56 protein-coding genes and 1 tRNA gene (1 of these 57 running past the window's edge) are annotated in these 55,790 nt (G+C 68.1%); 26 read left to right on the top strand and 31 right to left on the bottom strand.

The genetic code is table 11. From position 1 onward, the window contains the following. Positions 1–82, top strand: partial view of an MFS transporter gene (locus PQI66_RS14510; protein WP_339999241.1) — the 3' portion only. 1,250 nt of this gene lie to the left of the window's left edge; 82 of the gene's 1,332 nt are visible here — the last part of the coding sequence; its start codon lies off the left edge, out of view; its stop codon occupies positions 80–82. 132 nt (positions 83–214) lie between these two features. After that, the gene (locus PQI66_RS14505; protein WP_339999240.1) at positions 215–1,129 is read left to right on the top strand and encodes a hypothetical protein; all 915 of its coding nucleotides are present in this window, start codon (positions 215–217) and stop codon (positions 1,127–1,129) included. A 93-nt stretch (positions 1,130–1,222) separates the two neighbouring features. Here the strand turns inward: PQI66_RS14505 and PQI66_RS14500 are convergent, their stop codons facing one another. Both PQI66_RS14500 and PQI66_RS14495 read right to left on the bottom strand, forming a co-directional pair. Continuing rightward, a complete protein-coding gene (locus PQI66_RS14500; protein WP_339999239.1) occupies positions 1,223–1,723 on the bottom strand; it encodes a GNAT family N-acetyltransferase in 501 nt (166 codons plus the stop codon). Between the two features lie 10 nt (positions 1,724–1,733). After that, complete coding sequence (locus PQI66_RS14495; RefSeq protein WP_339999238.1) at positions 1,734–2,144, bottom strand: DoxX family protein; 411 nt, start codon at positions 2,142–2,144, stop codon at positions 1,734–1,736. Positions 2,145–2,343: 199 nt separating this feature from the next. On the opposite strand from PQI66_RS14495, the gene PQI66_RS14490 reads away from it, so the two are divergent. Next, on the top strand, positions 2,344–2,643 hold the full coding sequence (locus PQI66_RS14490) for a hypothetical protein (RefSeq protein ID WP_339999237.1): 300 nt from the start codon (positions 2,344–2,346) through the stop codon (positions 2,641–2,643). Between the two features lie 65 nt (positions 2,644–2,708). Here PQI66_RS14490 and PQI66_RS14485 read toward each other — a convergent pair whose 3' ends face one another. Further along, positions 2,709–4,436 (bottom strand): dihydroxyacetone kinase family protein, encoded by a 1,728-nt coding sequence (locus PQI66_RS14485; protein WP_339999236.1) that lies wholly within the window; start codon positions 4,434–4,436, stop codon positions 2,709–2,711. Positions 4,437–4,599: 163 nt separating this feature from the next. Between PQI66_RS14485 and PQI66_RS14480 the strand changes: the two genes are divergently transcribed. Beyond that, positions 4,600–5,718, top strand: a complete 1,119-nt coding sequence (locus PQI66_RS14480) for a glycerol dehydrogenase (protein WP_339999235.1) — start codon at positions 4,600–4,602, stop codon at positions 5,716–5,718. Here PQI66_RS14480 and PQI66_RS14475 read toward each other — a convergent pair. Continuing rightward, positions 5,679–6,785, bottom strand: a complete 1,107-nt coding sequence (locus PQI66_RS14475; protein ID WP_339999234.1) for a DUF418 domain-containing protein — start codon at positions 6,783–6,785, stop codon at positions 5,679–5,681. The genes PQI66_RS14480 and PQI66_RS14475 overlap by 40 nt on opposite strands. A 150-nt stretch (positions 6,786–6,935) precedes the next feature. Between PQI66_RS14475 and PQI66_RS14470 the strand changes: the two genes are divergently transcribed. Continuing rightward, on the top strand, positions 6,936–7,613 hold the full coding sequence (locus PQI66_RS14470; protein WP_339999233.1) for an LppP/LprE family lipoprotein: 678 nt from the start codon (positions 6,936–6,938) through the stop codon (positions 7,611–7,613). Between the two features lie 182 nt (positions 7,614–7,795). Here the strand turns inward: PQI66_RS14470 and PQI66_RS14465 are convergent, their stop codons facing one another. Next, complete coding sequence (locus PQI66_RS14465) at positions 7,796–8,182, bottom strand: hypothetical protein (protein ID WP_339999232.1); 387 nt, start codon at positions 8,180–8,182, stop codon at positions 7,796–7,798. Between the two features lie 43 nt (positions 8,183–8,225). Here PQI66_RS14465 and PQI66_RS14460 point away from each other — a divergent pair, with 43 nt between their 5' ends. After that, the gene (locus PQI66_RS14460; protein ID WP_339999231.1) at positions 8,226–8,609 is read left to right on the top strand and encodes a hypothetical protein; all 384 of its coding nucleotides are present in this window, start codon (positions 8,226–8,228) and stop codon (positions 8,607–8,609) included. A 26-nt stretch (positions 8,610–8,635) separates the two neighbouring features. Here PQI66_RS14460 and PQI66_RS14455 read toward each other — a convergent pair whose 3' ends face one another. Beyond that, positions 8,636–8,929 (bottom strand): hypothetical protein, encoded by a 294-nt coding sequence (locus PQI66_RS14455; protein WP_339999230.1) that lies wholly within the window; start codon positions 8,927–8,929, stop codon positions 8,636–8,638. Between the two features lie 27 nt (positions 8,930–8,956). Beyond that, entirely contained in the window at positions 8,957–9,202 is a 246-nt protein-coding gene (locus PQI66_RS14450; RefSeq protein WP_339999229.1) for a hypothetical protein, read from the bottom strand. A 335-nt stretch (positions 9,203–9,537) separates the two neighbouring features. Between PQI66_RS14450 and PQI66_RS14445 the strand changes: the two genes are divergently transcribed. After that, positions 9,538–9,846 carry a hypothetical protein gene (locus PQI66_RS14445; RefSeq protein ID WP_339999228.1) on the top strand — a complete coding sequence of 103 codons (309 nt, stop codon included), beginning with the start codon at positions 9,538–9,540 and terminating at the stop codon, positions 9,844–9,846. Between the two features lie 78 nt (positions 9,847–9,924). Further along, on the top strand, positions 9,925–10,338 hold the full coding sequence (locus PQI66_RS14440; RefSeq protein WP_339999227.1) for a hypothetical protein: 414 nt from the start codon (positions 9,925–9,927) through the stop codon (positions 10,336–10,338). Between the two features lie 690 nt (positions 10,339–11,028). Here the strand turns inward: PQI66_RS14440 and PQI66_RS14435 are convergent. The 4 genes from PQI66_RS14435 to PQI66_RS14420 all read right to left on the bottom strand — a co-directional run bounded on the left by PQI66_RS14435 (position 11,029) and on the right by PQI66_RS14420 (position 14,983). Then, on the bottom strand, positions 11,029–13,533 hold the full coding sequence (locus PQI66_RS14435) for a bifunctional DNA primase/polymerase (RefSeq protein WP_339999226.1): 2,505 nt from the start codon (positions 13,531–13,533) through the stop codon (positions 11,029–11,031). Positions 13,534–13,674: 141 nt separating this feature from the next. Further along, positions 13,675–14,064 carry a hypothetical protein gene (locus tag PQI66_RS14430; protein WP_339999225.1) on the bottom strand — a complete coding sequence of 130 codons (390 nt, stop codon included), beginning with the start codon at positions 14,062–14,064 and terminating at the stop codon, positions 13,675–13,677. Positions 14,065–14,093: 29 nt separating this feature from the next. After that, positions 14,094–14,453: a hypothetical protein gene (locus tag PQI66_RS14425; RefSeq protein ID WP_339999224.1), complete on the bottom strand. Its 360-nt coding sequence runs from the start codon at positions 14,451–14,453 to the stop codon at positions 14,094–14,096. Next, positions 14,450–14,983 (bottom strand): hypothetical protein, encoded by a 534-nt coding sequence (locus PQI66_RS14420; protein ID WP_339999223.1) that lies wholly within the window; start codon positions 14,981–14,983, stop codon positions 14,450–14,452. The genes PQI66_RS14425 and PQI66_RS14420 overlap by 4 nt, the downstream gene beginning before the upstream one ends. A gap of 300 nt (positions 14,984–15,283) precedes the next feature. On the opposite strand from PQI66_RS14420, the gene PQI66_RS14415 reads away from it, so the two are divergent. Continuing rightward, a complete protein-coding gene (locus PQI66_RS14415; RefSeq protein ID WP_339999222.1) occupies positions 15,284–16,492 on the top strand; it encodes a tyrosine-type recombinase/integrase in 1,209 nt (402 codons plus the stop codon). A 73-nt stretch (positions 16,493–16,565) separates the two neighbouring features. On the opposite strand, the gene PQI66_RS14410 is transcribed toward PQI66_RS14415, so the two are convergent. Further along, positions 16,566–16,638: transfer RNA gene (locus PQI66_RS14410), tRNA-Thr, on the bottom strand. Between the two features lie 227 nt (positions 16,639–16,865). Here PQI66_RS14410 and thrE point away from each other — a divergent pair. The 5 genes from thrE to otsB all read left to right on the top strand — a co-directional run bounded on the left by thrE (position 16,866) and on the right by otsB (position 22,023). Further along, complete coding sequence (gene thrE, locus PQI66_RS14405) at positions 16,866–18,404, top strand: threonine/serine exporter ThrE (protein ID WP_339999308.1); 1,539 nt, start codon at positions 16,866–16,868, stop codon at positions 18,402–18,404. 42 nt (positions 18,405–18,446) lie between these two features. Continuing rightward, the gene (locus PQI66_RS14400) at positions 18,447–18,758 is read left to right on the top strand and encodes a hypothetical protein (RefSeq protein ID WP_339999221.1); all 312 of its coding nucleotides are present in this window, start codon (positions 18,447–18,449) and stop codon (positions 18,756–18,758) included. Between the two features lie 147 nt (positions 18,759–18,905). Next, a complete protein-coding gene (locus tag PQI66_RS14395; protein ID WP_339999307.1) occupies positions 18,906–20,477 on the top strand; it encodes an alpha,alpha-trehalose-phosphate synthase (UDP-forming) in 1,572 nt (523 codons plus the stop codon). After that, on the top strand, positions 20,474–21,019 hold the full coding sequence (locus PQI66_RS14390; protein ID WP_339999220.1) for a hypothetical protein: 546 nt from the start codon (positions 20,474–20,476) through the stop codon (positions 21,017–21,019). The genes PQI66_RS14395 and PQI66_RS14390 overlap by 4 nt, the downstream gene beginning before the upstream one ends. 47 nt (positions 21,020–21,066) lie before the next feature. Then, on the top strand, positions 21,067–22,023 hold the full coding sequence (gene otsB, locus PQI66_RS14385) for a trehalose-phosphatase (protein WP_339999219.1): 957 nt from the start codon (positions 21,067–21,069) through the stop codon (positions 22,021–22,023). On the opposite strand, the gene PQI66_RS14380 is transcribed toward otsB, so the two are convergent. Beyond that, positions 21,965–23,128: a LacI family DNA-binding transcriptional regulator gene (locus PQI66_RS14380; RefSeq protein WP_445228043.1), complete on the bottom strand. Its 1,164-nt coding sequence runs from the start codon at positions 23,126–23,128 to the stop codon at positions 21,965–21,967. The two genes, otsB and PQI66_RS14380, sit on opposite strands and share 59 nt — an antisense overlap. Before the next feature lie 76 nt (positions 23,129–23,204). Between PQI66_RS14380 and PQI66_RS14375 the strand changes: the two genes are divergently transcribed. Genes PQI66_RS14375 through PQI66_RS14365 form a run of 3 tightly spaced genes read left to right on the top strand, consistent with a single transcriptional unit; the run spans position 23,205 to position 25,822 of the window. Further along, complete coding sequence (locus PQI66_RS14375; protein WP_339999217.1) at positions 23,205–24,233, top strand: metal ABC transporter solute-binding protein, Zn/Mn family; 1,029 nt, start codon at positions 23,205–23,207, stop codon at positions 24,231–24,233. Next, a complete protein-coding gene (locus PQI66_RS14370; protein WP_339999216.1) occupies positions 24,234–24,938 on the top strand; it encodes a metal ABC transporter ATP-binding protein in 705 nt (234 codons plus the stop codon). It abuts the gene before it with no gap. Continuing rightward, positions 24,935–25,822: a metal ABC transporter permease gene (locus tag PQI66_RS14365; RefSeq protein WP_339999215.1), complete on the top strand. Its 888-nt coding sequence runs from the start codon at positions 24,935–24,937 to the stop codon at positions 25,820–25,822. Before PQI66_RS14370 ends, PQI66_RS14365 begins: the two co-directional genes overlap by 4 nt. 160 nt (positions 25,823–25,982) lie before the next feature. Here PQI66_RS14365 and rlmB read toward each other — a convergent pair whose 3' ends face one another. Further along, complete coding sequence (gene rlmB / locus PQI66_RS14360; RefSeq protein ID WP_339999214.1) at positions 25,983–26,933, bottom strand: 23S rRNA (guanosine(2251)-2'-O)-methyltransferase RlmB; 951 nt, start codon at positions 26,931–26,933, stop codon at positions 25,983–25,985. 76 nt (positions 26,934–27,009) lie between these two features. Between rlmB and PQI66_RS14355 the strand changes: the two genes are divergently transcribed. After that, on the top strand, positions 27,010–28,446 hold the full coding sequence (locus tag PQI66_RS14355; RefSeq protein WP_339999213.1) for an MFS transporter: 1,437 nt from the start codon (positions 27,010–27,012) through the stop codon (positions 28,444–28,446). A 5-nt stretch (positions 28,447–28,451) separates the two neighbouring features. Here PQI66_RS14355 and cysS read toward each other — a convergent pair whose 3' ends face one another. Continuing rightward, entirely contained in the window at positions 28,452–29,870 is a 1,419-nt protein-coding gene (gene cysS / locus PQI66_RS14350) for a cysteine--tRNA ligase (RefSeq protein ID WP_339999212.1), read from the bottom strand. Positions 29,871–29,898: 28 nt separating this feature from the next. On the opposite strand from cysS, the gene PQI66_RS14345 reads away from it, so the two are divergent. Both PQI66_RS14345 and PQI66_RS14340 read left to right on the top strand, forming a co-directional pair. Further along, on the top strand, positions 29,899–30,774 hold the full coding sequence (locus PQI66_RS14345) for a fumarylacetoacetate hydrolase family protein (RefSeq protein WP_339999211.1): 876 nt from the start codon (positions 29,899–29,901) through the stop codon (positions 30,772–30,774). An 82-nt stretch (positions 30,775–30,856) separates the two neighbouring features. Continuing rightward, positions 30,857–31,414 (top strand): hypothetical protein, encoded by a 558-nt coding sequence (locus tag PQI66_RS14340; RefSeq protein ID WP_339999210.1) that lies wholly within the window; start codon positions 30,857–30,859, stop codon positions 31,412–31,414. Between the two features lie 45 nt (positions 31,415–31,459). On the opposite strand, the gene PQI66_RS14335 is transcribed toward PQI66_RS14340, so the two are convergent. From PQI66_RS14335 to PQI66_RS14295, 9 genes are all read right to left on the bottom strand, one after another. Then, entirely contained in the window at positions 31,460–32,134 is a 675-nt protein-coding gene (locus tag PQI66_RS14335) for a response regulator transcription factor (RefSeq protein ID WP_339999209.1), read from the bottom strand. Then, positions 32,131–33,444, bottom strand: a complete 1,314-nt coding sequence (locus PQI66_RS14330) for a sensor histidine kinase (protein ID WP_339999208.1) — start codon at positions 33,442–33,444, stop codon at positions 32,131–32,133. The genes PQI66_RS14335 and PQI66_RS14330 overlap by 4 nt, the downstream gene beginning before the upstream one ends. A 28-nt stretch (positions 33,445–33,472) precedes the next feature. Next, positions 33,473–33,922 carry a preprotein translocase gene (locus PQI66_RS14325; RefSeq protein ID WP_339999207.1) on the bottom strand — a complete coding sequence of 150 codons (450 nt, stop codon included), beginning with the start codon at positions 33,920–33,922 and terminating at the stop codon, positions 33,473–33,475. A 1-nt stretch (position 33,923) separates the two neighbouring features. Further along, positions 33,924–34,724 (bottom strand): twin-arginine translocase subunit TatC, encoded by an 801-nt coding sequence (gene tatC, locus PQI66_RS14320; protein WP_339999206.1) that lies wholly within the window; start codon positions 34,722–34,724, stop codon positions 33,924–33,926. Then, positions 34,721–34,972 (bottom strand): twin-arginine translocase TatA/TatE family subunit, encoded by a 252-nt coding sequence (locus PQI66_RS14315; RefSeq protein ID WP_339999205.1) that lies wholly within the window; start codon positions 34,970–34,972, stop codon positions 34,721–34,723. The genes tatC and PQI66_RS14315 overlap by 4 nt, the downstream gene beginning before the upstream one ends. Before the next feature lie 47 nt (positions 34,973–35,019). Further along, positions 35,020–36,066: an intradiol ring-cleavage dioxygenase gene (locus PQI66_RS14310; RefSeq protein ID WP_339999204.1), complete on the bottom strand. Its 1,047-nt coding sequence runs from the start codon at positions 36,064–36,066 to the stop codon at positions 35,020–35,022. 182 nt (positions 36,067–36,248) lie between these two features. Then, the gene (ispF, locus tag PQI66_RS14305; RefSeq protein WP_339999203.1) at positions 36,249–36,740 is read right to left on the bottom strand and encodes a 2-C-methyl-D-erythritol 2,4-cyclodiphosphate synthase; all 492 of its coding nucleotides are present in this window, start codon (positions 36,738–36,740) and stop codon (positions 36,249–36,251) included. After that, positions 36,737–37,597 carry an IspD/TarI family cytidylyltransferase gene (locus PQI66_RS14300; RefSeq protein ID WP_339999202.1) on the bottom strand — a complete coding sequence of 287 codons (861 nt, stop codon included), beginning with the start codon at positions 37,595–37,597 and terminating at the stop codon, positions 36,737–36,739. The genes ispF and PQI66_RS14300 overlap by 4 nt, the downstream gene beginning before the upstream one ends. Before the next feature lie 5 nt (positions 37,598–37,602). Further along, complete coding sequence (locus PQI66_RS14295; RefSeq protein ID WP_339999201.1) at positions 37,603–38,193, bottom strand: CarD family transcriptional regulator; 591 nt, start codon at positions 38,191–38,193, stop codon at positions 37,603–37,605. Positions 38,194–38,477: 284 nt separating this feature from the next. On the opposite strand from PQI66_RS14295, the gene PQI66_RS14290 reads away from it, so the two are divergent. Both PQI66_RS14290 and radA read left to right on the top strand, forming a co-directional pair. Beyond that, a complete protein-coding gene (locus tag PQI66_RS14290) occupies positions 38,478–39,077 on the top strand; it encodes a hypothetical protein (RefSeq protein ID WP_339999200.1) in 600 nt (199 codons plus the stop codon). A gap of 86 nt (positions 39,078–39,163) precedes the next feature. Beyond that, entirely contained in the window at positions 39,164–40,558 is a 1,395-nt protein-coding gene (gene radA / locus PQI66_RS14285; RefSeq protein WP_339999199.1) for a DNA repair protein RadA, read from the top strand. Here the strand turns inward: radA and PQI66_RS14280 are convergent. Both PQI66_RS14280 and PQI66_RS14275 read right to left on the bottom strand, forming a co-directional pair. Continuing rightward, positions 40,545–41,273, bottom strand: coding sequence for a hypothetical protein (locus PQI66_RS14280; protein ID WP_339999198.1), 729 nt, complete (start codon positions 41,271–41,273; stop codon positions 40,545–40,547). The two genes, radA and PQI66_RS14280, sit on opposite strands and share 14 nt — an antisense overlap. Positions 41,274–41,345: 72 nt before the next feature. Further along, the gene (locus tag PQI66_RS14275) at positions 41,346–42,032 is read right to left on the bottom strand and encodes a carbonic anhydrase (RefSeq protein ID WP_339999197.1); all 687 of its coding nucleotides are present in this window, start codon (positions 42,030–42,032) and stop codon (positions 41,346–41,348) included. Between the two features lie 60 nt (positions 42,033–42,092). Between PQI66_RS14275 and PQI66_RS14270 the strand changes: the two genes are divergently transcribed. Continuing rightward, entirely contained in the window at positions 42,093–43,091 is a 999-nt protein-coding gene (locus PQI66_RS14270; protein ID WP_339999196.1) for an A/G-specific adenine glycosylase, read from the top strand. A gap of 63 nt (positions 43,092–43,154) precedes the next feature. Here the strand turns inward: PQI66_RS14270 and PQI66_RS14265 are convergent, their stop codons facing one another. Then, positions 43,155–45,797, bottom strand: a complete 2,643-nt coding sequence (locus PQI66_RS14265; RefSeq protein ID WP_339999195.1) for an ATP-dependent Clp protease ATP-binding subunit — start codon at positions 45,795–45,797, stop codon at positions 43,155–43,157. A gap of 339 nt (positions 45,798–46,136) precedes the next feature. On the opposite strand from PQI66_RS14265, the gene PQI66_RS14260 reads away from it, so the two are divergent. Together PQI66_RS14260 and PQI66_RS14255 are read left to right on the top strand one after the other, a co-directional pair. Further along, positions 46,137–47,906 carry an AMP-binding protein gene (locus PQI66_RS14260; RefSeq protein WP_339999194.1) on the top strand — a complete coding sequence of 590 codons (1,770 nt, stop codon included), beginning with the start codon at positions 46,137–46,139 and terminating at the stop codon, positions 47,904–47,906. A 177-nt stretch (positions 47,907–48,083) separates the two neighbouring features. Further along, a complete protein-coding gene (locus tag PQI66_RS14255) occupies positions 48,084–48,218 on the top strand; it encodes a hypothetical protein (protein ID WP_339999193.1) in 135 nt (44 codons plus the stop codon). 305 nt (positions 48,219–48,523) lie between these two features. On the opposite strand, the gene PQI66_RS14250 is transcribed toward PQI66_RS14255, so the two are convergent. The 4 genes from PQI66_RS14250 to lysS form a co-directional block, all read right to left on the bottom strand. Further along, positions 48,524–49,732 (bottom strand): acyl-CoA dehydrogenase family protein, encoded by a 1,209-nt coding sequence (locus tag PQI66_RS14250; RefSeq protein ID WP_339999192.1) that lies wholly within the window; start codon positions 49,730–49,732, stop codon positions 48,524–48,526. 35 nt (positions 49,733–49,767) lie between these two features. After that, entirely contained in the window at positions 49,768–51,177 is a 1,410-nt protein-coding gene (locus tag PQI66_RS14245; protein ID WP_339999191.1) for an acyl-CoA dehydrogenase family protein, read from the bottom strand. Between the two features lie 255 nt (positions 51,178–51,432). Further along, a complete protein-coding gene (locus tag PQI66_RS14240) occupies positions 51,433–52,776 on the bottom strand; it encodes an MFS transporter (protein WP_339999190.1) in 1,344 nt (447 codons plus the stop codon). Positions 52,777–52,868: 92 nt separating this feature from the next. Next, the gene (gene lysS / locus PQI66_RS14235; RefSeq protein ID WP_445228042.1) at positions 52,869–54,494 is read right to left on the bottom strand and encodes a lysine--tRNA ligase; all 1,626 of its coding nucleotides are present in this window, start codon (positions 54,492–54,494) and stop codon (positions 52,869–52,871) included. Between the two features lie 156 nt (positions 54,495–54,650). Here lysS and PQI66_RS14230 point away from each other — a divergent pair, with 156 nt between their 5' ends. Continuing rightward, positions 54,651–55,664: an SPFH domain-containing protein gene (locus PQI66_RS14230; RefSeq protein ID WP_339999189.1), complete on the top strand. Its 1,014-nt coding sequence runs from the start codon at positions 54,651–54,653 to the stop codon at positions 55,662–55,664. Positions 55,665–55,790: the final 126 nt, after the last annotated feature.

The following is a 55,790-nucleotide window of genomic DNA, read 5'->3' as shown; positions in this document are numbered from 1 at the left end:
CTTCGGGATCATGGGTATCGCCGTGGTGCTGCTGGTCGGTCTGCTGCTGCTCACCAAGGCGAGGGGTGCCGGCGTGCGCTGAGCGTGGGAGCGTACCCGATTCGGCCGGGCGTCGGCGGCGTCGGACGGGAGCCGGTACGCCTGCACGTACCGTCACCTAGTGTGGACAGTGGAGACGGCAGGGGGTCGCCTCCGGACGATCCCAGGGGGACACATGACCACGCCACGTTTCTGGACGACGCAGGATCTGCGCGCCGCCGGCAAGACGCACAGCGACATCGCCGGGGCGGTACGCAGAGGTGAGGTCTTCCGCATCACCCGCGACCTCTACTCCGCCGAGGAGCCCGACGACCTGGTCAAGCTCAAGGCGCTTTCCTGGGCACGCCCGGAGATGGTCTACACCGGGGACACCGCCGCCTTCCTCCACGGCCTCGTGACGATGCGCTGGCCCGCCCACGGGCGCGTGCCGAGAACCAGAAGCCGCGACGGCGGTGAACTGCTCACGCTGACCGGTGCGGTGACCCGGCGCACGTGCCGACGGTGGGGCGTGACCACCCTGACTCCACTGGAAACCGCGGCAACCGCCGGGTCCGTGGCGCTACCGGCGCGACGGGCGCTGCTGGAACGCGCCTACTCCGGTGTGAAGGGAAATGACCGACTCGCCACCGACCTCGCAGCCCTCCCACCGTCGGTACGGGCGAAAGCTACCGCCCTGACGGACGGTCTCATCACCGGAGCCGCCAGCGAACTGGAGCTGAAGGCCGTCCGCGTCATCGTCGCCGCACTCGACGGGTTGGACGTCGAGATACAGGTCAACGGGATGATCCGTGGCTACCGCTTCGACGTCGTCATCCCCGGGCCCCGCGTGTGCATCGAGATCGACAGCAGCCGCTACCACTCCGCGAGAAGTGCGCGACGCGAGGACTTCATCAAGGACCGCTGGAAAGGCAATGCCGCCGTGCGGTGGGGATGGACGCTGCTGCGCTACCCGGACGTCAGCATCGACAAGACCCCTGATGCCGTCGGCGAGGAGGTCAGGGACACGGTCACCTACAACCTCGCATACCCACGCACCCGTCGGCAGCGCACACATGAAATCCCCACGGACCGTCCGATATGGCTGCAGTGATCGCGGTGGCGCGTGCGGGCGTGCCCGATCATGCGGACGGATGACACCGAAATGGGGAATCGGGTACGCCCGCACGCACCGGGACGACGGGTCCTACAGCATCAGCTGCATGAGCGTCATGTCGAGCCAACGGTCGAACTTGGTGCCCACCTGGCGGATCGTCCCGCAGCCCTCGAAACCGAGCTTGGTGTGCAGACGAATCGACGCGGTGTTCCCGCCCTCGATCGCCGCGACCATCACATGCTTGCCGTTGCGGCGGGCGTGCTCGATGAGCGCCTGCATCAGTGCGGTGCCCACTCCCCCGGCGCGTCGGGTGCCGTCGACGTAGATTGAGTTCTCCACGGTGTGGCGGAAGCCGTCGTAATGCCGGAACTCGCCGTACGTCGCGTAGCCGAGCACCGCACCGTCGTCGGCCTCGGCGACGAGGGCGCAGGTCCCGGGCAGCCGGTACCCGCGCAGCCAGGCCCGACGGTTGTCCTCGTCGACGATCTCGTCGTTCCAGACCGCGACGGTGTTCGCCACCGCGTCGTTGTAGATGGCGGTGATCGTGGGGACGTCAGCGTCGGTCGCCGGACGGATGCTGATCTCGGTCACAGGGGAGAGACTACTTCTTCGGCTTCTTCGGCGCGGCGATCAGCGCGCCGGCGATCGCGGCGATGAAGAGGTCCTTCGACAGACCGGTCCCGGCCTCGGACGGACGGATGCCGTCCTTCCTGGTCATCTGCTCGTTGCGGAAGTAGATGGAGAGAAAACCGGTGTTGATCGCACCGAGTGCCAGACCCGCAAGCCGGTTGGAGACGAACGGGGTCAGCAGCGATGCCCCGACACCGATCTCCGAGTAGGAGACGACCTTGCTGAACGTGTCGGGGTCCAGCTTGGCCACCTGCGGCACACCGGTGGCGGCGAACTGCTGCAGGCCCGCAGCGGCCTCGGTGGGCATCTTGAGCTTGCCGATGCCGGACTGCAGGAAGTACGCGCCGCTGAGACTGCGCAGGATGGTGGTCGAGATGCTCATGATCGTCCTTCTGGTGTCAGACATGTAGTTGATATGACAACTTTTTCCTCAGCCGACCCTACTCCCCTACGCTCCCCCGCGCACCCCCTGAACGGGGTATTAATAAAATATGTGTCCCCGGCCACCTTCCTGGACAGTTATCATTCCGGCAAGGCGGAAAAGCCCCGCCATCACTGACGCTCACCACGGAGGAACCCCCATGTCGTTCATTCTCGAGATCCAGGAAATCGTGTGGGGCCCGATCCGGGACCTCTACGTCGAATTCACGTCCGGTCTGCCGGTCTTCACACCTCCGCCCGCACCGTCCTTCGGCGACATCAGTGTCGACCTGGGCTCGTCCGGACTCGGCTCGACCTTCGGGGATGCGAACCTCGGTTCCTCCTTCGGGGACGCCAACCTGGGTTCGACCGACTTCGGGTCCTCCTTCGGTTCCAGCAACGGTGACCAGAACCTCGGTTCCTCCGGCCTCCAGCTGCCGAACCTGCCCATCGGCTCCTAGCACCCCCGGGTTCCCCTCACAGCCACGGCCCCGTCGGGCCGTGGCTTTCCCGTGTCCACCGGGGTCTACTCCCCGGTGACATCGCTGACCTTGCCTGAGCCGCCGAAGATCCAGGAGACCAGGATCGCCCCCGGGTCCACCACACCCTGGGACGCAACTCCGAGGTAGCTGGCGCGGCCTTTCTTCGCGACCATCTCCCGGGTCCCTTCCGCACCCTTCTCCGCGGCCGCGTGGCAGGCCGCCAGGGCATCGGCGAAGTCACCGTCCCCGTCGAACTGCCCCGCGGCGTCCGACGCGGGAACCAGGGCATCGACTAGCGTGTTGTCGCCCTGCTCTGCACCGCCGAGCTCGGTGATGGCCCGGTGTGCCGCGGACAGTCCGGCAGAGAGACCGGCGACCGGTGAATCGGCTTCCTCCATCGCGGCACCCAGCTCGCGGAACAGTGTGCCGAGCACCGCCCCCGAGGTTCCCCCGGCGCGGATCAGCAGCCGGTGCGCGAGCGCCTCCAGAACCTCGGCGTCCGACCCACGCAACGGCAGGTCGATGTCGCCGAAGGCGGCCTCCATGTTGTGGCCGAAGTCCCCGTCCCCGGCGAGGCGGTCGAGCTCGGTCAGGTCACCGGTGGCCCCCTGGACGCGCCCGACGAAGTCGCTGAGCCAGGTGTTCTCGTCGCCGGAGTCCGGCAGCTCGTCGTCGAAACTGGTCGACGCCGGCGTGTACGCCGGAGGTGCGTCCTGCCCGCCGAGAACGCGGGGCCAGTCGGGCGCGTCCGTGGCGGCGTCGAGCAACTCCACGAGTTCCTCCGTCGCGTCGCCCACCGAGGTCAGCGTGAGGGACACACCGGCCATGTTGACCGACGTCACGTAGGACCCGACCATCGACCGTCGCACCGACACCCCCTTGTCGGCGAGTTGACGTACGACGGAGCCGAAGACGAGCGAGAGTTCCAGCGGGGTCGTCCCGCCGAGCCCGTTGACGAGGCAGACGACCTCCGCGCCCTCGGACAGGGACAACGCCCCGCCGATGCCCTCGAGCAGTCGGGCGACCACGTCGTCGGCGGTCTCCACGTCCACCCGGTCGACGCCGCGCTCGCCGTGGATCCCCACGCCGACCTCCATCTTCCCCTCCGGCAGGTCGAAGGTGTCCCGACCACTCGTCGGAAGGTGCCCGGGGGCCAGGGCGACGGCCATACTGCGGGAACTGTCCGCCACCCACTGGCCGATGTGCGCGACCCGGTCCAGACTGTCGCCACGCTGCGCGGCCGCCCCGGTCACCTTCTCCACCAGGATCGTGGCACCAGTACCACGGCGGCCCGGACCGTCTCCGTCCTCTGTACCGTCACCGGACAGGTCGGTGGCGACGTCATCGTCGACCAGGACCACCCGCGTGTCGACGTCGTCCAACGCCTGGCGCGCGACCGCGAAGTTCATCACGTCGCCGGTGTAGTTCTTCACCACGTGCACCACCCCCGCCCCCTGGTCGGCCCACCGGGTGGCCTCGGAGATCTGCACGGCGTTCGGGGAGGTGAACAGCAGGCCCGGACAGACCGCGGCGAGCATGCCCGCACCCAGGAACCCGGCGTGCATCGGTTCGTGCCCGGAGCCGCCACCGGAGACCACTGCCACGGCCGGCGCGCCGGTCGCGGTGGTCACGGCGCTCGCCCGGCCGATGAAGCCGCTGTCGTGCCACTCGGCGTCCGGGTGGGCCGCGACGAGGCCACCGAGGGCCTCGGGGAGGAAGTCAGCAGAATCGTTGCGGAAAGATCGGAGAGAGGTCTTCGTCGGGTTAGCCATGTCCGCCGAGTCTAACCCCGCTCCGTCGGTACGCAGGGCAGGGTACAAGGGTGGCCTAACTCAAACGGGGGTGAGTGGACCTGTCGGACCGCGCCGTCCGGCCTAGGGTGGGGACCGCCTCTCACCGATCACGCACGGCGACCCCGTGCAGGGAAGGACGACCATGACCGACAGACTGTTCACCAGCCCGGCGCGCTACGTGCAGGGCATCGACCTCATCGACCGCGCCGCCGACTACCTGCGTCCGCTCGGCACGTCCCCGCTGATCATCGCCGACGAGGTGGTGTGGGGAATCGCCGGGGAGAAACTGCAGGAGTCGCTCGCCGCGGACGGGCTCGACACCGCCCACGAGATCTTCGGCGGCGAAGCGTCCATGACCGAGATCGACCGGATCACGGAAAAGGCGACGTCCGGCGGCAACGACGTCGTCATCGGCCTGGGCGGTGGCAAGACCATCGACACCGCACGCGCGGTGGCCGACCACGCGTCCCTGCCCGTCGCGGTGTTCCCCACGGCCGTCTCCGCGGACGCCCCCACCGCCCGGGTCTCGGTGATCTACACCGACGACGGTGTCTTCGACTCCTACCTCTTCTACGACCGCAACCCCGACCTCATCGCGATCGACACCCGTGTGATCGCCGACGCCCCGGTGCGCACCCTGCGCTCCGGCATCGGTGACGCACTCGCGACGTCGATCGAGGCGCGTGCGGTCAACCGGGCGAACTCCCGCCGCATGGACGACACCGCACGCCCCACCCTGGCCGGACTGGCGCTGGCCGAGAAGTGCGAGGAGACGTTGTTCGCCTATGCGCACCAGGCGCTCCGGGACAATGAGGCTCACGTGGTCAGCCGCGCGCTGGAGAACATCTGCGAGGCCAACACCCTGCTCTCCGGCCTGGGGTTCGAGAACGGCGGTCTGGCCGCGGTGCACGCCATCCACAACGGCTTCACGGCGCTGGACGGCGACATCCACCACATGACGCACGGCGAGAAGGTCGCCTTCGGTATCGGCGTCCAGCTGATGCTCGAGGGTGCCGGCGCGGAGGAGGCCGACCGCTACATCGGTTTCCTCCAGTCCGTCGGGCTGCCGACCACGCTGGAGGAGATCCACCTGGCGGAGGCGGGCGACGACGACCTGCGCCGCATCGCCGAGCTGGCCTGCTCCGAGGGCGAGACCCTGAAGCAGATGCCCGGTGAGTACACGCCGACGGACGTGGTCGAGGCGATCAAGGCCGCCGACCTCTACGCGCGCGGGCTGAAGGAACGCACGGGACGGTCCTGAGCGTTCCGGAGGCCGACGAGCTCCCACCGGGTCGCGCACCGCCAGACCCACTCGACGGGCCCGTAGCGGAAGAACCGCAGCCATGCGGCACTGGCGAGGATCTGCACGACGAGGATCCCGACGGTCGCCGCCGGCAGCCACCAGAGGTTGGTCAGCTGAGTCTCCGGGAACACGTGGAGGAGAACCTGCACTGTGGCGGACGCGGCGAGGTAGTTGGTCAGTGCGGTACGTCCCAGCACAGAGAACGGGGCGCTCACCAGGGGGCCGCGGGTGCCGCAGGCGCGCCAGACCAGGGACAGTCCGGTGACGACGGCGACCGCGGTGAACAGTCCGGCGAATCCTCCGAGGCGGTCGAGGACGTCCGGGTCGGGCAGTGTGTCGGCGTCCGTCATCGTGTACTGCAGGACGCTGAGCACCGCGCTCGCGGCAGCGGCCGCCACGAAGACGGCGGCAGCGGTGACGGCGTCCCGCCGTCGCGTGGATTCAAGCCACTGCGGGAGCCTGAACTGGGCGGCTCCGAAACCGGCGACCATCAGGGTCGCGGCGATCAGGGGGCTGTTGCCCCACATCCAGTAGGCCACGAGTGTCCCGACGACGCCGAGCGCCAGGACCGGACCTCGGGGGAGGAACAGGGCGGGCACGATGAGAACCAGTGCGATGACGGCGTACATCGTGAGGATGTCCCCGCTGTACAGCAGGAACAGGTTCAGCAGTCCGATCGGCAGCAGGGTGGCGAAACGTCGGACCATCAGCCAGCGTGCCGAGCGGACCGGCATTCTGCGCTGCGTGGAGGAGTAGAGGAGCCATGCACTGACGCCGAAGAGGAAGGCGAAGATCGGTACGAAACGCCCCTGGATCACCACGTCGTAGAAGCGCAGGACGGGATGGTGCAGGTCGGCGTTCTCCGTCCAGCGGTAGAGCAGGTCGCGGAGGTTGACGAAGAGGATGCCGCACAGTGCGACGCCACGCAGGACGTCGAGGTAGCCGTAACGTCCGGCGGCGTGGACGGGGACGGGGTGGGGCGTGGGCTCTGAGCCTGACCGGGTTGCGGTCACTGCCGTGGTCACAGGGGGTCTCCTGGGTGAAACGAAAGGAACTGATCACCGTAGAGCGTAGGACGGGCGGAGGGCCCGGACATCGGTCTGCGGACTGATCCTCGGCGAGAGTGAACATCCACCCCCGGTATGACACCGGTGACGGCGGCTACCCTGAAATGCATGGACACGTTACGCAGACGCCACATCGCCGCCGTCGCCGCCCTCGGTTGTACTGCGGTCCTGCTGACCGGGTGCACCCAGCAGGACGAGGCACCGACCGCGACCGCGACGGTCGAGAACACGGTGACGAACACCGTCGAGGCGACCGCGGAGCCGGAGACAACGGCGACGTCAACGTCGTCCGCGGAGCCCTCGGGTACCGCTGCTCCCGAGACCTGTGAGGACGAGGCGGTGGACAATCCGCTTACGGGGGAGGAGCCGCTTCCGGTGCTCGTGGCGGAGGCGAGCACCGATATCTTCTTCCACTACACCGTGACCGATAACGAGACAGACTCGTGCACGCCCCTGTCGTGGATGGTGTTGAACGGCGGAAACGGAACTGAGGAGAACTCGAACGCCACCGCCGGCAGTAGTCGCCAGGCAGTGGCGTTGTTCGCGGACGGAGAGCTGGTCACCGATCCCGCCCCGATCCTCGCCCGGCGTATCGAGTCAGTCGACCGCATCGACGACAGTACGGTGCGGGTGAACTACGCCTTCCACGGTAACGCTCCAGCGGCTGCCGACCAGAACGTCCCCGGGGCAGCGACGTTCCACTGGAACGGGACGCAGGTGGAGGTCAGCGACAACACGATCCCGGTCGAGCTCAATGAGGACGCGCAGACGCTGGAGCTGGACTAGCTGCAGTTCCCCGAGGAGTACGAGGCTGTCCCGTACGAGCCCTGACACTCGAAATCCCAGACCCCCGTCCGATTGAACGGCACACAGAATCACGGCGAATTCTTCGACTGCCTCTGATTCACGGGAGTTACGCTGGAGATCACTCGCATTGTCCTTTCGAGGTTGTAAAGGCCGAGCGCCAGTCACCAGGCGACCATCAATGCGAGGATGATGAACCCCGCCATGAACACCAGCCAGCCCACTGATATCGCGAGCCAGAACTGCCGCCACCACATGCGCGGGGAGGCGTACCAGGCGGTCAGGCAGGCGAAGGCTCCGAGTGGCAGGGGTGCGCCGAAGGCCGGCGCCATTAGGGCTACCCCACCGACGAGGGGAACAATGACCCACAACGGGTTAAGCGGCCGCCAGTCATTGTGCGGAGACTCTATGTAGGCGAACACCCCGCCCAGGACCAGTCCGATAGCCACGCCACATAACGCGCCGGTTACCCCATACTGAATCGCCAGGACTTGGCTGGAGATCACAACGAACGCGACGATGCCCACGATGCCTTTTACTGAGATCTTCATTGGCCGCACGGTACCGCACCCGGGCCGTAGGTTAGCGTAGGGCATGAAGGAAAAACTGATCCCTAAGGTGATCCTCGGCGTCGAGTTCATCACCGCTGTGGTGTTTGTCGCACTGGCGCTACTCCGTGGCGGCGACGTCCTGGCCGACGCCGCTTGTTGGGCGGGCGGGGCGTTCTTGGCGTCTTTGGTCCTGATATTCCTGCCCCGGAAGCACCTCTGGCTCGACGCGGCGGTCGGTATTCTGGCACTGTTGGTGTGGTGGTGGGGTGTCACACCGGAACGTGGCGCGAACATCGGAAAAGGCCTTCTACTGGTGATGGTCCCCTGGGTGATGACCGGCCTGCTCGGCGTCGCAATCGGAGCAGGGATCTCGATGCTCTACAAGCTCGGAGCGTTCGTCGCTTCCCGCCGCCCTGCTGAAAGGTAAATCGGGCGCGCGACGGGGCTCCGCCCTTAACCGAGCGTGGGGTCGTACTCCACCTCAATCCGATCCCCGAACGCTGCTATGAAAATAAGCACGAACAGCACCGCCAACACCGGCACTGCGATAATCACACATACCGCCGTCCGCTTGAACGGCATGTCCGGGTGCGCAACTGACGCGGCGATCAAAGACACCACGTACAGCCCCAACGCCCACCAGCCGTGCCCGGTAAACAGGGCGACAATGCTGGCGATGAACGGCACGCAGAACCACAGCGGATTCTTCGACTGCCACTGATTCACGGGGGTTACGTTGGCTGTCATGCCTGGAACGCTACCTGAACCTGTCGATCATCTCTCAGGTTCACCGCGCCGGAACATCGCGTAGCTGAAGCCCAACATCGCAACGACACCCACCGCTGTCACAACAACGGCCAGCAACATAATGATGAGAACCGGCGCATCGACCAGGCGGGCAACCGCCAGACCACCGGTCGCCACAATCAGCCCCGCCAAGGAGGCATTCACACGGGCGAATCTCGCGCATCGCGGGTCGGGGTCGTCAATGCTGGTGGTGCAGAACTCGCGAAACGTCATGGTCTCGACCGTACGGACTGCACTCCCACAACCTCTCGAATGAGGGGGCAGGTGGCAACGAACCGCAGCGCGCATCGGGACGCCTGTCAATGTGGCTTTACCTGCTCCCAAGGACCAGAAGCCCGAGCCTGAGTCCGAGCCGTTGTTCAAAGGGACCGCCAGCCTCGAGACCTCGGCGGCGGCCTCCGTGCCACAGGTGGGGCAACCGCGAAGATCAAGGACGTGGATTTCGAAGGCGAGGCTCTGGGCGGCCAGGAGCGGCGCTAACCGGCCCGCTGCGGGGCGGGGTCAGATACGCTTACACTTCCCGCCCTGCCAGGAAAGGACCGGAGAACATGGAAGCGTTACCTGGTGCTGGCCTCGGAGGCCTGTACTTGTTCGTGATGCTCATGGCGGTCGTCGGTCTGCGCCTTCTGAGCCGCGCGAAGATCTTCACGGTCACCATCACCGCTAAGACGTACCTGCGCGGCAGCATCCTTGTGACTCTGGCACTGTGCATCGTCGTGCCCCTTATCGATGACACTTTCGTGGCGACGGGTTCCTGGTTGATCTTCTTCCTGACAGGGTTCCATGTCGTCGTGTTTGCGACGTCGTACCTGGAGCCGTTCAACCGGCGACCTGCGGAAGAAGAACACCGCGACTGACACCCCCCACAGCCCCCGCCGGTCCCAACGGACCTGGCGGGGGTTTCGCTTTCGCTACAGAACGGCTAAAAGGGAGGCATGACTGACCAGCCGCCCGCAGCAAACCTGGAGAACACCCGCGCGCTCATCTCCGACATGCTCGAACGGATCCAGGACGAACACGTTGGCGTGGCCCTGGACCCGGTAGCCCTGTGGCTACCCGAGGACGGCATCTTCAGCACAGTGCTCCGAGCACGGCACGCCGCGGGTGAGTCGCTCATTGGGTACGAGGTGTACGTCCGGCCGCTGCGCGGGCAGACACGCGTCTCCGACGGAGAGCTGGCGGCGACTCTCGTGTGGGACAACATGGCCGGGGACCATATTGCGCGTCATCTGGCCAGGGCGACCCCGGGGCGGATCTACTGGGCAGAACCTATCCTCTCGGCCCACCAGCCCCCCAGCACTCTCAGCGAGGTGGGGGAGATTCCAGGCGCTTGGGTCCGCACGGACTGACACCCCCCGCAGCCCGGGGACTCGGGAACCCCCACTGCTGGCACGGCGGTGGGAGTTCGGCATGTTCGGCGGTATGCCCCGGGGCACGCATGGCGGGAGAATCGCCGGAATCGGGGCCGAGCGGCCCGCTGCCGGTGCTTTGGGGGATTTTCGCTATTCGGTAGCGGCGAGGGGGTTTCAGGGCCGGAGAATGGCGTACAGGGGCGGTGCGGCGGGTTGTGGGTAGTGGAAGCGTCTTCCTCCCTGTCACCGGACCGTCACTCCCAAAGCCTCCGCCCCCCTCCGTCCCCCTTGCTGACCTGATGTTTTAGTATCCGACCCCTTGCCCGTCCCCCTCACCGTCCCCCTCGTCCCCCCGTCTGACCTGCATAAACAGGGTTCCGGAGGGGGACGAAGCGATTTTCCACCCTTCCCGTCCCCCTCTACTCGGGAAGGGGTCCCGGAGGCGTTCGACCCAAAGCTCGCCGCTCAACAAGAGGGGTACTCGTATGGGGCCCAAAATTTATGTTTGCTACTATAACTAGTACCCTGTTTCGCCTGATCAGAGTGCATAATCCTGGCTTTGGGAGAATCACACCCACCCCGCCAACCCGAAAACCTCTTCGTCCCCCTGTCCCCCTACGTTTCCGCAGGTCAGACAGGGGGACGAGGGGGACGAAACAGGGGGACGAGGGGGACAGCGGTCCCCCGTCAGGCCCGCTGGTAGGTCTTTCCCCCATCCGGGGAGACCGCCGCGCCCTGTCGGACCAGCGCGTTCAGTGCCGCCTCGAAGGACGGCCGCCGATTACTCCTCAGCCTCTTCTTCCATGTGCCCCATGCCACCGCCCCTGTCTCTGGGAGGTTCTTGTACAGCAGAGCGGCCGCGTCCCGGATATCCTCCTGCACAGCAGCATCACCGGTGACCCGGGCGCGGGCCGCCCGGGTGCCCTTCTCATCAGCCTCATCCTGGGCCGCGGCCTCCGCCCCGGCCTCCACGAACGCCAGGGTGAGCCGGCGGTGCTCCATCAGCGCCGAGGTCCACTCCCAGATCTCCGGGCTCACCTGCCGCTGCCCACTGTGCAGCGCCATCAGGCACGCCAGACGGAACCGGATGCGCGTCAGGTGCGTGTCCCGGGGATCTTGGTCGCCGCGGGCGGTGTGCAGGTTCTGCAGCCGCATCGCGTGGTGCATCTCCTCGCAGAAGCCCACCGTCGCTGAGACCGGGATGGGCGGCAGGGTGAACTGCTTACGGTCGTTGTCCCAGTGCATGTCCTCGTCGTCGGCGGGCGCGTCAATGACCGCAGCATCGGGCCGCGGTTTGCCGAGCACCGGGTCGTCGAACCAGGGATCCTCGGTGGCCAGGAAGAACACCCGCTGCGCCAGGCCGGAGGACACCGCCGCCCGGCCCACCATGGACGAGGCCCGAGCGGGCTGGATGCCGCCGACCAGGTAGACGGTGTAGGGGTCGTCCACCCCGTTGATCATCCGCATGCCGTGGGTGCGTGACAGGTCACCGATGGTGCCGCACGACCAGGCCGACAGCACGGTGTTGGACAGCGTGGATCCGCTCTGCGACTTGGCCGCCAGGTTGTCCAACTCGTCCTCGATGATGGTCAGCACCGCCGGGGTGCGCATCTTGAGCACCTTCTCGGGTTTGCGGCCCTCGTCCTCGTCGCCGGCGTCCAGGACCTCCTCAGCCAGCCCGTCGATCATGGCCTGACCCGAGGCCAGGCCGCCGACCACCAGGTCGCCGCGGGGTGAGGCGGCCTCCTGGTTTTTCAGGAAGGCTCCACCGCGCAGGAAAATGCTGGGGCGCTGCATCATGGACATCGCCACCGACTTGCCGCCGCCGGAGCGGGCGCAGAGGGCGACGTACATGCTCAGCTGGTCGTCGATCTCGGTGTGTGCGCCCTGGGTGCTGTACCGGCCGGCTCGGATAAGTTCGGAGAGCAGCAGGGTCATCGGTGAGGTGTACACGGCCCGGGAGCGCGCGGAGTGGTAGATCGCGCGGGTGACGGGGTTGAAGTTGAAGATCCGTTCCATCAGGCGGGGGTTGTTGGGGTGGCCCAGTGGGTAGGCGGCTTCGTCGTAGGGCACCTCGGGCACGTCCGGGTCGTCGAGGTCTACCCCGGTGCTCCCCTCCTGCAGCTGCTCCTGGAGGTCCAGGCCGAGCGGCGCTGCCCCCTGAGCCTTGGGAGGAAGACCGGCCTCCAGGTAGATAGGCTGCATGTCGCCAGCGTGCAGCAGGGCAGCTGCGGAATATTCCAACGAGTACGACTCTCCAGCCTCCAGACCTTCCACATTATCGCTCCAAACATGCAGGTAGAAGCCGTGTTCTGCACAGTCGTGGGCGGTCACCGACTTGCGCGATGTGGTCTTGCCGGGGCGCCTCCATTCGCTGCACCCGCAGCCCCGGTCCGCGCCGGTCTCCGTGAAGCCGGCGGCGGTCAGTACCGAACCCCATCCGGTGCGCTCTCGCCATGCCTCCAGCGCCTCCTGCTCCGCCGGGGACCGGCCGCTGCCTTCGGCGCGCCGGCGGTCGGTCTCCCGGCGCTTCTCCACCCGCTCAGCGGCCTGCTCAGCGATGAAGGCCTGGAGCTGCGGGGTCATAGGAAGAACTACGCCAGCGAGGTTGTATATGCCGTTGTTGCGGTGGGTGGGCGGGGCCACCGTGTAGCTCCCGCCGAGCATCAGAACAGCCCGTTCGGTCCCCTCCCCGACGCCGATCTTCCCCGGAGTCCCCATCGGCAGCGCGTAGTCCTCCGGGAGCGAGAAATACCAGTGCCCACCACCGTGGTGCGCGCCATCCTCCGTACCCGGAGTAGTCACGGTCGGCGGGGTGTCTGCCGAGTAGCCCATCCGCTCCAGGAACCTCTGCAAAGCCTCGACCTCCCCCGGGTTATCGGCGTCGGCGGCGATGATGCGTGTCCCCATACGGATCCCCAGCCCCAGCGCCGGAGTCCCCTTCGCATGCCCCTTATAGGCCTTGTCCAGCCATGCTCCCCACTGCTCGCGGTCTACGCAGGCGTCGAGGAAACCTCGGCGGGTCGTGGGGTGCTTGCTGTCGGGCTTCAGCGGCATCATGGCGACGCCCGCTTTCAGAAGCGGGCTGACGTAGTCCGCGGCGGCCGCGCGGGTGGTGGTGAAGGTATCCGGTGTCCCGGCTGAAAAAAGGTCCGTAAGCTGCTGCGCAGTGGTGGTGTCCGTCGTGGACATGCTAAAATCTCCGTATCTCCTGAGGGCTCGTGGCGCTCGGTGAGGTGCTCTGTTTCGTGAAGGTCGTACTGGGAGTTGGGAGACTCGAAGGGTGCGACCAAGACCCCGGCGGTAGTGGTTTCCGCCGGGGTCTTGCTGTGTCTAGGCGGCCTTGGGGGCGGCGCTCTTCTTCGGCCGGCCCCGGCGCTTGCCCAGCGCCTCGACGGCCTTGGCACCGGGGAGACGATGCGGGGCGGGGGCGGCGTCCGGAAGAGCGTCGAGAGTGGAGAGCAGGTCGTGCGCGTCGCCATAGGCGCGCACCTGCTCGCGCAGCTCGTCAAGAGCCGCCTCGATCAGCTCCGGGCCGGTCTCGACCGTGGAGGCGGCGGCCTCGACCCGGCGCATTGCGCGCTGCGCCGGGGTCAAGGCAGCGCCCTTGCCCTCGGTGGTGTTCGGCAAGGCGGTGGGGGTCACGTTCGACTCCCGGCCCTCGAGCTTCGGGACGCTCGAGGTGGGGCTCTGGGGGTTCTGGGTCTTGCTGTCGTGCGACATCGTGGTGTTCCTTTCGGTGATGGTGTGTGTCAGTTCGGAAGTTCGGCGTCGGTCGCGTCCAGGTCCCGGACGCCCGCCGCCTCGGCGGCCGCTGATTCCTGCGCCGCAGCCTCCAGAGCCGCGGCGTCCTCCCGGGCCGTGGCGGCGGTCGCCCGCACCCGCTCCCGAGCGGCCTCGATACCGGTGGTCATCATGTCGAGGGTCTCGGCGTACAGCGGGGCCGGGGCGTTTCCTTTCGTGTTCACTTTCGTGTCTGCCTCGGCCTGCTCCAGGAGCGCGTCCAGCGCCTTCTTGGAGTCCTTCTCCAGGTCGTCGGCGGCGCGCCGGATCCGCCGCGCCTTGGTGAGCAGCGCGGGGCGGTCGAGGTGGACGGAGGGGGCGGCGTTCATGATCGGTCTCCTTGTCGGTGGTGGTGTCCGCGGCGTGGGGGGTCGATGTGATCCATCAGCTCCAGGAGCCCGTCGATCAGCTCCGAGCAGCGCGCGAGCTGCTCCTCGAACGCCTCGCCTAACGCGTCCTCGATGCCTTCGGGATCGGCGGCGTTGAGGAGACCTTGGGCGGTGTGCAGCTCGAAGAGCTGGTCGGTCAGCCAGGGGGGCAGGGTGATCGTTGTCGGGGCGGCGCTCATGCGGCGTCCTCCTTCCGCTGTTCCTGGCGGTAGGCCGCCAACGCCCCCCCGCTCAGCGAACTGGATCGCGGTGGCGCGGATATCCGCGTCGTCGGGAAAGCCGAGTGCGTCCAGAACTGGTGTGGAAGGCCAGACCCATGCCCGGCCCATGCGGATCGGGAATATCCGGCGGTCCCGGCCGAGGTCCAGACCGGACTCAGCGTGGCGCGTGAGGGTGGATCGAGAGATTCCGACCAGGACCGCCGCCACGGGGGTGGGAAGCGAGGCCGGGACTGCTGTGGGGGTGGACATAAAATCCTCCTGAGGTTGTGTCGGTGGTTCGCGTACCAGTCACACTACATCTCTCGGTGCTGCCGTGTCACGTCGAAGATGCCCTTTGAACTGCAATTACCAAGGTGACAATTGGAGATACGGTCCCCGAAACGGGGTTTCTGTTCATTTTTCTAAATCGTGTACACTGGGGCATATCCGCAGGTAGCCGCGTACGCGGCGATCCTTAGAGATTCAAAATCCAATTACCAGGGTGACAACTGGAGGGTGTGTCTTATGAATGCAGGTCAGGTCGGCCGCCCGCGCCGTGCGCGGGGGACCATGGGTGATATCTCGGCATATCGCATCGCTCCAACATCGAGCGGGAAGCGGCGGTGGCAGGCGGCGGTGCGCGTCCGCCGACATGACGGCACCGAGACCCTGATCCGCCGCAACGCTGAGACACCCAGCGAGGCAAAAGATCGTGTACGGGAGGCCGCTATCGACGCGCGCCTACAGACAGCAGCGGGCAGTCCGGTCGGCAAGGCCGTAGAGCTGTCCGACCGAAGTTCGGTCGCAGCGCTGGCGGAGGCCTACGTGGACTGGCTGAACGGCGAGCGCAGCGCATCAACCATCGCGCAGTACCGCGGCACGGTGAAGCGCTATATCGCCCCGCTCCTATCCGACGTGGAGATCCTCGATGCCACCCCCGACGTCCTAGAGGCCATTGAGGCGCACCACGGGACATCAGCCTGGCGATCATCGAGGGCCGTTCTGGGAGGGGCGTGGAAATGGGCTCTACGGCGGCACTACATCACGCAACCTAACCCGGTTTCTGCTACACGGTCCGCGGCCCGCAGCCGTCCGCACGTGACCACGGTGACCGCAGCGGAACTGCGGGCCCTCATCGAGCGCGTTCAGGTCTATCGCGACGCGACCGACGTGATGGGCCGCCGCGGCCCCCGCGTGCCGTGGTTGGTGCACATGCTGCCCGTAAATCTAGCGACCGGCGCGCGCATCTCGGAGCTTGTGGCGATGCGGTGGGAAGCCATCGAGGGCCTGGACGACGACGGCCCGGTCGTCGTCACGCTGCGCGGAGTCAAGGTGAGACACCAGCGCCGCGCTGCCGGTGACGATGACGGCGGCGGGCAGACGCGTCCGCGCCGGATCACTCTTGCGCGGTTCGCGGCCGACGCGCTGCGCCAACAGCGGGAGGACCTGGGCGATGCGCTCCAGCTCTCGCCGTGGGTGTGGCCGTCCGGCTCCGCCTCGGGAACGCATCTCCAAACGGACGCGGTCCATCGAGCGCTGCGCAAGGTCTACGGGTACCAGCCCCAGGCCGCCCCCTTGCCTCCCCTCCCCGGGCTCACAGTGAGGCCGCACGTTCTGCGCCACACGGCCGGCACATGGGTAGCCCACGACGCGGTGGGCGGCGAGCAGACCGCCGCGAACTTCCTAGGGCATCTCGGACAGACGGTGACCGCCGTTCATTACGTCGCCCCGGAGGTCGTGGACGTGGCAGAAGTGATCCAGTCTCGGTGGGAACAGTGAACGATATTCGTTCACTTTTCGTTCACTCCACCTGATTCGAGTCTCTAAGAACCCTTGTTTTCCCTGCTCACAGAGCTGGAGACGAGACTTGAACTCGCAACCTACGGTTTACAAGACCGTTGCGCTACCGATTGCGCCACTCCAGCGGAAACCGACGCCCCGTAGGGGCCGTCCACGGTGTCGCCACCTGGTTTCAGCGCACGACTCTATCAGCAGCGCAGCCTGCTGATCGAATCCGGATCCTCTACCGTAGAGTGTGGCCGGAACGAACGGCAGACAGCACCAGACCGGTGAGAGAACGGGGAGTCGAGTGAGCGGTGAGGGCAGCAAGGTGAGCAGGGGTTACACGGCCCTGAGGAACCGCGTGTCTGCGATGCTGTTCAGCGGGAACAGGTCGACCATCGACACGATCCGCACCGCACCGCCACCCTCGCCGCTGGCCCCGGTCGACCTGACCGACACCGCCCAGGTCCATCTGGTGATGGACACCGCCGCACGGATCGGCGACCTCCTCCTCTCGGCAGGAACCGGCAACACCGACGCCAAGGCCCAGGTCAAGGCAGTCACCTCCGCGTACGGCCTCTACGGGTGCCACGTCGACATCACCCTGAACACGATCACCATCTACTCACCGTCGACCGATTCGACGACCCCGATCAGCACGTTCCGGGTGGTGCACGCACTCAACAGCGACTTCTCCCGCCTCACCGAGGTCGACCGCCTGATCCGGTCGATCGTCAACGGCGCCACCGGGCTTGAGCTCACCCGCAAGATCCTCACCGACATCGAGACCAGTCCCCCGCCCTACCGCATCCGGTGGGCGACGCTGGCCTGGGGCGGCTTCGCCGGCGCGGTGGCCCTGATGCTCGGCGGCGAGCCGCTCGTCGCCCTCATCGCCACGATCACGTCGATCATCATCATGGCGACGAATGTGTGGCTGGCGTCGAAGTCCCTGCCGTTGTTCTTCCAGAACCTCACCGGCGGCATCATCGCCACGATCCCCGCCGCACTGACGTTCAGCTTCGCACGGGCACTGGACCACTACCTGTCCCCGTCCCTGGTGATCGCCTCCTGCATCGTCGCCATGCTCGCCGGGTTGACACTGGTCCAGGCACTGCAGGACGGCGTCACCGGCGCTCCGGTCACCTCCTCGGCACGGTTCTTCGAGACCGTGCTGATGACCGGCGGCATCATCTCCGGCATCGCCATGGGTCTGATGCTCACCAGTCGGCTGGGCATCACCCTGCCACCGATCGACACGTCCAGCACCCAGGGGACGTTCGGCGGCGCGGCACTGCAGATCCTCGGCGGGGTCGGCGCGGCGATGTTCTTCGCCATCGCCTCGTTCTGCGAGCGACGCGCCCTGGTGGTTGCCACGTTCACCGCCCTGGTCGCCTACTCGTTGTACCGGTTCCTGCAGGTCCAGCTAGGTACCGGCGATGTGACCGCGGCCGGCATCACCGCCACGTTCGTCGGTCTCGCCGGTGGCCTGCTGTCCCGTCGCTACCTCATCCCCCCGCAGATCACGGCCATTGTGGGCATCACCCCGCTGCTGCCCGGCCTGGCGCTCTACCGCGGGATGTACTCGATGCTGACCGACCAGTTCGTCGTCGGCATCTCGAACCTCGGTATCGCCCTGGCCACCGCCACCGCCCTGGCGGCCGGGGTGGTCCTCGGCGAGTGGGTCGCCCGTCGGCTGCGTCGACCCCGGATCCTGTACCGCTACAACGACCTGCGTCGTCCCCCGGCACGCCGGTCCCGCGGACGACGCTCGGGCGGCTCCGCCGGCCTCCCGCTGCACTGGAACGTGCTGCGACAGCGGCGCGGCGGGACCCCCTGGCTCCCCGACCCCCGCCGGTCCCATCAGAGGCAACGAGACCGGGAAAGTGCACAGGACGGTCCGGGGAGTTAGACTGAAGCCTTACGCCGTATCGTCTTGCAAAGGGAGCAATCAGTGCCGCCGAAGGTCAGCGACAACCACACCACTAGCGCAGAGTCCCTGCACACCGTGGAAGAGGCGACCGCGAAGGCCGCGCAGCGGATCGTCGCCACCTACGCCGATGATTTCCTCGACGCCGCCACGCTGATGTGCATGCTCGGCGTCGAGCCGGAGGGCCTCATCCACCGCAAGGTCGCCGCGGACGCCGCGGCCGAGGAAGAGGCGAAGAACCCCAAGGCCGCCAAGAAGACCACGAAGAAGGCGACCAAGAAGACCACCAAGAAGGCTCCGGCGAAGAAGACGGCGAAGAAAACCACCGGCGAGTAGTCTGGCGGTCACACAACCCCCAGCGCACGACCCAGAACACAGACCCTCGAGCACACCCTAAGGGGAGACGCCGCCGTGACTGCCGGAGCTGACCGAACCAACGACGCCGACGGAGAGTTCCCGGCCGGCACCGTCCCCACCAGCGACATGGTCGTCGTCGCCAACAGGCTTCCCGTCGACCGGTCGGTCGGCAAGGACGGTACGGTGACCTGGTCCCCCAGCCCGGGTGGTCTCGTCACGGCGCTCCGCCCGGTCCTGGAGAGCAGCCAGGGCAGCTGGGTCGGATGGCCCGGTGCCACCGCCGACACCCCGGACGAGGAGGTGCACGTCTCCGACCTCCCCGAGATGGACGGCGGCATCTCCCTGGTCCCGGTGAACATCACCACCTCGGAGTTCCAGACATACTACGAGGGATTCTCCAACGACACCCTCTGGCCGCTCTACCACGACCTGATCGTGCACCCGGAGTTCCACCGTTCGTGGTGGCGTGCCTACCGGGCGGTCAACGAACGTTTCGCCCGTGCCGCGGCGGACTCCGCCGCCCCCGGGGCGACCGTCTGGGTGCAGGACTACCAGCTCCACCTGGTTCCCGGCATGCTGCGCGAGCTGCGCCCCGACCTGAAGATCGGGTTCTTCCTGCACATCCCCTTCCCCGCGCCGGAGCTGTTCCGTCAGCTTCCCTGGCGGTGGGACGTCCTGCAGGGCACGTTGGGCGCCGACCTCATCGGTATGCACACCCCGGATTCGGCGTGGAACTTCCTCTACACACTGCGCGCCCTCGGCGGCGACGTGACGTTCACCAAGGTCGGTGAGGGCGACGCCTGCGGCGCCGATGACGCCGACGGCGAAGGCACCGTCACCGACGACGGCGCGGCGGGCACCGACGAATCCGGCGTGTCCTACATCCGGGGCGCCCGTCTGCCACGTCGGGACGCCGTCGCCGGCACCGTCCGCACCGAGGACGGGCGTGAGGTCAAGGTGGGTGTCTTCCCGATCTCCATCGACACCGAAGGCGTCCAGGCCAAGGCCACCGCGCCGGAGACGGTGTCGGCCGCCAGCGCGCTGCGTCGCCGCGTCGGCTCACCGAAGATCCTGTTGGCCGGGGTGGACCGGCTGGACTACACCAAGGGCATCCACCAGCGTCTCAAGGCCCTCGAGCAGCTGCTCAGTCAGGGGCTGCTGAACCCGGACGAGATCTGCCTGATCCAGGTCGCCACCCCCTCGCGTGAACGTCTCGACTCCTACGCCCGCACCCGGGAGGACGTGGAACGCACCGTGTCGCGGATCAACGGCGCCTACGGCAGCCTGGGGCACACGGTGGTGCACTACTCGCACGCGAGCATGCCGTTCGCCCAGCTGGTCTCGCTCTACGCCGCGGCGGACGTGATGCTGGTGACCGCGCTGAAGGACGGGATGAACCTGGTCGCCAAGGAGTACGTGGCCAGCCATTCCGACGGCACCGGGGCCCTGGTGCTCAGCGAGTTCACCGGCGCGGCGACGCAGCTTCCCAACGCCTACCTGTGCAACCCCTACGACGTGGAGTCGACCGCGGCGGCGATCATGAAGGCCATCGACTCGCCCGACGAGGACAAGCAGACCCGTATGCAGGAGATGTGGGAGGAGGTCCGCTCCCACGACGTGCACGGCTGGGCCCGGCGTTTCCTCGCGGTACTGGACCCCGACGCCCCGACCGCCGACACAGGCACGGTGGACGAGTGAGCCTGTCCCGGTCACGGACGGCACGGCGGATCGTCCTCGGCGGACTGGTCCTGGCCGGTGGCGTCCTACTCTCGTCCTGCGGATCCGACATCCCCGGCGAATTGGCCGACGTCCGTTGGCAGGTCGGCCGCATCGAGGACGCCGACCTCGCCGATTCCGGCACCGCCGTGGCGTCCTCCCTGTCCCAGACCGACCAGGCCCGCACGTGGCTGGCACTGGGCGGCAGCACGGTCACCGGCGCCGCCGGATGCATGTCACTGAGCGGTGACGTCGAGTGGCTCGACAATGACCGCGTCCGTTTCCCCGGTTTCAGCGCCCGTGACATCAGCGGCGAATCCGGCGGCACGTCCTGCCTCGCCAACGACTCCGACCTGGCGGACCGTCTCGTCGCCCTCCTCGGCGACAGCAGCGACGCGGACGGCGACGCCCCCACGCTGCGGTGGAGCACTCCGGCCGAGGACGAACTCCGCCTGACCCGCACCGACGACGACCCGTCGAACTGGCAGACCGGGCGTTTCGTCGAGTTCCTCGCGACGCCGTAGCACGCCGTGACGCGCCCCTGTCACACGGCACCGCTACGCTGGACGGCATGACCGACGACCCCGTCTCCGCCGCACCCCTGCCCCCCGTCTCCACCGACGACATCCAGTACCTCGCCGAAGTGCCGAATCTGCTCGTCGCCCTCGACTTCGACGGCACCCTCGCCGGTTTCTCCACCGACCCCCTGTCGGTGCGGATGGTACCCGGCGCCCGCGCGACGCTCGACCGTCTCGCCGGGTGCGCCGGCACCACGGTCATGTTGCTCTCCGGACGTAACCTCGAGATCCTCGAGCCCGTCGCCGAAGCCCTCGCCGTCGCCGCTCCCGCACCCGGAGACATCCTCCTGGTCGGCAGTCACGGTGCCGAACCCGCCGACGCCACGAGCTCCGGGCTCGACGAGGGCCAGCGCACCCTGCTCACCACGCTCGGTGGGATGGCCGAGGACTTCGCCTCCCGTGATGCGGGCATGTGGGTCGAGCGCAAGCCTTTCGCCGTCGGTCTCCACATCCGCGGGGCCGCGGACCGGCGGACCGGGCTGACCGCCTACGAGGAGTTCCGTCTCGCCGCGCAGAAACTGGACGGTGTCACCGTCACCCCGGGCAAGGACATCGTCGAGGTGTCCGTGTCACCGGTGACCAAGGGCAGCTACCTCGAGGCGTTCATCGACCGGAGCCAGCCCGATGCCGTCGTCTTCGCCGGCGACGACGTCACCGACGAGACGGCCCTGCGTGTCCTCGACCAACAGGGGCTCACCCCGTCCGGGGAGGGCGCCACCCCCGGGCGTCCGGACGTCGGCATCCGCGTCGGCGACGGTGACACCGCCGCCCACCGACGCCTGCCCGATCCCGCCGCGGTCGCCGAGACGCTGGCCCGGCTCACCGAGGCCCGGCTGCTGCGCCAGGGCACCCGCGACGGCGAGGTCGTCGACGCCGCCTCCGTCGCCGCGATCAACGAGCTGCGGGAGGACCCACCGTCCGCCCCGGGAGAAAACGGGTCGGGAGAATAATCTTCGGCTCCGGCTCCGCCCACTGCATCGCCGGTTCCCGCCGGGTGGGTTCACTGTTCCTTCCGATGAGTGCCGCCAGCACATTTCCACTGGTGAACCCCTTCTCGCGGTTCGGCTGCTCGACCGTGGTGAGGCCGCGGAAGCGTGCCCGTGCGATGCCGTCGAACCCGACCACGGAGAGTTCGCCGGGCACGTCGACACCCCTGTCGTCGGCGTAGTCGAGCACACCGAGCGCCTGGCTGTCCGTGGTGCAGATCACCGCGGTGAGATCGGGGTGGGTCTCCAGCAGCTCGGCCGCCGCGCTGCGGGCGGTGTCCGGATTGTTGATGTGGCGTTCGATCACCGGCACGTCGGCACGGTCGACCCCGGCGTCCTCCAGCACCGCCAGTGCGCCGAGCACGCGGCCCTTCTGGACGTGCATCTGCGCCTTCTCCAGACGTTCGGCGGTGACCGGCCCGTTGTTCGGACGGCGGTCCAGTCGGATGCACAGGATGCCGATCCGACGGTGGCCGGCGTCCACCAGTGCCTGCGCGGCAGGACGGATCGCCTCCCGGTCGTCGATGCCGACGAAGTTGACGCCGTGGTCGTCCGCCGGCTGGTCGCAGATCACGGTGGGGACGTTCCGGCTGGTCACCGAGGCGAGGAAGGGATCGTCCGCGGCGACGGAGTAGACGATGAACCCGTCGACGACCGCCTGGTTGACCAGGGACGCGGGCCGGTCCTCCTCAGCGGTCTCCGCCCCGGCCGGGATCAGCAGCATCGAGGTGTCCATGCCCACACACGCCTCGGACACCCCGGACATGAACTCCAGGGACGCCTGATCCTCGAAGGCGTAGGTCATGTCATCGGTGAGCAGGACGCCGATCGCCCCGGCCCGGCGCGTGCGCAGGGAGCGTGCCGTCGGGTCCGGCCCGGAGTACCCCATCCGCTCGGCGGTGCGCATGATGCGCTCGCGCAGCTCGACCGACAACTGCTCCGGACGGTTGTAGGCGTTGGAGACCGTCGTCCGGGAGACCCCCAGCTCCGCGGCGATGGAGGCCAGGGTGCCGCGCCGGTTCTTCTGGGCCTGCCGACCTTGACTGCTGGAGCGATTCACCCCGACCATGGTAGTCGACGTCCCCGGCCGTGACTGACGTAACCCTAATTGGCAAGCATTACCAACAAGGACTACTGTCGTCCCCATGCCACGACGTCGTCCCCCCTTCCGCACCTCCCGTGCCTCCCGTGCCACCACCGTTCTCGCGGTCACGGCCGCAGCATCCCTCACCCTCGGCCTCACCGCCTGCGGCAGCGGGGCGGACAGCGGAAGTGAGGCGTCCGCCGACAACGGCGGCATCCACGTCGTCGCGTCGACCTCCACGTGGGGCGACATCGCACAGCAGGTGGTCGATGACGCAGACGCCGCCGACGACGTCACCGTGGACACCATCCTCTCCGGCACCGACGACGACCCGCACGAGTACGAGGCGACCGCCCGCGACGTCGCCACCATCCGCGGCGCCGACGTCGTCGTCGGCAACGGGGCCGGCTACGACAACTGGCTCACCGACAACGCCGGGGACGACGCCGAGGTCATCACCGCCGCCCCACTCGCTGAAGAGCACGACCACAGTGACCACAGCGACCACGGCGACCACAGTGAGCACGGCGCAGGCGATGAGCAGGCGGACGGCCACGCCGACCACGATCACGGCAGCGGCATCCTGGAGGGCGAGGACAACCCGCACGTCTGGTTCGACATGGACCGCGTCGCCGAGTTCGCCGACACCCTCGCCGCCCACCTCCACAGCCTCGACGACGGCATCCCCGCCGAGGCGGACGGCGTGCGTGAGATGACCGACGACTTCCGTCAGCGCATCGCCGACCTGCCCCACGCCCACGTCGTCCTCACCGAGCCGGTCGCCGGACTCCTTCTCCGCGGCTCCGAGGTCCACGACGTGACCCCGGAGGGCTTCGCCCGGGCCGTCCTCAACGAGGGCGAACCCTCCGTCGCCGACTTATCCACCACCCGCGACCTCGTCACCGACGGGGAGGCGGACGCGCTGATCACCAACACCCAGTCCGAGAGCCAGGCGTCCCGCCAGCTCACCGACGCCGCCGAGGACAACGACGTGCCGGTCGTCAACGTCACCGAGACCCCGGGCGCCGACGACGACTACGCCGGCTACGTCGACGGCGTGATCACCGACCTCGAGGATGCGCTCAGCTAGATGTCCCTCCTGACCTTCACCGGCGCCAGCGTCGACCCCCTCTGGCACGACCTCGACCTCACCGTCGACCCCGGCGAGTTCCTCACCGTCCTCGGCCCCAACGGCGTCGGAAAATCCACCCTGCTCAACGCCGTCCTGGGTACCAGGCGCCTCACCTCCGGCACCGTCAGCGCCCCCGACCGCGTGGGGTTCATCCCCCAGCAGCGCATGTTCGACACCGACCTGCCGATCCGCGTCCGCGACCTCATCGGCCTGTCCATCGAACACGGGACGCTGTCCCGGCGGCGGCCCCGTCGCGCCACCATCGACGCCGCGCTCGCCGAGGTCGGTGCGTCCGGCCTGGCGGACCGTCGGGTGGGGACACTGTCCGGCGGCCAGCAGCAGCTCGTCCGGCAGGCCCAGGCCATGGCCACCGACCCCCAGCTCCTGCTCTGCGACGAACCGCTGCTCAGCCTGGACCTGTCGGCGCAACGCGCCGCCGTCGAGCTGCTCGACCGGCGCCGCCGTGACCACGGCACCGCCGTCGTCTTCGTCACCCACAGCATCAACCCCGTGCTCGGCGTGACCGACCGGGTCCTCTACCTCGGCCCCGACGGCCACGTCACCGGCAGCGTCGACGAGGTCATGACCGGCCCGGTCCTGTCCCGCCTGTACGGTACCGACGTCGACGTCGCGGAGGTCAACGGACGGATGGTGGTCGTGTGAGTACCTGGGATCTGCTGCAGGTCGACTTCGTCCAGAACGCCCTGCTGGCCTCGCTGCTCCTCGGCCTGGTCTCCGGGGCCCTCGCCCCGCTGATCGTGATGCGCAGGATGAGCTTCGCCGCGCACGCCACCGGCGAGCTGGCGCTGATGGGCGCGGCCGCCGCCCTGCTCTTCGGCGTCAGCGTGACCACCGGGGCCGTCCTCGGCGCCGTCCTGGCCGCCGTGGTGCTCGCCCTGCTGGGCCTGAGGGAGCAGGACGCCACCGTCGGTGTGGTCCTCGCCTTCGGCATGGGACTGTCCGTGCTGTTCATCTACCTGTACCCCGGACGGACCTCGGAGGCCTACGCCCTGCTGACCGGGCAGATCGTGGGGGTCTCCGGGGCGTCACTGGGGATCCTGGCCCTGATGTCGGTCCTCGTGGTCGCCGCCGTCGCGGTGCTGTGGCGCCCGCTGCTGTTCGCCACCGTCGACCCGGTCATGGCGGCGGCGTCGGGTGTACCGGTGAAACTGCTCGCCGCGGCGTTCGCCGTGCTCATCGGCATCGTCGCCTCACAGGGGGTGCAGATCGTCGGGGCGCTGCTGCTGCTCGCGCTGTTGATCACCCCGGGTGCAGCGGCGGTGCGCGTGACCTCCAACCCCCTGCTCGCCGTGGGCCTGTCGGCCCTCTTCGCTACCACGGCCGCGGCCGGCGGGCTGATCCTCTCCCTGGAGCCCGGCCTGCCGGTCAGCCCGTTCGTCACGTCGATCAGCTTCGCGATCTACCTGGCCTGCCGGATCATCGGCTGGGCGCGGGGCCGACGGGTCATCCGCGACGAGTCTCGTCGGCGCAGCCAACCCGCGTCCGAGCTCCCTGCTGACCCGCATCACTCACAGAGCATGAGCTGATCCCGTAGGGCACGAGGGACAGCCCCGGTGTGATCAGGCTTCCCATCGCGGTCGACTATCGCACCCCATAAGGTAATAATACGATTAAAAGGCCAGGTCACGTTCGCTTAAGCGAGTCATAAGGTGCGATATGTGACCTGCCCCTCACGGGGACAGGCAGCTACCCCACGCGACGTTGGCGGGCGAACTCGCTGAGCACCACGCCCGCGGCGACGGAGGCGTTGAGCGACTCGACCCGGCCCGCCATCGGAATCGACAGGATGTCGTCGCAGGTCTCCCCCACCAGACGCGACAGACCCTTGCCTTCGGACCCCACCACGACCACCACCGGGCTCGTCCCGTCGTAGGTGTCGAGGGTGTGCTGGCCGCCGGCGTCGAGCCCGACGACCTGGTAGCCGGACTGCTGGAACTGCTTCAGGGAACGCACCAGGTTCGTCGCCCGGGCCACCGGCAGACGCGCCGCGGTACCGGCGGACGTCCGCCACGCCACAGCGGTCACCGACGCCGACCGACGCTCCGGGATGACCACACCGTGGCCGCCGAACGCGGCGACCGAGCGGATGACCGCGCCCAGGTTGCGCGGGTCGGTGATGTTGTCCAGCACCACGATCAGCCCGGGGCGACCGGAGGTCTGCGCCGCCTCGATCAGGTCCTCGACCTCGGCGTACTTGTACGGCGGCACCTGCAGGCCGATGCCCTGGTGCATGCCGTTGCCGGTCATCCGGTCCATCTCGTCCCGGCTGACCTCGAGCACGGCGATACCCCGCTCGGCACAGGTGTGCACCGCCTCGGAGAGCCGGTCGTCGTTGCCGGTGCCGACGGCGACGTACAGTGCGGTCGCCGGTGCGTCCGCCCGCAGGCACTCGATCACCGGGTTCCTTCCGACGACAAGCTCCGGCTGGTCGTCGGCGTCCCTCGGTCGCTGGCGCCCCGAGTCACGACGCTCCTGGGCCTTCTTCGCCTTGTACTTCGCGTGATAGACGCGGTCCTCGGCCTTCGGCGTCGGCCCCTTGCCGGCGAGCCCCCGTCGCCTGGTGCCGCCCGAACCCTTGTCCGAGCCTTTGCGCGCTGTCTTCCGTACCGCGCCGCGGCGCTTGTCGTTTCCTGCCATGCGGACCACCCTACCCCCTACACCCCTGATTACCCCTGTTCACAACCACCGTCCGGCACGGTACCCTCTGGTGGCTATGACGCCCCAGGAATCGTCCTCTCCCCCGTCCCCGCAGGCCGGCGCCGGCACGTCCGCCGGTACCTCCCTGACCCGTACCGAACGCCTCGACCGCCTGCCGGTGACCCGCCGTCACGTGAAGCTCCTCGGCGGCTCGGGCATCGGCTGGGCATTGGATGCGATGGACGTCGGGCTGATCGGGTTCATCATGGCCGCGCTCACCACCCACTGGGGCCTCACCCACACCGAGACCTCGTGGCTGGCCTCCGCGGGCTTCATCGGCATGGCTCTGGGAGCCACCTTCGGCGGGCTGCTCGCCGACCGCGTCGGACGACGCAACGTCTTCGCCGTCACCCTGCTGGTCTACGGCCTGGCGACCGGAGCGTCCGCGCTCGCCGGCGGGCTGGCCGTCCTGATCGCCCTGCGCTTCCTCGTCGGTCTCGGTCTCGGGGCGGAACTTCCCGTGGCCTCCACCCTGATCTCCGAGTTCGCGCCGCGCAAGGTCCGTGGACGCATGGTCGTGGTCCTCGAGGCGTTCTGGGCCGTCGGCTGGCTCGCCGCCGCGGTGATCGGTGCGTTCATCATCCCGTTGAGTGACGACGGGTGGCGTTGGGCACTGGCCCTCGGCATGGTGCCCGCCTTCTACGCCCTGTATGTGCGGATGAAGCTGCCGGAGTCCGTCCGCTTCCTCGAGGCGAAGGGGCGCCGCTCCGAGGCGGAGGGCATCGTCGCGAGCTTCGAGGCGTCCGAGCCGACGCGCCTGCGGTTCCAGGGCGCGCCGGACGCCTCCGACGCGTCCCGTGTCCTCGACGAGGAGCAGCAGGACGCGGCGATCCTCGCCGGGCCTCCTGGAACTGCCGACTCCGCCTCCGGCATCTGGTCCTCCCCGCTACGTCGTCGTACCGCCGCGCTGTGGACCATCTGGTTCTGCATCAACCTGAGCTACTACGGTGCCTTCACCTGGATCCCCTCGATCCTGGTCGACCAGGGGTACACCCTGGTGAAGTCCTTCACCTTCACGCTGATCATCACCCTGGCGCAGCTGCCGGGCTACGCGGTGGCCGCGTTCCTCATCGAACGGTGGGGACGCCGCGCGACGCTGGCGACCTTCCTCGCCGGTTCCGCCGTGGCGGCCGGTCTGTACGGCTTCGCGGGCGTTGAGTGGCAGATCATCGCTGCCGGCTGCCTGCTGTCCTTCTTCAACCTGGGCGCCTGGGGTGCGTTGTACGCCATCGGGCCGGAGCTGTACCCGACGACGATGCGGGCGCGCGGAACAGGGGCGGCGACCGGCTTCGGGCGCATCGCCTCGATCATCGCACCGTTGATCGTTCCGCCGTTGCTGGTGTTCGGCGGGCTTCCGGTCCTGTTCACGCTGTTCGGTATCGCCTTCACCGTGGCCGCGCTGGCCGCGCTGGCACTACCGGAGCTGAAGGGGACGCGTCTGGCGGAGCGGTAGTGCCGCTACCCCAACGACCAGGTCGCACCGTCGGCGGTGTCGGTGACGACCACGCCGGCGGCCTTCAGCCGGTCGCGCACCTCATCGGCGGTGGCGTAGTCCTTCCCCGCCTTCGCCACGGCACGGCGGTCGAGCTCGGCCTTCACCAGGACGTCCAACGCGCCCGTCGCCGCGTCCGACGAGCCGGAGCCGACGCCCAGCCCACGCCCCTGGGCGGACGGCCCGGACCACGTCGTGGACATCGGGTCGACGCCCAGCACACCGGCCATCGCCCGCACGGCGCCGGCGGTCTCCGCCAGTCGGTCCCGGTCGCCGGACTCGAGGGCCTTGTTGCCCTCGCGCACGGTGTCGTGGATGACCGCCAGGGACTGCGGGACGGCGAGGTCGTCGTCCAACGCCGCCTCGAACGCCGGCAGCCAGGTACCGGTCTCCACCTCCCCGAGCACCTCGACGGCGCGGGTCAGGAACTTCTCGATCCGACGGAAACCGGCGGCGGCCTCCTGCAACGCCGACTCCGAGTACTCCAGCATCGAGCGGTAGTGCGCGGACCCCAGGTAGTAGCGCAGTTCGATCGGACGCACCATGGTCAGGATGTTCGGCACGGACAGGACGTTGCCCAGGGACTTCGACATCTTCTCGCCCGACATCGTCACCCAGCCGTTGTGCAGCCACAGACGGGCGAACCCGTCGCCGGCGGCGTGTGCCTGGGCCGCCTCGTTCTCGTGGTGCGGGAACTGCAGGTCCATGCCACCGGCGTGGATGTCGAACTCCGCACCGAGGTACTTGCGCGACATCGCCGAGCACTCGATGTGCCATCCGGGACGACCGTAGCCCCACGGGGTGTCCCACCCGGGTTCACCGGGTTTCGCGGACTTCCACATGGCGAAGTCGCGGGGGTCCTCCTTGCCCGGCGCGGCGTCCTCTCCCTGGTCCAGTTCGTCGAGCTTCTGGTGGGACAGGAACCCGTACTCCGGCACGCGCGCGGTGCGGCAGTACACCGAACCGTCCTCGGTGGCGTAGGCGAGGTCGGCGTCGATGATGCGCCGGATGTAGGCGATCATCTCCGGGACGTGGCCGGTGGCCCGTGGCTCGACCGACGGAGGCGCCACGCCGAGGAGGTCGTAGGCGCGGGAGAACTCGCGCTCGTGGGTGGCGGCCCATTCCCACCAGGGGCGTCCGTGCTCGGCGGACTTGGTGAGGATCTTGTCGTCGATGTCTGTAACATTGCGCACGAAAGCAACATCCAGCCCCTTGGCCTCCAGCCAGTTGCGCAGGATGTCGAACGCCACCCCGGAACGCACATGACCGATGTGCGGGACAGACTGCACGGTCGCGCCACACAGGTAGACCGATGCGTGGCCTTCCTGCAACGGAACGAAGTCCTGGAGTTCACGGGTCGCGGTGTCGAAGAATCGCAGAGTCACAACTGACAGTCTAGACGGGAGAGACCCCATGAAACTTGCGACGGTCCGTATCGACGGTTCGCGGTGCACGATCCAGGTCGACAGCGTCGACGACGCACCGGACGGGGGCTCGGTCACCGGCCGTATCGTGGACCGCCGCGAGCTCGGCGCCCTGCTCACCGCCAACCCGACGGGGATCCGGGGCGCGGTCGAATCCGGCCTGCGCCGCGACGGCGACGAGGTGACCGTTCCCCTGGCTGACCTGCAGCCGGTCATCCCGTCGCCGTCGAAGGTGTTCTGCGTCGGCCTGAACTACCGGGAGCACATCGAGGAGATGGAGCACCCCATCCCCGACCACCCCACGCTGTTCGTGAAGTACCCCTCCGCCCTGACCGCCCCCTACACCGAGGTCACGGTACCAGCCGGGATGACGGAGAAGGCGGACTACGAGGGGGAGCTCGCGGTGGTCATCGGGTCCCGGCTCGCCGGGGCGAACGGCGGTGCCTCCGCCGAGGAGGCCCGTGCCGCCATCGGCGGGTACGCGGTGATGAACGACTTCTCCCAGCGTGACTGGCAGTACCGCACCCAGCAGTGGCTGCAGGGCAAGAACCTCGACCGGTCCTCCGCCTTCGGCCCGTGGCTGACGGTGGCGGACGACTACGATCCCGTCGCCGAGGGCGCGGTACTGCGCACCTGGGTCAACGGGGACCTGCGGCAGGAGCACTCCACCTCCGACCTGGTCTTCCCCCCGGTCGACCTGGTGCGCTACATCTCCCACTTCGCCACCCTGGAACCCGGCGACGTCATCGCCACCGGTACCCCGGAGGGCGTCGGCGCTGGTTCCGGCCGTTTCCTCGCCGACGGGGACGTGGTGCGCATCGAGATCGACGGCCTCGGCGCGGTGGAGTCCAGCATCCGGATGTGAGTTCAGCGTCCCCCGCCAGGGGGCGCTTTGATAGGGTCAGCTCAGTACGCTTACCCTGCCCTACGCACCCCCGGAGTTCCCCATGAACCTTCGCACCACCCGCCCGACGCGCCGCGCTGCGGCTCTCGCCGCCACCGCCGTCCTCGCCCTGGGTCTGACCGCCTGCTCCAGCGACTCGGACGACTCGACGGACTCGGCGGACTCAGCCGAGACCACGGCTGCCGAATCCGCCTCCGAGACCGAGGCTGAGGCTGAGGCCGCGTCCGACGGCCCCCTGTCGGTCGACAAGACCGACGGCCTCTCCGACGGTGACACCGTCACCGTCACCCTGGAGGACCTGGACACCGAGAACAACTACTACGTCGCCGTCGCCAGCACCGACGGAGACAGCAGCGACCCGTCGACCTACGCCGGCGAGATGAGCGACTGGGCACGCGTCGTCCCCGAGGGTGAGCAGGGTGGCACCGCCACCTTCGACGCCGACGGCAACGCCGAGTTCGACCTGGCCGTCCAGTCCACCAACGAGGCCGGCACCGTGGACTGCACCACAGACTCGTGCTCGGTGAAGCTGGTCACCGACCACGCCTCGACGCCCCCGTTCTCGGACATCGCGGCCGTCCCCGTCACCTTCGGGAACTGACCCGGTACGACCCCCTGCACTGACCCCCTGCACTGTGCCGGGAGGTCACTCCCCGGGGACCAGCAACCCGCCCTCGTAGGCGAGGATCACCAGTTGCGCCCGGTCGTGGGCGTGGATCTTGGTCATGATCCGGTTGACGTGCGTCTTCGCGGTATGCGGTGAGATGAAGAACTCCTCCGCGATCTGCTGGTTCGACAGCCCCCGCCCCACCAGCTGCAGGACCTCACGTTCCCGTTCGGTGAGCAGCGCCAGGCTGCGCGTCGCCTCCTCGGAGACCGCGGGGCGCGGCCCGGGCGACCGCACGTAGCGGGCGATCAGACTGCGCGTCGCCGTCGGTGACAGCAGTTCGTCACCGTCGGCGACGGAATGCACCGCCCTGATGATCTCCTCGGGCTCCGCTCCCTTACCGATGAATCCGCTGGCCCCGGCGCGCAGGGCGGCGACCACGTACTCGTCCTCCTCGAACGTGGTGAGGATCAGCACGCGACTGCCGGCGTTGGAGGCGTCCGCACAGATCGCCTCCGTGGCACCGATCCCGTCCAGCCGGGGCATCCGGATGTCCATGACGATGACGTCCGGGCGCAGGGCGGTCGTCATGTCCACGGCCTCCTCCCCGTTCGTGGCCTCCCCGACGACGTCGGTGTCCGGTGCGCTGGACAGGATGTCCACGACGGCCTGGCGGATCAGGACCTGGTCGTCGACGACGAGCACGGTAGTCACAGGCGGACCTCCCGGGGAAGTGGAACGGTGGCGGAGAGGGTGAATCTCCCCGCCGATTCTACGGTGTCGATCTCCCCGCCTGCCGCCGAGACCCGTTCGCGCAGACCGGTCAGCCCCAGGTGCCCCTGCGGGGCGTCCGGCTGGTTGCGCTGCCCGTCCGACACCGGGTTCGCGATCCGTACGGTCACCGCGGGGACTGTGCGGCCACTGTCCTGCTCCACCGAGATGTGCAGCTCGGCGGTGTGTCCGGAGCCGTGTTTGTGGGCGTTGGTGAGCCCTTCCTGGACCACGCGGTAGATGACGCGACCAGTCGTGTCGTCGACGGCCTCGAGGTCACCGTCCGTCGTCGGGTCGACGTCGAGCCCCGACTCGACGACGGAACGCACCAGGTCCTCCAGGTCCGGCAGCCCCGGCTGCGGCAGGTGGGCGGAGGCGTCACCGTCGTCCTCCCTGAGGTAACGCAGCAGGACGCCGATGTCGCCGAGGACGTCGCGGGACGCACTGCGAATCGTGCCGAGCGCGTCCCGTGCCTTGTCCGGACGGGCGTCCAGGGCACTGGACGCGACCCCGGCGTTGAGACTGATCACCGAGATCCGGTGGGCGACGGTGTCGTGCAGGTCCTGGGCGATCCGCAGCCGCTCCTCGGCGACACGTCGGCGGGCCTCCGCCTCCCTGGTCTGCTCGGCCCGCTCGGCCCGCTCCGTCGCCGCCCGGGTGTACTCCCGGCGCGACCGGGCACTGTCACCGAGGGCGGTGGCCACGGCGATGCCCGCCGCCACCTGGAACACCTGGGGGTCCAGGGTCATCCGGTCGTCGGTGAACAGGCTCAGCACCGCGACCAGGACCGTCCCGACGGCCCCGGCGACCAGGGCGGGACGCCGGGGCGCGGCGTTCGCCGCGGCGAACACCGCCACGACCGCGCCGATGCCCGGCGCCAGCGCGGGCAGCCCGAGGACGACGGTCGTGAGGTAGGCCGCGAGACAGACCGCGAACACCGGCAGGGGCCAGCGTCGTCGCAGGAGCATCAGCGCCGCCGTGGCCACGGCCAGCGCCAGCCCCAGCAGCATGACGTGGTTGTCGTGCAGGGCGGGACCGGCACCGGGGACCGGCACCGGCCCCCGTCCCCCGGCCGGGCCTCCACCTACGCCGCCACCGCCGCCGGCGCCTCCGCCACCCGGTGTCGGGATCAGGACGGAGACGAGGATCAGCGCCATGACGGCCGCATCACCGGCCCACACCGGCAACCATCCCGGACGCTCCTTCGGCAGGTCGGCGGCGGGACGTGTCGGGGGCACCGGGGGCTCGTTCATGGGGCCATTCTCCTTCATTCCGTTACCCCTACGGTTCTACCGAAGGGGAGCCTGCCGCGCCCGCCACCGGTTCATCGACGACGGGCTGGGCCGGTTCGACGATCCGACGCCGCACCGGATGGCCGGAGCTTCCACCGACGACCACCCACCGGTACCGGGGTTCCGGCGCCGGAGAGGATTCCTCCCCTGCGGTCTCTCGGGCGGGGGCGGCCCCCGAACCCTCGTCGGCCAAGGCGTCCCGCACGATGCGACGTGGGTCGTAACGCTGCCACTGGCGGTTCCACGCCGCCGGATCCATCACCTCGGAGTTCACCCCGAAGTCTCTCTCGGCGCGGCCCCGGGCCGCCTCGGTGAAGCCACGGATGTTCCTGATGGCGGCGGCGAGTTTCTCCGCGTAGAGCGGAAGCCGCTGCGGGCCGATGATCACCGCGGCGATGAACCCGATGACGATGAGCTTCTCGATGGTCAGGCCGAACATGTCAGCGTACTCCTTCCAGGGTCGGGGCAGCCGGTGTGTCGGTTCCTGCCCTCGTGAGCATGCGGCGGTCGTGGAGCCAGGAGATGCCCAGGGCAATCCCGAACAGGACCGCCATCGGAACGGCGATGAGGAACATCGACAGCAGATCCGCTGCCGGTGTCACCAGCGCGCTGAACACCACGATCCCGATGGTGATACCGCGCCAGCTGCGGGCAATCGTCGCCGCCGGCAGCAGCCCCGTCATGTTCAGCACCACGACGAAGGCCGGGAGGGTGAACGCCACACCGGCGGCAAGCACCAGCTTCATCACGAAGTCGACGTAGTAGGACGCCTGCAGCAGGGTGCTGTCCTCGGCGGACGCGAACCCGGCGAGGAGTTCGACGATCCTGGGGAACACGGCGACCCCGGCGGCGCACCCGCCGACGAACAGCGGGATGACGGCGGCGAGGAAGCCGAAGGCGTACCTCTTCTCCGTCCTGGTGAGGGCCGGGGCGACGTAGGCCAGGAGCTGGTAGAGCCAGACCGGACTGGACACCGCGATGCCACCGAACAGGGCGATCCGGAGCTTGAGGTCGAAGGCCCCGGTGATGCTGTCGTAGTTGATGCTCGCCGACCGGGACTGCGCGATCTCGACGACCGGTGCACGCAGGACGTCGAGGACCTGGTCAGAAAGGAGGTAGGCGACGACCATGCCGACCGCGAGAGCCGCCGCGACCCGGGTGATCCTCCGCCTGCCTTCCCGGAGGTGTCCGGCCAGGGGCATGGCGGCCCCGGTGGTCGGCTTCACAGTCGTGGTCGTCATGAGCTCAGCGGACCTGCCGTGGGAGTCACCGGCACGGTGCGCACCGGCGACGGTGCCTCCGCCGCCGGCGCGGCAACCGGGGCGGCGGCCGGACCAGCGTCCGGCTCGGGGTCGGCGGCCTCCTTCTTCAGGATGCGGACGGACTGGCCGACACTCTTCGCCAGTGCAGGGAGCTTGGCCGCCCCGAACAGCAGGAGGACGACGGCGAGGATGACAAGGGCGTGCATTCCGGTGAGGTTCTGTAACATGATCTGTTCCTTAGGAGGTCTGTGGTTCTGTGGGGTGGCGGTCGAGGTCAGGACGCTGTGGCGTCCGACGCCCCGGCCGTGCCGTCGGTCGGCGGTTCGCCCGGCGTTCCGCCGGTGGGGGGTTCGCCGCCACCGGGGCCTCCGCCGTCGCCACCGGAGCCTCCCGGGCCCCCGCCCGCGGGGGCGGCACCGCCGGTGGGTTCGGTGCCCGTGTCCACACGCACCGTCAACGAAGCGATGTACCCGGAGTCGGCGTCGCCGCTGATCGTGGCCATCTGCAGCGCGCCGGCGTCCTCACCGAACACGTTGTCGGTGTCGAGGGTGATCTGCGAGAGGTTGTCCGATGACCCGTCATAGACCGACGAGGTGTAGACGTCGGTGAGGACGTCCTCCGGGATCGCCATCTGGGAGGTGGAGATCGCGTTGGCGGAGTCGTCGATGGAATCGACGTCGGGGTACACCTCGAAGTGGATGTGGGTCCACCGCCCGGTGTAGCAGCCCGGCATCACGGAGGTGAAGGTCACGGTCCCGTCGGCGTCGGCCACCTGGACCCCGCGCAGCCAGGTCTCGTTTTCGACGCCCTCGGAATACATCGAGTACTGCCCCTGGGCGTCGCAGTGCCAGGCGTACACGGCGACGTCAGCGAAGGGTGCGTCGTCGTTGGCCATGTCGGTGACGGTGAAGGTGAACTCCAACGGCACGCCGTCGACCGGGGCATCGGCACCGATACTGGAGCGGATGTCGCTGCGGACGATCCCCGACTCCGACAGCACGTCCGGGCCGTTGGAACCGTCCGCCGGGTAGGGTCCTGCGGTCTCGTCCGGGATCTCGCCGGAGGGAAGGGCCGACGAGGCGGCGGTTCCGGTGGTCGCCGCCGTACCGGCGGTACCGGACGTCGATGTCGAACACGCCGCCAGTGCGACGGCACCGGCACCGGCGACACCTGCCCCGAGGAACATGCGGCGGCTCACCAGGGTCCGCAGGTCGAAACCGACGCCCTGGTCGACGACCTCCTCCTCGGGCCGGTCGAGCAGTCGGCCCTCGTAGGCGGGGCCGGCGGGGGTGTCGGTGGGGTCGGGTACTCGGGTGGCCATGACAGGCTCCTCCTTGGTCTTCGGGACTGTTGCGGGATCTACGGGGACGGACGGCTTCCTGTCCGTCCATCACCGTGACCTTGAGTCTCGTCGACCGTGGCGCCTGTCGCGTCCCCCCTACGCAGTCATCACGTACTCCCACCGCGGTATTTCGCGGTACGTCCCCCGCACCGTCCGGTGCGTTAGCGGTCGGACGCGGTGGCGTCCCGCCACACCACCGCCGTCGCCACGGCGGCCACACCCTCACCTCGTCCGGTGAACCCCATGTGGTCGGTGGTCGTGGCGGACACGCTCACCGGTGCCCCGACCAGGTCGGAGAGGACCTGCTCCGCCTCGGTGCGTCGGGGTCCCATCTTCGGCCGGTTCCCGACCATCTGCACGGCGGCGTTGCCGACGGTGAAGCCGTTGGCGGCGAGCAGCTCACGACACTCGGTGAGCAGCCGTGCCCCGGTGACCCCGGCGTACTCGTCACGTCCGACGCCGACGAAGGACCCGAGGTCGCCGAGCCCGGCCGCGGACAGCAGGGCGTCCACGACGGCATGGGCGACGACGTCGCCGTCGGAGTGTCCCTCGCATCCGTCGGCCCCCTCGAAGAACAGTCCGGCCATCCAGCAGGGTTTGCCTGCCTGCACCTGGTGGGCGTCGGTGGCGACACCGACCCTGGGGATGATCACGACGCCCCTCCGTGTCCCGCCGTGCGGTGGGCCCGCTCAAGATCCTCCGGCAACGTGATCTTGAAGGCCCGCTCATCGCCGGGGACAGCGACGACCGTCTCCCCCGCCATCTCCATCAGCGAGGAGTCGTCGGTGACGGCGACGGGAGCCAGGTCCGACGGCGGCTCGCCGGTCGGGTGTGCCGAGTCGAGCTCTTCCCGTGCCTGCTGCATCCGGTTCGCCGCGAGCAACCGGTCGAAGGCGAAGACCTGCGGGGTCTGCGCCGCTCTGAGGGTCCGGCGCTGCGGGGTGGACCGGATGACCTCCGCCCCGTCGAGCGCCCCGGCGGACACGGTGTCCACGACCTTGACGGTGTCCGTCACCGGCACCACCGGCACGGCCCCGCTCCAGGAGCCGTCCTCGACCCCTTCCGCCGCCGCGGCGACCGTGGCACGGATCATCTCCGGCGGGGTGAGGCACCGGGCGGCGTCGTGGACGGCGACCAGGTAGCCTTCCGGGATGTCCTCGAGGTCACCGGGGGTCTCCCGGTCGGTGCCGCCCCCGGTGAGCAGCTGGACCGATTCCAGCCCGGCCCGTACCGAGTCGGACCGGTCCGCGCCTCCGAGAACCACGGTGACCTCCATCGGTGCCCAGAGGCCGAGCTGGCCGTCCACGAGACTCCGGGCGTGGTCGACCATGTCCGAGGACACCGTCACCACGGTGTGGCCGACAGACTCCGACGCGGCCAGTCCGTCCAGGCAGCGTTCCAGGATCGTCCTCCCATCGACCTGCACGAACGCCTTCGGCAGGACTTCCCCCAGCCTGGTTCCGCTGCCCGCGGCAGCCACGACGGCGAAGACGCGGTCGAGTCCGTCCACCGGGGTCAGTCCTCGTCTTCGCCGAGCTCGTCGTCGAGGTCGACGGACTGCGGCTCATCCTCCTCGGCGACACCGGCGGCACGACGGGCCGCCGATTCCTCGCGGTGACGGACGATGGTCTCCTCCATCCTCTGCACCGTGGCGTCCGCCTTCGCGTCGTCCACTCCCTCGGCGAGCGCGAGCTCCCCGACGAGCACGAGACGCGCCTTCGCCAGCATGCGCTTCTCACCGGCGGACAGGCCGCGGTCCTGGTCGCGACGCCACAGGTCACGGACCACCTCCGCCACCCGGTTGACGTCGCCGGACGCCAGGCGTTCCTGGTTGGCCTTGTACCGGCGGGACCAGTTGCCCGCCTCCTCGACGTCCGTCTCACGCAGCACGGAGAACACCCTCAGCAGGCCTTCCTCCCCGACGACGTCGCGCACACCCACGGTCTCGGCGTTCGCCGCGGGCACCCGGACGAGCAGGTCCCCCTGGTTCACCCGGAGCACGAGGTAGTCGACCGGCTCCCCCTTGAAAACGCGCTGCTCAATTCCCTCGATCACTGCGGCACCGTGGTGGGGGTAAACGACGACGTCCCCGATGTTGAACTCCATGACGATCCAGTTTAGCACCCTCCCCCCGCCACCCGCGGCCCAGCCCGCGCCGCTGCCCCACCGTGACCGGGCCACGACCAGACGACGACCAGACGACGACCAGACGACGACCATGCAACGCCCCCGCCCCACCCCGTATGGGTCCGTCCAGCCGGACCGAACTAGGCGTCCAGCACCCCCACAGGTTAATGTGGACTCGACGAAACCCGCCGCCCTGACACGTGACGGGACACATCATCTGCAGTTGACGGCCCCGGACGGGCCTCAGATGGAGGAGAAGCACAGTGAAGAACCGGAAGCCCGCCGCGCGTCGGCTGCTCGCCGTCACCGCCGGTTGCGCGGCCCTGGCCCTGTCCGCCTGCGGCGCGGGCCAGATCTCCCAGACCGCCAACCAGGTCGCCGCCGTCAACGGCACGAACGGCGAACTCGGCGACGCCTTCGTCCGGGACGTCACCCTGATCACCCAGGAGGACAACTCCGTCGCGCTGAAGTTCAACGCCTCCAACCAGGGCATCGAGGGGGGCGACGTCACCCTGGAAGGTGTGTCCGTCCAGGACGCCTCGGTCGACATCGGCGGGAACATCACCATCGCCCCGGACTGCTCCGTGGTCGCCGACTCCGAGTCCGCGATCAAGGAGATGAACCCCTCCAACGCCGACGTGGGCTGCACACAGTACCTGGAGACCACCGTGGAGGGCGAGAACTTCTACAGCGGTGCCGCCCGCGTCGTGACCTTCGAGTTCAGTGACGGCGACATCGAGATCAACGCACCCATCGTCGCCTGGTACGCCGAGGCCGGCCAGACGAACCGTCACCAGGACGGTGTCACGCGCGAAGGGACCGACACCATCGACGGCGACCACGGGGGCCCGGACATCCGCTGACGTCTCCTCCGTCCCGTCTGACGCGCATCTCCCCGCACGGGGAATGCGCGTTTTTCATGTCCGCCCCCGCTACTAGTCTGTGAGCCATGGCCACGAAAACCACGAACCGTAAGACCCGCAGCAGCTACAGCTGCTCCTCCTGTGGTCACCAGGTGTCGAAGTGGGTCGGGCGCTGCCCGTCCTGTCACGAATGGGGGACGATGGACGCGGCCACCGCGCCGGCGGCCGGGACGTCGTCCCCCGCCGGTCTGACCCCCACCTCCCCCGCACAGCCGGTGACGGCCATCGACCCGACGATCGCGAACCACCGCACCAGCGGCATCGGCGAACTCGACCGGGTGCTCGGCGGTGGCGTCGTCCCGGGAAGCGCCGTGCTGCTCGCCGGAGAACCCGGCGTCGGCAAGTCGACGCTGCTGCTCGAGGTCGCCAACCGGTGGGCGCGGCAGGACCGCAGCGTGCTCTACCTCACCGCGGAAGAGTCCGTGGGTCAGGTCCGCCACCGCGCGGAACGTACCGGGGCGCTGTCGGAGTCACTGTTCCTCGCGGCCGAGCACGACCTGGAGACCGCACTCGGCCAGATCGACGCGGTCCGGCCGGAGCTGGTGATCGTCGACTCGCTGCAGACCCTCAACGCCTCCGGTGTGGAGGGTGTCGCCGGCGGCGTCGCACAGACCCGCGCGGTCGCCGCCACCCTGACCACCCTGGCGAAGTCCACCGGGGTGCCCGTCCTGCTGGTCGGGCACGTCACCAAGGACGGCAACGTCGCCGGACCGCGCACCGTCGAGCACCTGGTCGACGTCGTCCTGAACTTCGAGGGCGACCGGCACAGCGCCCTGCGGTTCCTGCGCGGTCAGAAGAACCGGTTCGGAGCCACCGACGAGGTGGGCTGCTTCGAACAGACCGCCGACGGGATCCGTGAAGTCGCCGACCCCTCCGGACTGTTCCTCCACCACCGGGACGACCCCGTCGCCGGTACCGCCGTGACTGTCCTGATGGACGGGCGCCGGCCGATGCTCGGCGAGATCCAGACCCTCGCCCTGGAGACCCAGATGCACACCCCGCGGCGGGTGGTGACCGGCATCGACGCCAGCCGGGTTGCCGTGGTCCTGGCTGTCCTGGCCAAGCGCGCCGGCGTGGACCTGATGGGCCACGAGGTCTACGCGGCGACCGTCGGCGGCATGAAGATCAACGAGCCGGGGGCCGACCTCGCCCTGGCCCTGGCCCTGGCCTCCACCGCATCCGGCACGGCGCTGCCGACCGGGCTGGTCGCGGTCGGTGAGGTCGGCCTCGGCGGTGAGGTACGGCGGGTCCCCGACCTCCGTCAGCGCCTGGCGGAGGCCCGGAGGCTCGGTTTCACCACCGCGGTCGTCCCGGACTCCACTCGTGGGGCCGACCGGACCACTCCGCCGGACGGCCTACGGCTCATCGCGGTCGGCACCGTGCAGGAGGCCGTGGCGAAGATCGGGCTCACGCGAGGTTGAACGTCTGCGACTCCGAGGTCTTGTCGCCGATATGCCCGTAGACCATGTACGCACCGTTGCCGACCGGCTCACGGCTGTCACAGGAGTCCGGTGACGACGTCGTCCGGGACCAGGCGGTCATCTCGAAGGTCCGCGACTGTTCGGGTTCCAGCCGCAGCCGCCCGGTCGACGTCGGCGAATTGCAGTCGGTGTCGCCCCACACCCGCGTGTACCCGGAGTCCATCGTGAAGACCTCGAACTTCAGCTCGTCCTCGCTCAGGTCGATGTCGCACTCCCCGGACGTGGGGTTGGTGACCTCGAGGAAGAAGTTCGGCTGCTGGCCGTCCCGGAACGTCGGCGCACCGGGCCGGACGGACAGCTGGAGGTCGTCCAGTTCACAGGTCCTCTTCGAGGCGACCTCGTCCGGCACGCCCTCGGTCTCGGAGGGCTCCGGCCGTTCCGAGGATTCTGAGGGCTCCGCCGACCGGGACGTCGACCCCGATGCCTCAGTGGACTCCGCCGCGCCAGAGGATTCCGGTGTCGTCCCCGACGGCGACGACACTGCGGACGACTCCCCCGTGGTGGCGACCTGGTCCTGACCGTCGTCCCCACCGGTCAACGAACTGATGACCCACCACAGCAGCGCCACGACGACAACCAGAACCACCACCGCCGTGATACGACGGCGCCGGTAGACTTCCGGGGGCAGGGGCCGGGGATCGTTACGCTGACTCACACGACCAGTGTAACCAGCGCCGACGGCACGGTGACGTCATGACACCCCGGGGCGTGGGTGTCAACCCCGCGCTCAGGGCACCGGAGTCGCCGGGACCCCCTCGATATCCACGCCGTAGCTGGCGACAGGCTCCGCAAGACCGTCGGACAGGCGGTACCGCATACCGACCACCCCGCACTGCCCGTCACGCAGCCGCTCGAGAATCCCCGGAGAACGGTCCACGATGTGGTTGGCGATCTCCACGACATGGTGCTTCTCGAAGTCCTCACCGGTGTCCGCGCCCTGTGACCTGGCCGCCAGCAGTGAGGGGGTCACCTTCTCCACCAGCACACGCTGGAAGCCCGGCGGCATGCTGCCGGTCGCCAACGCCGTCTGTGCCGCGGCGATCGCCCCGCAGCTCTCGTGGCCGAGGACCACGACCAACGGCACGCCCAGGGACACGACCGCGAACTCCAGCGACGCCAGCACCGACAGGTCCGTGATCTCGCCGGCCGTACGGATCACGAAGATGTCGCCGAGCCCTTGGTCGAAGACGATCTCCACCGGAACCCGTGAGTCGGAGCACGCCAGCACCACGGCGTTGGGCCGCTGCCCCCCGGTGAGCAGTTCACGCCGCCCCCGGTCCTGGTTCGGGTGCGCGGAGTCCTCGTCCATGAACCGGCGGTTGCCGGTCATCAGCAGTTCGACGGCCTGCTGCGGGGTGAGGGGGCCGACGGCGTCGTCGGTGTCGCGGGACGGTGTCGTGTCGTCTGAAGTCATGCGGACTATTCTGCCACCGCCTTTGGCCGGGCGCCCGTCCGTGCGGCACAGTAGGGTGCAGTGAACACCGTGAGGACGCAGGAGACGCCAGCCGGAGCCGACGGACCGACCACACTGGGGTCGGTGCTGAACCTCTGGTACGACCGCCATGCCCGGGACCTCCCGTGGCGGCGCCCCGGGACCACACCGTGGGCCGTCCTGCTCAGTGAGATCATGTCCCAGCAGACGCCCGTGGCCCGGGTCGTCCCGCTGTGGACGGCCTGGCTGGACCGCTGGCCGACCCCGGCGCACCTGGCTGAGGCCCCCACCGACGAGATCCTCCGCGCCTGGGCGAACCTGGGCTACCCCCGCCGGGCACTGCGCCTGCGCGAGTGTGCACGGGCGATCGTCCACGACCACGACGGGACCGTGCCGTCCACGGTGCCCGAGCTGCTGGCCCTGCCCGGCATCGGTGACTACACCGCCCGCGCCGTCGCCGCCTTCGCCTTCGGCCGCGCTGTCCCGGTGGTCGACACCAATGTCCGCCGTGTTCACCGTCGGCTGGCCCGCGGCGAGTTCCTGCAGGGCCCGGCGAAGGCCGGCGATCTCGCCGACGTCGCCGACCTGATGCCCTGGGTGGACGAGGATCCGGCGCTGACCCGGCGGGGGTACCGGAACTCCCGGCACCGCCCGGAGGCGCACAGCGAGGCGCTGGGCATGTGTTCCTCGCTGATGGAACTGGGGGCGACGGTGTGCACGGCCCGGTCCCCGCAGTGCGACGACTGCCCGGTGTCGGACAGGTGCCGGTGGATCGCCCTGGGGCGACCGGCCCCCAGCGCCGCAGACTCTGCGGCGGCGAAGAAGCGGGTCCAGAAGTTCGAGGGTACCGACCGCCAGGTCCGTGGCCGGATCATGGCGATCCTGCGGGCCGCGGAGACCACGGAGGCCACCGTCGCGGACTTCGCTGACACGAGTGAGGACGCTGCCCAGCGGTCCCGCGCACTGGAGTCCCTCGTCGCCGACGGGCTCGTGACACGGACGGACGCCGGCCCCGGCGCCCGCTACCGACTACCTCGGTAACGGACCGTCGGGACCGGCGTCCTGTGTCTGTCTGTTCCGACCGGCGCCGCCGGCCGGGACGGGCTAGTCGCGGTGCTCGCCGGCGGAGACGTCCTGCGTCTCCGGCAGCTGGTCCTCGTCCGTCGCCGCGTCGATGACGTCCTCCTGCGCCTCCTCCGCCGGCTCTGCGGCGATCTCGGGCAGGGGCTTCGGGCGGGACCCGAAGACGAACTTCGCTCCTTCACCATTGCCGGTGCCGTCCCAGTTCTCGACGTCGACGGTGACGATCTCGCCGGCACCCATCTCGCCGAAGAGGATCTTCTCCGACAGGTGGTCCTCGATCTCACGCTGAATCGTCCTGCGCAGCGGACGGGCACCGAGTACCGGGTCGAAGCCACGGACCGCGAGCAGGCTCTTGGCCTCCTCGGTCAGTTCCAGCCCCATGTCCTTCTCCGAGAGTGCCTTGCGCACCCGGCCGGTGAGCAGGTCGACCATCTGGACGATCTGCTCCCGGGTGAGCTGGTGGAAGACCACGATGTCGTCGATACGGTTGAGGAACTCCGGCCGGAAGTGCTTCTTCAGCTCGTCGTTGACCTTCGTCTTCATCCGGTCGTACTGGGCGCTCTCGTCGGTCTCGCCGGAGCCGGAGAAGCCCATGCCGACAGCCTTGGAGATGTCCCTGGTACCCAGGTTGGAGGTGAAGATCAGGACCGTGTTCTTAAAGTCGACGACGCGACCCTGACCGTCGGTCAGACGGCCGTCCTCGAGGACCTGCAACAAGGTGTTGTAGATCTCCGAGTGGGCCTTCTCGATCTCGTCGAACAGGACCACGGAGAACGGCTTACGCCGCACCTTCTCGGTGAGCTGGCCGCCCTCGTCGTAGCCGACGTATCCGGGAGGTGCACCGAACAGACGCGAGGCGGTGAACTTGTCGTGGAACTCGCCCATGTCGATCTGGATCAGTGAGTCGTCGTCACCGAACAGGAACTCCGCCAGTGCCTTCGACAGCTCGGTCTTGCCGACACCCGACGGACCGGCGAAGATGAACGACCCGCTCGGACGCTTGGGATCCTTCAGACCCGCACGGGTACGCCGAATCGCCCGCGAGACCGCCTTGACCGCGTCCTCCTGGCCGATGATCCGCTTGTGCAGCTCATCCTCCATGTGCAGCAGTCGGGTGGACTCCTCCTCCGTGAGCCGGACGACCGGGATGCCGGTCCAGGTCCCCAGGACCTCGGCGATCTGCTCCTCGCCGACCTCGGCGACGTCGTCGAGCTCGCCGGCGCGCCACTGCTTCTCCTTCTCCGCACGCTCGTCGGTGAGCTTGCGCTCGTCGTCGCGCAGGGAGGCTGCCTTCTCGAAGTCCTGGTCGTCGATGGCCGCTTCCTTGGCCCGACGGACCTCGGCGATCTTGTCGTCGACGTCCTGGATCGCCTTCGGCGCAGTCATCCGCTTGATACGCATCCGCGCACCGGCCTCGTCGATGAGGTCGACGGCCTTGTCCGGCAGGAACCGGTCGTTGATGTACCGGTCCGACAGACGGGCCGCCGCGGCGAGGGCACCGTCGGTGATGGAGACCCGGTGGTGTGCCTCGTAACGGTCGCGGAGCCCCTTGAGGATCTCGATCGTCATCTCGGCGCTGGGCTCCGGCACCTGCACCGGCTGGAAACGACGCTCCAGGGCCGCGTCCTTCTCGATGTGCTTGCGGTACTCGTCCAGCGTGGTCGCACCGATGGTCTGCAGCTCACCACGGGCCAGCTTCGGCTTCAGGATGCTGGCCGCGTCGATCGCGCCCTCGGCGGCACCCGCACCCACCAGGGTGTGGATCTCGTCGATGAACAGGATGATGTCGCCGCGCTGGTTGATCTCCTTGAGCACCTTCTTCAGACGCTCCTCGAAATCACCGCGGTACCGGGAACCGGCGACCAGCGAACCCAGGTCCAGCGAGTAGAGCTGCTTGTCCTTGAGCGTCTCGGGAACCTTGCCGTTGACGATGTCCAGGGCCAGCCCCTCGACGACGGCGGTCTTGCCCACACCGGGCTCACCGATGAGGACGGGGTTGTTCTTGGTACGCCGCGAGAGCACCTGCATGATGCGCTCGACTTCCTTCTCCCGGCCGACGACCGGATCCAGCTTGCCGTCCTTGGCCGCCTGGGTCAGGTTGCGTCCGAACTGGTCCAGGACCAGGGAGTTGGACTTCTGGCCCGGCTTACCGCCCGAGCTGGAGTCGGAGGACTGCCCGACGCCCGCCGTGGCCGGCTCGTCCGGGGCCGCCTCCGGCTCGGTGCCCTCGTAGCCCGAGAGCAGCTGGATGACCTGCTGACGCACCCGTGACAGGTCGGCGCCGAGCTTGACCAGCACCTGCGCCGCCACGCCCTCACCCTCGCGGATCAGGCCCAGCAGGATGTGCTCGGTGCCGATGTACTTGTGGCCCAGCTGCAGCGCCTCGCGCAGGGCGAGTTCCAGGACCTTCTTGGCCCGGGGGGTAAAGGGGATGTACCCGCTCGGCGGATGCCCGCCGGTGCCGATGATGTCCTCGACCTCGGTGCGCACGGCCTCCAGGGAAATCCCCATCGACTCGAGAGCCTTGGCGGCGACGCCCTCACCCTCGTGGATCAGCCCCAGCAGGATGTGCTCGGTGCCGATGTAGTTGTGGTTGAGCGCGCGGGCTTCTTCCTGTGCCAGGACGACGACCCGTCGCGCACGGTCGGTGAACCTCTCGAACATTTGCTCTCCCTCGCTTCAAGGTCCGGATGTGGGGACCACCTTAGTGATTCAGCGCCTCCACGTTCAGTCACTCTGTACAACGACAGCGTCACACGGCTTGTTCCCGGACGACCCACCCCCCTGAACCCCTATTAAACACCATGTCAAAGCATGTTTTTCCGACCGCAGGCGAGGTTGTACGCCGTCAGCGAACAGGCCATTTTCGCAACCGGAGGCACCTGAGACATCTGTTCCGGGGAAACGAACCATTTTTATCTGTAACCTGTCTTACACGGCCATGCCCCCTGAACGGTCTGTCACAGACAACACCGCAGCCTCATCCCGAGAAGAAGGAGAACCATGAGCGGTTCCGACCCCGCAGTCACGCTGAAACAACTTCCGCAACTCGCCGAAGGAGCGATCCCCCTCGTCAAAGCCGGTGTCTTCGGCGCGATGAGTCCTGTCGCCATGGGCAAGGCCCTGAAGGCGATCGTCCAGTGGTCGTTCACCCCGGCCGGGCTGCTGGCCATCGGCGCAGCACAGGACCCGTACCACACCGCCATCCTCGACGATGCCGGGTCCATCACCTACGGCGAACTCCACGACCAGACGAACAAACTGGCCGAGGCCCTCTACCGCACGGGCGTCCGTGAACGCGACAAGATCGGCATGCTCAGCCGCAACCACCGCGGATTCATCATGACCATGTGCGCCCACGGCCGTCTGGGGACCGACATCGTCCTGTTCAACACCGGGGCCTCGGCCGAGCAGACCCGCGCCGTCATGAAGGAGCAGAAGATCGACCTGCTCTTCATCGACGAAGAGTTCATCCCGCTGCTCCCCAAGGGATTCGACGATTGCCCGGTGATCGTGAACTGGGAAGAGGACCAGGACACCGCCGCCGCCCCGCTCACCGAGGAGGAGAAGAAGGCGCGGACGGCCGACATCGAGTACGCCAGCAACGTCGCCGACGCGCAGAAGTCCGACGACCATGCGACCCGGAGCTCGGACTGGCCGACACTCACCGAAGTCCTCCGCACCGGGCCGGCGGAGTCCAAGATCCCCGCGCGCCCCCGCCGGGGCCGCACGATCATCCTGACCTCCGGCACCACCGGCACCCCGAAGGGTGCCCGCCGTCCGGAACCGAAGACGTACCTTCCCGCGTCCTCCATCATGTCGCGGATCCCCCTGAAGCACCACCGCGGCTACTACGTCCCGGCGCCCATGTTCCACCTGTGGGGTTTCTGCCAGATTCAGCTGGGTCTGGCACTGCGCGCGACCTTCATCCTGCAGCGGAAGTTCTCACCGCGTGCGGCGGTCAAGCTCATCGAAGCGAACCGCCCGGCGAACATCGCGATCGTCCCCACCCAGCTCCGTCGCCTCCTCGAGGCTGTCCCGGAGAACTTCAACCCCGGCGTGAAGTCCATCGTCGCCTGCGGAGAGGCTCTGCCCCCGCGGGTCATCCGGGACACACACGAGAAGTTCGGCAAGGTCCTCTACAACCTCTACGGGTCCACCGAGATCAGCTGGGCGTCGATCGCACAGCCACAGGAACTCGAGGAACACCCGACCACCGCCGGAAAGCCCCCGATGGCAACGGTGCTGAAGATCGTGGACGACGACGGCAACGACGTGCCCGAAGGCGTCGTCGGACGGGTCTTCGTCGGCAACGACCTGCTGTTCGAGGGCTACACCCGCCCCGGTGTCGACAAGGAGAACCTCAACGGACTGGTCTCCACCGGCGATCTCGGCTACTACGAGGACGGATTGTTCTACCTGGCCGGTCGTAGTGACGACATGATCGTCTCCGGCGGTGAGAACGTCTACCCGCAGGAGGCGGAGGACGTCATCTCCGACATGCCGGAAGTGTACGAGGTCGCTGTCCACGGCGTCGCCGACCCGGACTTCGGCCAGGCTCTCGCCGCCTATGTCGTCCTCAACGACGAGGACAAAGACAAGGAGGAGGGCTTCGGCGAGCGGGCGAAAACCGCTGTCAAGGCGAAACTTGCCCGGCACAACGTCCCCCGCTACTTCGTGTTCATGGACGTCCTCCCGCGTAACGCCGTCGGAAAGATCGTCCCCCGCGAATTGCCCGCCGTCGACAACGGCATGGATGACGACGCAGCATAACACCGCGACGACGCGCTGAACGCGCACTCATCCGGAGCGACCGGGAGCGGCCCGCAGACAGAGTCTGCGGGCCGCTCCCCTCTGTCAGGCCGACTACCGTTCACGCAGCTGACGGGCCCCTGGGCGGGTAGTCTGCGAGGCACACGACCTACAACGTCCGCCTGACTGCCGGAGTACATGATGACCCCAGATCACCGGAAGCCCCCACCGCGCGTGCTGATCGTCATCACCGGCATCGCGCTCACCATCCTCGCCATTCCTAGCGGGGCCGTCATCGCGCTGGTCGTCATATCCCTGGTACTCAGGATCTAGCCGGAGCCCTGCATGAGGTTGTGAATACGCGCCGCGGGGAGTCACTCCCCGGTACTCCGTGGGACCTGTGGTGGATCACCGCACTCCTTATAGGGTGCGAACAGTGACGTATCCCCGGGTGGCAGAGCATTGTGCCCCAGCGTCAACCACATCGCCAGGCTGACTACCTACGGTCGCCTGGCGGTACTGCTTTCGGGACGAGCGGGGGATGCCTGCAGCATCGGCGGGGCTCCCGAGGCCGCCGGAGACGACAAGAGCGGCCTCCGGTCGATGTGACCGGAGACCGCTCTGTCGGGCGTGACCTGCTACTTCAGCTGTGCTGAGGTCAGCTCGAGCTCACGGCGTGCGACGACCAGCTGCTGAATCTGCTGGGTGCCCTCGAAGATGTCGAGGATCTTGGAGTCGCGGGACCACTTCTCCAGCAGGGAGCGCTCGGAGTAACCGTAGGTACCGGCAAGCTCGACGGCGCGCAGGGTCAGGTCAGTGGCCATGCGGCCGGCCTTCGCCTTGCACTCGGAGGCTTCCTTGTTGTTCGGCTGCTTGTTGTCGGCCATCCAGGCGGCGCGCAACGTCATCAGGTAGGCGGCCTCCCAGTCGGACTCGAGGCGGATGTACTCGGCAACGGCGGCCGGCTGGTTCCAGCTCGGTGCGTCGTAGTCGATCTCCAGACCGGCCTTGGTCAGGATCGTGCGCAGCTTCTCCAGCGAGGCGCGGGCGACACCGACGGCCATACCTGCCACCAGCGGACGGGTGTTGTCGAAGGTCGCCATGACGCCGCCGAAGCCCTTCTTCGTGTCGACCTCGGGAGAACCCAGCAGGTTCTCCTTCGGGACGCGCACGTTGTCCAGAATGAAGTGGGCGGTGTCGGAGGCACGGATGCCGAGCTTGTGCTCCAGGCGGGCGAGCTCGAAGCCCGGGGTGTCACGCGGGACGACGAAGGACTTGATGGCGGCACGTCCCGCCGACTTGTCCACCGAGGCCCACACGACGACGTGGGTGCAACGGTCACCGGCGGTGACGAAGATCTTCTCGCCGTTGAGGACGTACTCGTCACCGTCGAGCTTGGCGGTGGTGGCGACCGCGGCGGAGTCGGAACCGAACTGCGGCTCGGTGATGGCCATCGACGCCCACACCTTGCCGAAGCGCTCGAGCTGCTCGTCAGTGGCAACGGCGGCGATAGCGGAGTTGCCGAGGCCCTGGTAGGGGATCGACAGGGTCAGTCCGACGTCGCCCCAGCAGGTCTCGATGACGTTGAGCAGGGAGGTCATGTTTCCGCCGTTGCGGACCCCGTCCGCCTGCTTCTTGCTGTCGCTACGGCCTCCGGACGCGCCACCGACGTTACCGCCGCCGTCGCTCATGCCCTCGACCAGGGAGGACATCGTGTCGAGCTCGATGGGCCGCTCGTGCTCAGCGAGATCGTACTTACGAGCGATGGGACGGAAGATCTCTGCGGCGGCCTGGTGGGCCTGGTTGATGGTCCCACGCAGCTTCTTCGGGAGTTCCAGGTTGATCATTACAGTGCTCCTTCGATGTTGTTACTGACGGGGACTTACAGGACCACGACGCCTTCGGCGACGCCGATCGCACGCAGGTCGCGGTACCACTTCTCGACAGGGTGCTCCTTGGTGTAGCCGTGGCCGCCGAGCAGCTGGACGCCGTCGAGGCCGATCTGCATGCCACGGTCAGCGGCGAAGCGGTGGGCGAGACCGGCTTCACGGTTGAAGGACAACCCCTGGTCGATACGGGAGACGCCGCGCAGCACGATCATGCGCAGGCCGTCGAGCTCGATGCGGATGTTGGCGACCATGAAGGCGACGGACTGGCGGTGGGCGATCGGCTCGCCGAACGCCTGGCGCTCCTTGACGTAGGGCTTGACGTACTCGAGCACGGCCTCGGAGGTGCCGGCGGCGAGTGCGGCCCACCCCAGACGGGAACGACGGATGATCTCGGCGTAGTCCTCGGCACGGGTCTCGGCGTCGAGGTCGACACCACCCAGCAGGTTGGATGCCGGGACCTTGACGTCCTTGAGCAGGACACGGCCCAGGCCGGCGGCGCGGATACCCATGGAGGGGTCAGCCTCCACGACGACACCCTCCGTCGAGGACTCGACGATCGCGAAGGTGTTCACACCGTCGAGATCCACGGCGACAACGAACAGCTCGGAGGAACCGGCGTTGGGGACCAGCGTCTTCACACCGTTGATCACGATGTTGTCGCCCTCGCGCTTGGCGGTGGTCTGCAGGACGAAGGGGTCGAACAGGGCACGGGACTCGTTGACGATCACGGCGGCCTGCGGGACCGACTCGCCGGCGAACTCCGGCAGGTAGGTCTTCTGCTGGGCGTCGTCACCGTAGTTGGTGATGGTCGTGGCCACGCCGGCCGGGGCCAGGATGGCGACGGCCTGTCCCATGTCGCCGAAAGCCAGGGCCTCGGCGACGAGGGCGGAGGTCGTGGAGGCGGACTCGGAGGCCAGGCCCTCGTACTCCTCCGGCAGGCTCACCAGGGAGATACCCAGTTCAGCGGCCGTGTCGAGGATCTCCTTGGGAGTCTCGGCAGCCTCATCGGCGTCGTGCGCGCCGGGACGCAGCTGCTCCTCGGCGAACTCCCGCACGGCAGACGCGAGCATCTCCTGGTCTTCGGTGGGTGTCAGGTCGAAGAGCGCCTTCGCGGGCTTCTTGGGCTCGGTGTTTGCGTCTCCTTCGCCACCCTGGTTCTCCAGGCGTACCGGCTTACCGGAGCCCTTGGTCTTCTTGAACTGGCGGTTGATGGCCCCGAGGGTGCGCATTCCGCCCTTGGTGGACTCGTAGGCGACCCGGTCGACCTTTTCGCTCAGGCCGTACTTGGTGGCCAGGTCAGATCCGGTGAAGCGGGTCAGCACACGCATCGCGGTACCGATGGCGTCCCGCTTGATGGTGTTGAGGCCCGGCGTGGAGTCGTTCCGCTTGCTTCGGTCACTCATGGTGAGGCAGCTACCTTTCGCTGTACTCGGTTGTCTTCCCGGCATCTTCCGGAGAGACGAACAGTCTTAGACAGTCATGGAGTTGGGTCGGACAGATAATGATTACATCATAACCACGAATCATGATCCGCGTCACAAATCCGGCAAAAGTTCGCCTGGAGCACATATTTCCCGCTTCAATGCAGGTCAGGCTGCCGCTGGTCTCGACAATCCCCCCCTTCGACCACCCCCTTAGTAGAGCGGACACTCCACTAACTACCCGACAGTCTCCGCAGCGTCGGCGAGGCCACGGCGTCGCAGCAGTTCCGCCTCCCTCCTCCTGACCGGCCCCGCGAGAGAGACGGCGACCAACGACAGCACGGCCAACGCGATCATGTAGCTGGCGATGGGCCACCAGGCGTCATCGAACTCGGCCAGCATCCAGGTGGCGATGAGGGGGGCCGTACCGCCGAAGATCGCCGCACCGAGCTGGTACCCCAGCGTGACACCGGTGTAGCGGACACGGGTACTGAAGATCTCCGAGGTGAAGGTACCCAACGTCGCGGTGACGGGCGGCCAGACGATGCCGAGGCCGATGATGACCGCAGCAAACAGCGCCCAGTTCACCTGCAGGTCGAGCAGCAGGAAGAAGGGCACCGAGAACAGGGCGATCAGGACGGTACCCGCCAGGAACATCGACTGCCGTCCCGTCCTGTCCGAGAGACGGCCCATCACCAGGATCATGACGGTGCTGACGAACGCCGCCGCACTGACGGCGTTGAGCGCCGTGGAACGCTCAAAGTCGAGGACACCGGTGGCGTAGCTCACCACGAACGTCGCGAAGACGTAGAACGGCCCGGTCTCGACGACTTTCGCGCCGGTGGCGACGAGGACCGACCGCCAGTGGTCCCGGAGGGTGTCCTTGATGGGGAGCTTCGAGACGTTGCCGGACTCCTTGTTCTCCCGGAACGCCGGGGTGTCCGCGAGACCACTGCGGATCCACAGACCGACAATGACGAGGATGATGCTCGCGATGAACGGCAGCCTCCACCCCCAGGACTCGAACTGGTCGTCAGGGAGCATCGTCACCAGCGAGAAAGCGATGGTCGACATGAGCATGCCGATGGTGATGCCGGTCTGCGGGACCGAGCCGAAGAATCCCCGGCGGTTCTCCGGTGCGTACTCGAAGGCCAGGAGGAGCGCGCCACCCCACTCGCCACCGATGGCCATGCCCTGGATGATCCGGCACAGGATCAGCAGGATCGGAGCGAGCACCCCGACCTGTTCGTAGGTCGGCAGCAGGCCGATCGCCACAGTCGCCCCGCCCATGAGGGAGAGCGTGATGACCAGGGTCTTCTTCCGCCCGATCCGGTCACCGATGTGGGAGAAGATCACGCCACCCAGGGGACGGATGAAGAACGTGAGGGACAGCGTCAGGTAGGCCAGCATCTGCGACACGAGCGGGTCGTCCGACGGGAAGAACTGCTTGTCGAAGATGATCGCCGCCGCGGTCGCGTACAGGAAGAAGTCGAACCATTCGATGGCGCTGCCGCTGAGGCTGCCGATGAATACGCGACGGTTGGTCGTGCGGTCCCCCGCAGTGGACTGTTTCTCGATCACGGTCTCTCCAGTTGTGAGTCACGAAAGCGGTCACCGGAAGGCCCGATGACCGCCGTTCACTATTGTGACACACGTCACCGACGGTCGAGTGTTCAGCTGTCCCGTTCCGGTTTCACCATCGGGAACAGCACGGTCTCGCGGATACCCAGGCCTGTCAACGCCATCAGCAGGCGGTCGATCCCCATGCCGTTGCCGGAGGTCGGGGGCATGCCCTGTTCCATCGCCGCGAGGAAGTCCTCGTCGAGCACCATGGCCTCGTCGTCACCACCGGCGGCCAGACGCGCCTGGTCCTCGAACCTCTCGCGCTGGACGACCGGGTCGACCAGCTCCGAGTAACCGGTGGCCAGCTCGAATCCCCGGACGTAGAGGTCCCACTTCTCCGTCACACCACGCTTACTGCGGTGCTGCCGGGTCAACGGGGAGGTCTCCACCGGGAAGTCCCGGACGAAGACCGGCCCGTAGAGCTGGTCCTCGCACAGGTGCTCCCAGATCTCCTCGACGAGCTTGCCGTGACCCCAGCCACCCTTCTCCGGCACCGGCAGCCCGACAACCGCGGCGAGGGCCTTGAGGTCGTCGACTGAGGTGTCGACGGTGACCTCGTCGAGCACGTCCTGGTCGGGGAACTTGCGGTTCAGCGCCTCGTTGAGCGAGGGGTACATCTCCATGGTCTTCCACTCCCCGCCGAGGTCGTACTCGGTACCGTCCACCAGGGTCACCGTCGTGGAACCGAAGACCTCCTCGGCGATCTCCTGGACGACCTCTCGGATCAGCGTCGCACCGGTGTCGTAGGTGCCGTAGGCCTGGTAGGTCTCGAGCATGGCGAACTCCGGGGAGTGCGACGAATCCACACCCTCGTTGCGGAAGTTCCGGTTGACCTCGAAGACCTTGTCGATGCCGCCGACGACACACCGCTTGAGGTAGAGCTCCGGGGCGATGCGCAGGTAGAGGTCGATGTCGAGGGCGTTGGAGTGCGTCTCGAAGGGGCGTGCCGCGGCACCCCCGTGCAGGGTCTGCAGCATCGGGGTCTCGACCTCCAGGAAGTCCCGACGCTCCAGCGCGTGACGCAGCGCGCGCATGACCTTGATGCGGGTGACCGCGTTGGTCCGGGCCTGCTCACGCATGATCAGGTCGGTGTAGCGGTGCCGGATCCGGGTGTCCTCACTGAGCTCCTTGTGCGCGACCGGCAGCGGACGCAGCGACTTCGACGCCATCGACCAGGAGTCCGCCATCACGGAGAGTTCGCCGCGCTTCGAGGCGACCACCCGCCCATGGATGAAGACGATGTCGCCCAGGTCGACGTCGGCCTTCCACGACGCCAGGGCGTCCTCCCCCACCTCCGCCAACGACAGCATCGCCTGCAGCTGGGTGCCGTCGCCGTCCAGGATGCGGGCGAAGGCGAGCTTGCCGGTGTTGCGTACGAAGATCACGCGCCCGGCGATGCCGACCTCGTCCTGCGTCTCGGCACCGGCCTCCAGGTAGGTGACCCCCGCAGCACGGTCAACCGCCGCTGCTTCGTCCTTGGGCAGCACAGCGTAGGACGCGGCGATGTCCTTGAGAGCGTGGGTACGTGCGACCTCCACCGGGTACGGGTCCCGACCGTCGGCGATGAGGCGGTCGCGCTTGCCGCGACGGACCTTCACCTGCTCGGGGAGGTCACCACCGTCCGCCTCCGGGGAGACCTGTGATGCGTTCTGGGGGGAGTTCTTCGCGTCAGTCACGGTGCACCAGCTTACTGCATGGCACCGTCCGCCCCGGCGCGCCGTCGCCCGCAGACCGCCACCTTCCCGACACGACCGACTCTTGACATCAAAGTGATATCACTTTATCGTTAAGTGATATCAGATTCCGGAGACGCCGGAACCGGAGAGGACACCATGACACCCGAGTCCCACGCCCCCGACGCCGAAGCCGTCGCGGGCACACCCGTCGGACACGACGGCACGAACGTCAGCATCAGCGAACACCGCGCCTGGTCGGGCTCCACCGGCCTCGCCGTCGCCGCACTCCTCGGCGGCGGCGTGGTCTTCCTGGCCTCGGTCGCGCTGATCGTCTGGGCCGCCGTGGGCATGGGGTCCGGCAGTCTCGGCGAGGTCCCCGGAGGTACGTTCATCGGCGTGGGCGTGGTCCTCATCCTGCTGTCCGCGGTCGTGCTCGGCATGCTGCGCGTCATCAACCCCGGCCACACGCAGGTCGTCCAGTTCTTCGGACGGTACCTCGGCACCAACCGCACCACCGGACTCACCCTCGTGCCCCCGCTGGCGACCTCGAAGAAGGTGAGCGTGCGGGTCCGCAACTTCGAGACCAACGAGATCAAGGTGAACGACCTCAACGGCAACCCGGTGAAGATCGGCGCCATCGTCGTCTGGCAGGTCTCCGACACCGCCAAGGCCACCTTCTCCGTCGAGGACGTCGACGAGTTCATCCACTCCCAGGCGGAGTCCGCCCTACGCCACGTCGCCACGTCCCACCCGTACGACTCGGTGCCGGGGCGCATCAACGCCGACGGCACGTCCGGCGACGCCGCCACCAGTCTCGCCGGTTCCACCGACGTGGTCTCCCGTGAGCTGGCCGACGAAGTCGCCGCCCGCGTCGCCGTCGCCGGCCTGGAGATCGTCGAGGCCCGCATCTCCGCACTGTCCTACGCCCCCGAGATCGCCGGAGCCATGCTGCAGCGCCAGCAGGCACAGGCCGTCGTCGACGCCCGTGAGCAGATCGTCGACGGGGCGGTGTCGATGGTGCAGACCGCCCTCGACCAGCTTGAGGAACGTGACATCGTCGACCTGGACCCGGAACGGCGGGCGTCGATGGTGTCGAACCTGCTCGTGGTCCTGTGCTCCGACTCGTCGACCCAACCGGTGATCAACACCGGTGGTCTCCATGGCGCGTAAGAACGTCCCCCTACGCATCGACCCGGCGGTCTACGACGCGATCGCCCGCTGGGCGCACGACGACCTGCGTAGCGTGAACGCGCAGATCGAGGTGATGCTGCGCGATCAGCTGCGCCAGGCGGGACG

This window comes from Corynebacterium sp. USCH3 (genome assembly GCF_037619475.1).
In the GTDB taxonomy this organism is placed as follows: Bacteria; Actinomycetota; Actinomycetes; order Mycobacteriales; family Mycobacteriaceae; genus Corynebacterium.
The sequence above is the reverse complement of the archived record's forward strand: the minus strand, read 5'-3'. Positions and strand labels throughout refer to the sequence as shown.

Excerpts from the sequence above, each read along its gene's own strand:
- PQI66_RS14470 (WP_339999233.1), top strand. The coding sequence starts at position 6,936 with ATGGACACGTTACGCAGACGCCACATCGCCGCCGTCGCCGCCCTCGGT.
- PQI66_RS14450 (WP_339999229.1), bottom strand. The coding sequence starts at position 9,202 with ATGACGTTTCGCGAGTTCTGCACCACCAGCATTGACGACCCCGACCCG.
- PQI66_RS14480 (WP_339999235.1), top strand. The coding sequence starts at position 4,600 with ATGACCGACAGACTGTTCACCAGCCCGGCGCGCTACGTGCAGGGCATC.
- PQI66_RS14435 (WP_339999226.1), bottom strand. The coding sequence starts at position 13,533 with ATGTCCACGACGGACACCACCACTGCGCAGCAGCTTACGGACCTTTTT.
- PQI66_RS14430 (WP_339999225.1), bottom strand. The coding sequence starts at position 14,064 with ATGTCGCACGACAGCAAGACCCAGAACCCCCAGAGCCCCACCTCGAGC.
- tatC (WP_339999206.1), bottom strand. The coding sequence starts at position 34,724 with ATGACGACCACGACTGTGAAGCCGACCACCGGGGCCGCCATGCCCCTG.
- PQI66_RS14375 (WP_339999217.1), top strand. The coding sequence starts at position 23,205 with ATGCCACGACGTCGTCCCCCCTTCCGCACCTCCCGTGCCTCCCGTGCC.
- PQI66_RS14425 (WP_339999224.1), bottom strand. The coding sequence starts at position 14,453 with ATGAACGCCGCCCCCTCCGTCCACCTCGACCGCCCCGCGCTGCTCACC.
- PQI66_RS14495 (WP_339999238.1), bottom strand. The coding sequence starts at position 2,144 with ATGAGCATCTCGACCACCATCCTGCGCAGTCTCAGCGGCGCGTACTTC.
- PQI66_RS14260 (WP_339999194.1), top strand. The coding sequence starts at position 46,137 with ATGAGCGGTTCCGACCCCGCAGTCACGCTGAAACAACTTCCGCAACTC.
- thrE (WP_339999308.1), top strand. The coding sequence starts at position 16,866 with ATGCTGTTCAGCGGGAACAGGTCGACCATCGACACGATCCGCACCGCA.
- PQI66_RS14460 (WP_339999231.1), top strand. The coding sequence starts at position 8,226 with ATGAAGGAAAAACTGATCCCTAAGGTGATCCTCGGCGTCGAGTTCATC.
- PQI66_RS14345 (WP_339999211.1), top strand. The coding sequence starts at position 29,899 with ATGAAACTTGCGACGGTCCGTATCGACGGTTCGCGGTGCACGATCCAG.
- PQI66_RS14295 (WP_339999201.1), bottom strand. The coding sequence starts at position 38,193 with ATGGAGTTCAACATCGGGGACGTCGTCGTTTACCCCCACCACGGTGCC.
- PQI66_RS14230 (WP_339999189.1), top strand. The coding sequence starts at position 54,651 with ATGACACCCGAGTCCCACGCCCCCGACGCCGAAGCCGTCGCGGGCACA.
- PQI66_RS14420 (WP_339999223.1), bottom strand. The coding sequence starts at position 14,983 with ATGTCCACCCCCACAGCAGTCCCGGCCTCGCTTCCCACCCCCGTGGCG.
- PQI66_RS14315 (WP_339999205.1), bottom strand. The coding sequence starts at position 34,972 with ATGTTACAGAACCTCACCGGAATGCACGCCCTTGTCATCCTCGCCGTC.
- PQI66_RS14245 (WP_339999191.1), bottom strand. The coding sequence starts at position 51,177 with ATGAGTGACCGAAGCAAGCGGAACGACTCCACGCCGGGCCTCAACACC.
- PQI66_RS14485 (WP_339999236.1), bottom strand. The coding sequence starts at position 4,436 with ATGGCTAACCCGACGAAGACCTCTCTCCGATCTTTCCGCAACGATTCT.
- PQI66_RS14490 (WP_339999237.1), top strand. The coding sequence starts at position 2,344 with ATGTCGTTCATTCTCGAGATCCAGGAAATCGTGTGGGGCCCGATCCGG.
- PQI66_RS14395 (WP_339999307.1), top strand. The coding sequence starts at position 18,906 with ATGGTCGTCGTCGCCAACAGGCTTCCCGTCGACCGGTCGGTCGGCAAG.
- rlmB (WP_339999214.1), bottom strand. The coding sequence starts at position 26,933 with ATGGCAGGAAACGACAAGCGCCGCGGCGCGGTACGGAAGACAGCGCGC.
- radA (WP_339999199.1), top strand. The coding sequence starts at position 39,164 with ATGGCCACGAAAACCACGAACCGTAAGACCCGCAGCAGCTACAGCTGC.
- PQI66_RS14330 (WP_339999208.1), bottom strand. The coding sequence starts at position 33,444 with ATGAACGAGCCCCCGGTGCCCCCGACACGTCCCGCCGCCGACCTGCCG.
- otsB (WP_339999219.1), top strand. The coding sequence starts at position 21,067 with ATGACCGACGACCCCGTCTCCGCCGCACCCCTGCCCCCCGTCTCCACC.
- PQI66_RS14355 (WP_339999213.1), top strand. The coding sequence starts at position 27,010 with ATGACGCCCCAGGAATCGTCCTCTCCCCCGTCCCCGCAGGCCGGCGCC.
- PQI66_RS14380 (WP_445228043.1), bottom strand. The coding sequence starts at position 23,128 with ATGGTCGGGGTGAATCGCTCCAGCAGTCAAGGTCGGCAGGCCCAGAAG.
- PQI66_RS14275 (WP_339999197.1), bottom strand. The coding sequence starts at position 42,032 with ATGACTTCAGACGACACGACACCGTCCCGCGACACCGACGACGCCGTC.
- PQI66_RS14440 (WP_339999227.1), top strand. The coding sequence starts at position 9,925 with ATGACTGACCAGCCGCCCGCAGCAAACCTGGAGAACACCCGCGCGCTC.
- PQI66_RS14465 (WP_339999232.1), bottom strand. The coding sequence starts at position 8,182 with ATGAAGATCTCAGTAAAAGGCATCGTGGGCATCGTCGCGTTCGTTGTG.
- PQI66_RS14310 (WP_339999204.1), bottom strand. The coding sequence starts at position 36,066 with ATGGCCACCCGAGTACCCGACCCCACCGACACCCCCGCCGGCCCCGCC.
- PQI66_RS14370 (WP_339999216.1), top strand. The coding sequence starts at position 24,234 with ATGTCCCTCCTGACCTTCACCGGCGCCAGCGTCGACCCCCTCTGGCAC.
- PQI66_RS14340 (WP_339999210.1), top strand. The coding sequence starts at position 30,857 with ATGAACCTTCGCACCACCCGCCCGACGCGCCGCGCTGCGGCTCTCGCC.
- PQI66_RS14265 (WP_339999195.1), bottom strand. The coding sequence starts at position 45,797 with ATGTTCGAGAGGTTCACCGACCGTGCGCGACGGGTCGTCGTCCTGGCA.
- PQI66_RS14255 (WP_339999193.1), top strand. The coding sequence starts at position 48,084 with ATGATGACCCCAGATCACCGGAAGCCCCCACCGCGCGTGCTGATCGTC.
- PQI66_RS14325 (WP_339999207.1), bottom strand. The coding sequence starts at position 33,922 with ATGTTCGGCCTGACCATCGAGAAGCTCATCGTCATCGGGTTCATCGCC.
- PQI66_RS14445 (WP_339999228.1), top strand. The coding sequence starts at position 9,538 with ATGGAAGCGTTACCTGGTGCTGGCCTCGGAGGCCTGTACTTGTTCGTG.
- PQI66_RS14250 (WP_339999192.1), bottom strand. The coding sequence starts at position 49,732 with ATGATCAACCTGGAACTCCCGAAGAAGCTGCGTGGGACCATCAACCAG.
- PQI66_RS14415 (WP_339999222.1), top strand. The coding sequence starts at position 15,284 with ATGGGTGATATCTCGGCATATCGCATCGCTCCAACATCGAGCGGGAAG.
- PQI66_RS14455 (WP_339999230.1), bottom strand. The coding sequence starts at position 8,929 with ATGACAGCCAACGTAACCCCCGTGAATCAGTGGCAGTCGAAGAATCCG.
- PQI66_RS14505 (WP_339999240.1), top strand. The coding sequence starts at position 215 with ATGACCACGCCACGTTTCTGGACGACGCAGGATCTGCGCGCCGCCGGC.